The following is a 57,671-nucleotide window of genomic DNA, read 5'->3' on the forward strand; positions in this document are numbered from 1 at the left end:
GGCGCCTATCCAGGCGTTGCCAAGGTTCACGTGGGTGGCCGCGCTCAGGCCCGTGCCCTTGATCGTCACTGTCGTCCCCACAGGCCCGCCTGCAAGGGGAGAGAAAGAATCCATGACGGGGGCTGTCTGCGCCTGAACCTTGGTTAATGAACCTAGAACGATTAAAAAATTCAGCAGCAGCATTACAAGAACTTTGCCTTTACGAGAGTGAGCGTAAATTTGTGCCATAGCCGTTTTTATAGTAAAAATGTATCTTATTTCGGGATCTTTGTATAATGCTCACAAAATAAGATATTTTTTATTTGATTTCAGCAACTTTAAATAAAATATTTCGTAAACGGCCTCTGCTAAGTATAAAAATGTGTAAAGCATATATATAAATATCTATATGCATTTAATACTAGTTTTCCTTTAAATCTCTCTATAAATGGCTTTTTGAGAAATACTATTTTAAAAAAGGCGCCTTTAAGAAGTTCAACACCAAGGTATCTTATAAAAAAAATTTCTTATTAGATTGCGATGCATTTTACCATTAAACGTAATGGTTAATAATCAACCCATTAGACCATCTTCTACCTTATAATGCCGCTGCAAAGCTAACTTTTCCGAGCCACCTTATAAGGCCTGTCTATGTTATGCTGGATAAACAATTCCTGAGAATCAAGGTCAAGTGCAACAAGATTACCGAAGGCAGCATTTCTGTAGTATACACACCCTGCGTCCAAGTTAATTCTGCTTTCTTGATGAGAAGTTGCTTTTTTTATATTATGTAAAGGTGTAGGTGTATGCCCGTGTAGCAGACGCTTATTATTTATCTTTGACCAATCTACTTTATAATTGCGAATGTTCAACATGGCATCTGTGTCCTTGAAGATATCTGACTGATGAAAGTCAAAGCCTGCGTGTACTAAAAAATAGTCTGGCAACTCATGGTAGAATGGGAGGGAGTGTATAAATCTCACATACTTATCTTGCAATTGCTCAAAGTGATCAATAGCAAAACTTTGCAGGGTTAACTTTTTTTCTGTAGCGGTTAAGTTCAGGGCTTTCTCACCTTTCTTAGAGCCTTGCAAAAGCATTTGATCATGATTACCTCGCAGGCATAGCACTTGGTAATGCTGTTTTTGAAGGTGAATAATAAAATCAATCACACCTTTGCTATCAGGCCCTTTATTTACTAGATCACCTAAAATATACAGCTCATCTGTCTTGGTTAACTTGAGCTGTTTCAAAACCATTGCTTTAAATGTTTGGGAGCAACCGTGTATATCCGTTAGCGCGTATCGGGCCATGGTGTTAGGCGATGTATAGGCAAATATAAAAAAAAATAGCACCCGATTTAATGGGTGCTATTCTTTGTACGTAAGCGTTAGGTAATCTTAATTATACTTATTGTTATCTATCTCTGGTTTGTTCGTATTTCTGTTGGGGTTATTTTTCATAACGTTTTCCCCAGCTGCTTTGTCCGGACCAGTAGTATGTTTTTTCTTCAGGTCCTGGTGCTCTGCACGTGTCTGGCCCGGATCTACTGGTTTTGCACCGGCATTTTTATCCTGGCCTTTTCCTGTTGGTCTTCCTTTGTTCTCAGAGCTTGGTTGTGTGTGCTTATAAGATGGCATGATATTCCTCCTTTAATTAAATGTTATACTTATGTTCCGCGACCTTCATCTTCAGTACGCATGTTATCAGGCGGTGGCGTTCCGTCGTCGGCATAGTCATTTACACCTGTTGCAGACGGCCCTTCTGAAGCTGTGTCGCTGCCAAATCCCTCTTTACCGTCGCGGTTACCGAAGCCACCACGCTGATGCTCGTTTTTTGGCGGATCTGCTCCGGGTATAATGTGCCCGGCTCTCATTTCTTCCTCGCTAGTATCATCTTCTATGATGCGTATTGGCCGCTTATTAGGTCCTTGGCCTTGCAGCCTTGTTTCGTTGCTTTTATTTTCAGCCATAATGCTTCTGTTTTAATTTACTGCCTTTTCAGGCGTTAACTGTACTTGTTTTACTCTTTTTAGCACACTATGGTTTAACTCTTTTCTAAGCCCCAACCTGTTCGCCACCATTCACATGTATCACCTGGCCCGTAATATAAGACCCATCTTCTGAGGCTAAAAGGACATAGGCAGGAGCAACTTCTGAGGGCTGCCCCGGACGTTTAAGCGGCACGTTACTGCCAAACTCCTTTACCTTTTTCGCATCGAAAGAGGCGGGAATAAGCGGCGTCCAGATGGGGCCAGGGGCAACAGCATTTACGCGTATTTTTTGCTCTGCCAAGTTCTGAGCTAGTGATCTAGTAAAGGATGTAATGGCACCTTTAGTGGAGGCATAGTCCATGAGGTGATGGCTACCGCGATAGGAGGTAACAGAGGTAGTGTTTACAATGCAGCTGCCTTCTTTTAGGTGCTCCAGTGCGGCCTTCGTCATATAAAACATGCTGAAGATATTAGTCTCAAACGTCTTCTTCAGTTGCTCTTTTTTTATGTCTTTCAGGTCCTGCTGCTCGTGCTGCTCTGCCGCATTGTTCACAAGTATGTCTAGCTTGCCAAGTTCTTTTACTGTTTGCGTTACTGCTTTCTTACAAAAGGCTTCATCACCTATGTCACCGGAGATCGTTACGCATTTGCGGCCTTCTTTTTCGATTAGTTGCTTGGTATCATCAGCATCTTTCTTTTCATCCAAGTATACGATGGCTATATCTGCGCCTTCACGGGCGAAATGAACTGCAACGGCACGTCCAATTCCACTGTCACCTCCTGTTATCAGGGCTACCTTACCTTTCAATTTGGCGCTGCCTTGGTAACCTTCACGGATGTACTCCGGCTGTGGCGTCATTTTATATTCATCCCCGGGCTGGTCTTTCTGCTCCTGCGGCGGTACCGATTTAGGTTTTTTACTCATAGTTTTCATAGCTTTATAGTATAATTACTGCCTTAGCCTATACGCCTGTTTTTCTGGATGCGTTGTTACAGGAAAGTCAAAGTATAAGTGCTGCACAGTGAGGCTGCCAATGAAGTAAAACAGATTTTATACTAGTATAAATTATGTGGAGAGAAGAAGACAACAAGCTAAAGCGCACCTTAGAGTTTAAGGACTTTAAAGCAGCAATGGCATTTATGAACCAGGTAGCCGATGTGGCTGAAGAGATAAACCACCACCCGTGGTGGAGCAACGTGTATAACAAAATTGAAATTGAGCTAACAACTCACGATGCCGGCAACACCGTAACTGAGAAAGACTATGAGTTAGCCCAAAAAATTGATCAGATCTACGACAACACAAAAAATAGTTGATTGTAGTATCTTTGAAGTATGCAGGAACCTGAGAAAACTAATTTATACTTGGTGCCAACGCCTATTGGCAACCTGGAGGATATTACATTAAGGGCTATTCGTGTGCTGAAGGAGGTAGACGTTATACTTGCCGAGGACACGCGCACCAGTGGAAAACTGTTGCAGCATTTGGGTATTGAAAAACGCATGCACAGCCACCATCTTCACAACGAGCACAAAGCCACAGCACATTTAATCGATCGCCTGAAAGCAGGGGAGGTAATGGCCTTGATATCGGATGCTGGTACACCGGGCATTTCAGACCCTGGTTTTTTCTTAGTGCGTGAATGTCTGAAAAATGACCTAAAGGTAGAGTGTTTACCGGGTGCCACTGCTTTCGTTCCTGCACTGGTTAAGTCTGGCTTTAGCACCGACAGGTTTACGTTTGAGGGGTTTCTGCCCATAAAGAAGGGACGCCAGACACGCCTGCAGAGCCTGGCTTCCGAAGAAAGAACTATGATCTTTTATGAATCGCCGCACCGCCTTCTGAAGACGCTGACGCAATTTAAAGAGTACTTTGGAGGAGATCGCATGGCCTCTGTTTCACGTGAAATCTCCAAAATGTTTGAAGAAACTATAAATGGCACCCTCGATGAGCTTGTCGAAATTTTCACCACCAAAGCCATTAAAGGGGAGTTTGTACTAGTAGTAGCAGGAGAGAAGTCAGGCAAAGCAACAAGTGCCGAATAACATATGAAAAATTATCTAAAGAAAATAAGCCTGCTATTCCTGCTGGCGTGCTTTACAGTACAGGCAAGGGCTCAGTTTGAGGGAGTACAGATAACTCCGGATGCAAAGATAAGCCTGATTACCTGCTCCAGCGGCGATGATCTGTATGCCGTGTTCGGCCATAGCGCCGTGCGGGTGCAGGACCCAACGCTCGGCATGGATGTGATTTTCAATTATGGCACCTTCGACTTTAACGAGCCTAATTTCTACCTCAAGTTTGCCAGAGGAAAACTAAACTACAAATTGTCGGCAGCGCATTTTAGCGACTTTGTATACAGCTACGCCCAAGACAACCGCTCCGTATTTGAGCAGGAACTGAACCTTACGCCTGAGCAGAAGCAGAAGTACTGGCTTTTTTTAACAAACAATTACTTGCCAGCAAACCGCTTTTATCTTTACGATTTCTTCTTCGACAATTGCGCCACCCGCATCCGCGACGGACTGGAAGCTACTTTCCCGGACCAGATAAAGTATAACATCGATCATCTGGACAAAGACTACAGCTTTAGAAACCTAATTGATTTATACTTGCCACCGCAGCCATGGGGAGATTTTGGAATTGACATTGCCTTAGGAGCTAGAATTGATAAAGAGGCTACTCCGTATGAGTACATGTTCCTGCCGGATTACCTATCGCAAGGCTTTGCCAATGCCACCATTGAGCAAAACGGGCAGGCAGTGCAGTTAACTGGCAAGCCTGTGACAGTGTTTGTGCAGCAGCCGCCAGCCGAGCAACCATTTTCACTATTTATCCCAACCATACTTTGCTGGATTCTTTTTGTAGTGGTAGCTGCAGTAACGCTGCTTAATCTGAAGAATAACCGCCGCTCCCGCACATTAGACTTTATACTTTTCTTCGCAGCTGGATTGCTGGGTATTGTAATGCTGCTGCTATGGTTTGCTACAGACCACCAGGCAACCGCTTATAACTTTAACCTGCTGTGGGCCATACCTACACACGCTATAGCTGCAATTTATATTGGCAGAAAAGTAGTACCGGCCTGGGCAGCTAAGTATATGGCCATAACCGGGCTGATAACCGGTATACTTACCATCTCTTGGTGGCTGTTACCCCAAGAGCCTCATGCTGCCTTTATACCACTGGGACTAACCTTGTTCCTGCGTGCCGAGTATATTGCATGGTTTGAGAAAAAGAAAGAATTAGTAGCTGCCAAAGTATAACCCACCAACTATGAACCTGAACCAGCTAAGCCAGAACCTGAACATACTTGCCCGTAGCGTAGGCGCTTTTTTGAAGCACGAATGCGAGAACTTTGACGTTTCCAAAGTTGAGATGAAAGGTTTTAACAATCTGGTATCGTATGTAGATAAGGAGGCAGAAGAGCAACTAGTAAAAGGCTTGAGAACACTGCTGCCAGAGGCCGGCTTTATAACGGAAGAGGAAACAGATAATACGAAAGGCGACCGCTACAACTGGGTGGTAGACCCGCTAGACGGCACCACCAATTTTACCCATGGCTTGCCCGCTTACTCTGTTAGCGTGGGCCTAATGGACGGCGATGAAGTGGTGCTGGGCGTAGTATATGAACCTAATCGCGATGAATGCTTCTGGGCCTATAAAGGAGGAGGCGCTTTCTGTAATGATAAGCAAATAAACGTATCGGAGGCGCCGGCACTTAAAGATTCACTTATTGCAACCGGTTTCCCATACTACGACTTTGGCCTCACACAGCAGTACCTGCAGGTGCTGGGCAGCTTTATGGGTAGATCGCACGGTGTGCGTCGGCTGGGTTCTGCCGCCCTTGACTTAGCGTATGTAGCAATAGGCAGGTTTGAAGGCTTTTTTGAGTACAACCTGAATGCATGGGATGTAGCCGGAGGGGCCATTATAGTGCGGGAAGCAGGTGGTAAGGTGTCTAAGTTTTCTGAAGGCGGTGACTATATTTTTGGTCGTGAGATTGTAGCCAGCAACAGCCGCATCCATCAGGAAATGCTCGATACAATTGCCGAACATTGGAAAGGCACCGATGCTTAAACTTTTTATACTTTTGTGTAGTTGATAGTAGCGTATGGTACAGGAACTCATCATCCTTCTCGTTTTTATAGCTGCGGCTTTGTACATGGGCCGTATGTTGTATCGCAGCTTTGCGGCTAAGAGCGGCTGCGCCAAAAGCTGTGGCGCCTGCTCTACCATCGACTTCAAAAAGATCCAGAAAGACCTCGAAAAATCAGTGAATCGCCAGTAATGGTGAACGAGTTATAGTCAATTCTCACAAATACTCTTCATCAGCCGTTATTCATTAATAATCACAATACCCGTATCTAAACTTTGTTTTTGCGTATAGTTCTATACTTACGGATAGAACATAAACCATTGTAATGCTATGCAAGATAAAGTTGAAGAAAGATCCCTTGTAAACGTACTAAACCGACTACGCAAAGACGGCTACAAGTATGATTTTAAAGTTTCCGGCGACGGCAGACTTTGCACTATGGAAGAAAAAGACATGTTTGGGCCAGAGCAAGTGCGCATCGTAGATTTCTATAGATTTGAAGGAGAAAGCGATCCGGACGATATGTCTATACTTTACGCGCTGGAGACCACTACCGGCCTTAAAGGAACGTTATCTAACTCCTACGGCCCCTATGCCGATGAAGGCGTAGACAACTTTCTGAAGCAGGTAGAAGACCTTGGAAAAAACCTCGATAAAAAAGACAAGTAACAACAGAGAGGGCCGATGCGATATCGGCCCTCTCTGTTGTTATAAATACTTACTATCCTTTATTGCTTTCTTGCTGCTGGCTTTCTGAACCAGCGCCATTTATACTTTTTATACTTTGCAGTTCATCACTTAACCTGTCGCCGCCTTTTATTGCGAAATCCAGCGTACGAATAGGGAATGGAATAACAATATTGTTTGCATCAAACGCCTTTTTGATGCGGATGATGGCGTCGCTTTTCGCTCCTACATAATCTACCTGGCGGCTGTAGCTTACCCAGAAACGTGCTTTAAAATTGATCGAGCTATCCCCGAAGGCATCGTACATCACTTCAATGTCGCGGTTTTTTACGCGGTTTTTTACATTCTCCAGCGCATCGATTACTATCGTCTGTACACGCTCCAGATCCTCTGCATAGGACACACCGACCTCCACATCCACTCGCCGGGTGCCATGAAACGAGAGGTTCGTGACCGGGTTTTCGAACACCATTTTGTTGGGCAGCTTTACCAACTCTCCGGTTGGCTTCCGGATATCCACAGTGCGTAGCGTAATGCGCTCAATCACCCCAAAATATTCATTTGTCTCGATCATATCACCTACACCGAATGGCTTTTGCACGGCAATGATGACACCTGATATAAAATTGGCGGCAATATCCTGAAAGGCAAAACCTAAAGCCAAACCCAAGATACCCACACCGGCTAAAAGGGAGATTACAACTTTATCTAGCTTGAGCACCCAAAGCACAACAAAGAATCCGAGCAAAAGCAACGAAAGGTAAAGCAGGGTAGAGATAAGGTTGTTTAGAGCATTACTATGGGAAAAGCGGCTGATAACATTATCCAGGCCGTTGCGGATCATCCTGGCAATGTAAAAAGTAAGGATGAGCAGGATAATAGCTACAAAGATGTTCGGTAGCAGCAATATTACCTGATTTCCCCAAACCTGAAGTTTATCGAGCAGCAGCTCCAGGGCATTGTTGATGTCTTTCATACGATAAGCTGATGTTGCATTTATCTCAGGCCCATACTTTGGTACCCTCGGTGCAGTTTCTGCACATTTCTATTTCGGAGCGTGAGCCTAACAGCGTTTGCCTGAAGCTGCCATACTTTGGCCCGCGCCATACTTGCCTAAAACTATTGCTCTTCAGGTCGCCTAACCTGTATTCTGCATCCTTATCAAAGCAGCAGGGCACTACCAGTCCGTCCCAAGTTATCACGCACGAGTGCCACATTTTCCAGCAGTGGTTCAGCAGTTTATTTTTGATAACATAGCTGCCATCGCCGTTGTTTTTGTACCTGGAGTAATAATCTATGGTAGGTATAAGCGGTGAGCCTAGTTCGTAGTCATAGATTTGTGCCGTTTTAAATACGACTTCGTCTACGCCAAGTTCCTGCGCCAGTTGCTGTACGTCCTGTAGCTGGTGCTCGTTTGGCTTCACCACCAAAAACTGGAACATCACGTGCGGAGTTTTAGATTTCAGTTCTTTTTTCCACTTCAGCACGTTTCGGGCTCCTTCCAGCACTTTATCCAGCTTTCCGCCAATACGATAAGCAGCGTAAGTTTCCTGCGTGGTACCGTCAATAGATACGATCAACCGGTCCAAGCCGGATTCCACTGTTTTGCGGGCAGTATCGTCATCTAAATAGTGGGCATTAGTAGAAGTAGCCGTGTAAATGCCTTTGCCAGAGGCATACTTTACCAACTCCAGAAAACTTTTGTGCAGGTACGGCTCGCCCTGAAAATAAAAAATGAGGTAAAGCAACCGTTTGTGCAGCTGGTCTATGGTGCTTTTAAAGAGTTCATCCTGCAGCATACCGGTGGGCCGGGTAAAAGAGCGTAAGCCGCTAGGGCACTCGGGGCAGCGCAGGTTGCAGGAGGTGGTGGGCTCCAGTGATATACTCAATGGGTAGCCCCAGTGCACTGCCTTGCCTGTTACTTTAGCAACTATATAGCTGCTTATTACCTGTAGCGCATTAAATGCCCGTAGCGGAGTAAGCTTAGATAAAAAGTTAAACCCGTCGGTCAGGTGCAGCTTCATGTGGTTGTTTGGCTAAAAGTATAGCACAGTAGAAAAATTACAAAACAAAGGAGCAGCCGGTGTGGCTGCTCCTCTAAGTTATGGTTTCTGGCTTTAAGTGCCAAAACTGATTGATTTTAGTACCTGAACAACGCCTTTACATTACCTTGGCTTTCACTTACCTCGTTAAGGCCGTTGTAACTGTTTACAAACACTTTACCACCCTGGGCAATAGTTTTGATAGCCGCCAGGTTTACAAGGTCGTGGTCGCCGCGCTGGTACTCGTTGTGCACAACTGCTGTTGCACTTGCCGCATCATAGCTGCCCCAAACAGGCTCACTTGGAGAGATGAACAAGGTATCAACGCGTCCATGCACTGCCTCTGCGGCCACGGTGGCAATGTCTTCGGATGTTACTCCGGTGCCAGCCACGTTCTGGTAGCGGTTAAGCGAGTCGGTGTGGCTCTGCTGCATGATAGGCTTCACTACTTTTAGCGCTTTCTCGTGCAGGGCCTGCATATTGAATACATCGCTGTTCTCGTTTATGTTAATGTTCTGCGGCACAATGTTTTTATACTTGCTGTGGCTCTTATAAAGGCTGCAGTAGTGATCTACGCCGGCAAGCACCAGTGGCTCGTGCGAATCGTGCAGTATTTTCTGCAGACTGTTGTCTATCTCTATCACAAACTCCCGCACACGCTCATGCTCCTCGTCGCCTTTCGTTGACCCCGGGCCATGCACAATGTTTGAGCCGTTAACAGTTGTGGTAGAGTGGGTAAAATCCTGGTCGTTTCCTTTTACATCAAACTTAAGGGCTTTGCTCATCGTCTCAGGCACAAAAGAACTTACATCAATTGACCTGATCTTGTCAATAGTCGCCTCATAAAAGCCCACCTTTTCGCGGTATAGGCAAAGTATAAAGAAGCGGCCATTTTGGCTAAGTATAGGTAGTATAGGTGTAATGTAAAACTGGTCCAGCACATACACTACATCCGGCATCTCGATGGGCAGTGTGTAATGCTGCGCAAAGCCTTTTGTGATAAAAACGGCAAGGCCTTCAGACTGGTGGCGCCAGAAGTTTGTATCGTTTAGCAGCACTTCGGCTGGCTTCATGTATTCCTCTATTTCGGCTTCTGGTACGTCGTGCCTGGCCAGCAGGGCTCTGGCTTCTTTTACTTTATTTTTAAATAAAATATTGTCTTGGCCATTAAGGGTTTGCTGACCAGCGCGATGGGTAGGTATGAAGATAGAAATGCACAGTGCATTTTTTGTATTGTTCTGCACGTTCAGCAGTTTCTCAATGTCATTTTTATTAATCAATGCCATAGTTTATTTTAGTTTAGTATAAGATCTAACTTGATGTCGTTTCTTTATTTCCGGTGTAATAAAGGGTAGAAATTAAGTACGCATCTATAGTATGAACGGTTATTGAGCGGCAAAAGATGACTTTATACTTTCAAAAGCGGATATAAAAAAGCCGTCTGGCACATTTTAGCACCAGGCGGCTTTTATGGGAGCATCTGCAAAAGATTACTTAGCCGATGCCTGCCCCTCGTTTATATGCTTTAAGATATCGTTGGCGGTTTCTCTGTCTGTGGGTCTGCGCGGTTTTATACTTATAAAGTTTCCCTCTTCGTCAATCATGAAGTAAGCCGGAATGTCCTTCAGATTGTAGCGCTTCACCAGTTCAGCATCCATGCCTTTTAAGTATAGATGCACACCCTGTAGCTTTCTTCCTGTTACCGTGATTTTCCATTTAGCTTCATCTTCATCCAAACCTACGTTTAAGAATACCACATTCTTGCCTTTTAGCTGCTCGGTAAGCTGCTGCATGTTCGGCATCTCTACCATGCAAAGTCCACAGATGGTGCTCCAGAAGTTAAGGTATACCAGCTTTCCTTTAAAATCGCTCAGCGAAACTGCCGCACCGTTTACATCCTTCAACTGAAAATCCGGTGCGGGGCTGCCGATGGCGAACTCCTTGTTCTCGTTGTAAAGCTTTGTAAAGTATGCCTCCAACTCAGGGTTTTTATTGATCGATTTAAAGTCCTGCAGCATTTCGGTTGTGTACTTCAGATGCCCCTGTTGTATAGACTGCTTTAGTATATCTGCCTGTGCTACTGCTTTAACCTGCCCCTGCAATTTTTCAACGATAGAAGAGTAAGCCGTTTTAAAGTAAGCTTTGTCGCTTTCCTTTAGGCCAGCCTCGTTTGCATTATACTTGGCGTAGTTGCGCAGGAAGGTAGTAAACGTGTAGCTAAGCAGGTTTTCCTGGCTTTGCAGGTCCAGCTCTTTCAGGAAAGTATAAAACTCTGCCGAAGGCTTCTGTAACCTTGTGGTCATAAGTACATTTTCGCGCAGGCTATGGTAAGTGATCTTATCATTTGCGTAACCGAAGTTGATCTCGGCCAAGGCAAACTTTCTAAACTTATCCGATACCGGGCTTTTGGTTGTATACTTCTCCAGGTTTTTTAGCTGGTCTTTTTTGCGGTAATCCAGGAAGGCTGTAAACTCCTTTTCAGTTAGTTTGATATTGTCGGGCATTACCTGATATTCTTCCACCTCCTCGAAACGGCGCGTATACTGCACCAGGTAATTGTTCTCGTTGGCACCTTTGCCCTCGAACTTTAGCGTCTTCAGAAACTTATCACCGTTAAAAGCCAGGTTTAGCTCATAACCGGGCTCCAGGTAAACTGGCACCACTTCTTCGCCGTGCAGCAGTTCTGCTACAATGGCCCCGTTTACCGGCACTTCTAACCTGAAGCTTCCACCTTTTAGCTGTACAGCCGTCTGTACCTCTTCCGGTATTAGCGGGTTAGGAGTGGTGGCAACTACAATTTCGTCTGATAATGGGTTAGAGATCTTACCCGTGATAATGGCTTTGCCCTGCGCAAAAACAGCTTGTACCTGCAGCAAAAGCGCCAGCGCCAGGAGTATTGGTTTGTGTTTCATAAAAAGGTATAGGAAAGGTTAATACAGTTGCAGCAGCATCCGGTATCAGTTATACTTTAACCTGTTGTTTACCAGTTGGCTTTGGCTGCTGCTGCACACATAGCATCACCAACAGCTTTATCAAAGTATAAAATTCCGGAAGGCGTGCAATTTCTGCAAAATGTCAGAATCTGCAAACTATACCTTTGCTAAACACAAAATACCTTAGCCAAACAGGCTGCTGAACACATCTTCTAATCTGCCAAACGGATGAATGTTGATGGAGAACTTGCTAAAGTCAACGCCCTTCTTGTTATACTTGGAGATGTAGATGTCTTTGAAGCCTAGCTTTTCGGCCTCGCTGATACGGTTCTCAACGCGGTTTACAGCACGTATCTCGCCACCCAAACCCACCTCTGCGGCAAAGCATGAAGTGCTTGGTATAGCCATATCCTCGAAAGAAGAAAGTATAGAGGCACACACAGCTAAGTCCAAGGCAGGGTCTTCTACTTTTAAGCCGCCGGCAATGTTCAGGAACACGTCCTGGGTGCCTAGCTTGTAGCCGCCTCGCTTTTCAAGTACAGCCAGCAGCATGTTCAGGCGCTTGGCATCGAAACCGGTGCTGGTACGCTGCGGCGTGCCGTACGTGGCAGGACTAACCAGGCTCTGCACTTCTATCAGCAACGGCCTGTTGCCTTCCAGCGTGGCACCTATACTTATGCCGCTAAAAGCATCCTCACGCTGCGAGATCAATATCTCAGATGGGTTACTTACCTCACGCAAGCCAGAGCCCAGCATCTCGTAAATGCCCAGTTCAGAAGTAGAGCCAAAGCGGTTTTTAGTGGTGCGAAGTATACGGTAGGTCATGTGGCGGTCGCCTTCAAAAGTTAGCACCGTATCTACCATGTGCTCCAGTATCTTAGGACCAGCCAGATTGCCTTCTTTTGTAATGTGCCCGATTAGAAAAACAGGCGTACCGCTCTCTTTGGCAAACTTCAGCAGTTCGGCAGTACATTCGCGTACTTGGCTCACGCTACCGGCACCCGCTTCTATAAAAGAGGAATGGAGGGTTTGGATAGAGTCTATTACCAGCACCTGCGGGCGCAGCTGCTCTATCTGTTTGAAAATGTTCTGCGTGCCAGTCTCGGTAAGTATAAAGCAGTCGGAGGTCTGGGCCATTAAACGTTCTGCTCGCATTTTTATCTGCTGTTCGCTTTCCTCGCCGCTTACATACAATACCCGCAGCCCGCTCAGGCTAAGAGCAATCTGCAGCATCAGCGTAGACTTACCAATACCTGGCTCTCCGCCAATCAAAACCATAGAGCCCGGCACAATGCCACCGCCCAGCACACGGTTCAGCTCTTGGTCCTGCGTCATGATGCGGTGCTGCTCCTGGTAACTGATATCTGCAATTGGCTTTGGTTTGTTTGATACTTGTGCCGAACTGCTGCCTACTTTCCAAACGCTGGTTGGGGTGATTTCTTCACGCTGGACTACCTCCTCTACATAGGTGTTCCATTCGCCGCAGGCAGAGCATTTGCCTATCCATTTAGCTGATTGGGCGCCACAGTTCTGGCAGAAGTAGGATGTTTTTATTTTGGCCATTTAATTTAGTTGTTCGTGTTTTTGATGTTCGTTGCCAGACAAATTAACCAGCCTATTGGAACAAAATTCAGCAGCAGAAGAATCAGTTTTTTCAGCTAATTTATCCAATTAATTTTATGATTTTTTCTTTTGCTGCATACCTTAAAGTTACATATTTCGAATTGATATAGCTTAAATTTTCTTCTTAGCTGATACACTGCAGTCTTATGTACATAAAATCTATATATTTATATTTATAACGTTTATTTAATTTACATGAAACAAACTTTACACACTGCCATACTTATTTTTGCTTTGATACTTACAGGCGTTGCTGCTCAAGCTCAGAAAAGCATACCGAATGCCTACATTGTTACTGCCGCCTCAGATACACTTAGAGGACAGTTAATAAGAGAGAGTGCTACAAAAACGGTTACATCTATACAGTTTGGAGAGCCTGGCAATTTTCGCACTTACCAGGCCGCAGATATAAAAGGCTATGGCGTAGAAGACAGCATCCGATTCGAATCAAAAGAAGTGACAGTCGGCAGCGCGGACAAGACGGTTTTCCTGAGGTTAGTTGTTGATGGACCTGTTAAGCTTTATAGTGGCAGTGGCATAGAAGAAGGGGTAGAGTTTTATTTACAGAAGCCCAATTCTCCAGTTATTCAGCTTTATAAAGCCTATTATAAGGGAACTGTTTCTTCAGTTGCCAGTGACTGTGACATTCTTCAAAGCTCTTATCAGGGTTCACTTAATAATCTACCAAGATATACTGCTTTAAGCCTTGCTGATTTTGTGCAGAAGTATAGCGCATGTAAGTACATTGGACAGGAAAGCAAGGTATACCTTAATCAATCGAAAATTAGTATATCCTATGGTTTCAGAGCATTACTTTCAAGCTCTAATTTACAGCTCGACTCTGATTTATCTGATGTTAGTGATAGCTTTAACAGAGACAATAAACTTTTTGGAGGCATATTCCTGAACATTCACATGGCAGGGAAAAGATTATCTGTTCAGCCAGAAATTTTATATACCCAATATAATTTTGAAAGTGTGTACGAATACCAGCACCCGATTGCTCTTGACTACAAAAATACATTTACTTACAAGACCACGCAGTTGCAGGTGCCTCTTCTGCTTAAGTATACTTTTAGAGCGAATAGGATACAACCAATTGTGAATGCTGGACCAAGTATAAGCTTTCTCCTATCTAATAATATAAAGAAAACCACCACTTATGAAACAGGGCAGGTAAATGCCAAGGATTATAATGATGCTAACCGGTCAGTGGGATACTTAGGAGGCGCAGGTTTGCAGTATTCCTTAAGCGATAAAAAGGCTCTAATTCTGGAGCTACGCTATAGCAAAGATTTCTACAACAACGAAAATGACGACATGAGAGCTATAATAAGTAATTACCAAGTATCTGCCGCTATTACGCTTTAATGATAGCGGCAGAAATAGGCTCCTGCTTAAAATATACTTTAAACGTAGTACCCTTGCCCAGATCGCTGTCTACTTCTATGCGGCCGCCGTTGTTCTCAATAATGCGCTTCACAATGTACAACCCGATGCCGGTGCCCTCTACGTGGCTGTGCAGGCGCTTAAACATCGTAAACAGTTTATGCTGCTGCTCTTTGCGTATGCCCAAGCCGTTGTCCTGTACTTCCAGCACCACAAAGCCGTTTTGCTGATAGGTCTTGACATTGATCTTAGGTTTGCGGTCCGGCGATTTATACTTGATGGCATTGGAAACAAGGTTATAAAGTATACTTCGCAGGTTTTTGCGTGCATATAACAGGTCCTTTACCTGCAGGTCTGTGTTTATTTCGGCATCAGAGGCCTTTATTAAACCTTCTATATCAACCGTTACATCTTGCAAGGCTGCCTCAAAAGAGAGCGGCTCCACTGCTGAATCCAGTTCTTTCTGTACTTTGGTTATCTCTGCCAGGTCGGCGATGGTTCCTTTTAGTTTATTGATGGAGCCTTGTACCATGTCCAGCACCTGCAGGTCGCTTTCGTCCAGCTTTTCCTGTAGTTCTTCGCGCAGCAAGGCAGCCAGCCCCTCCATGTTCGCAATCGGTGACTTTAGGTCATGAGAGGCAGTATATACAAAGTTATCCAGGTCGTTGTTGATGCGCTGAAGCTCTTTGTTTTTGTGGCTTAGCTCGTCGTTGGTTAGCAGGAGTGCCTGCCGTGCTTTAACAAGCTCGGTTACCTCAACGGCAAACACCAGCACGGCCTCTATTTTATTGTTCGCATCGATGAGCGGCTGGTAAACCAGGTTAAAGTACGCGTTATGCTTGCCTCGGCTGTCTTCTATGGTTGCAGCCACTTCGTTACCGATAAAAGGCTTACCTGAGTTAAATACTTCCTCTATCCTTTTAAAGAAGCCTTCCCCCTCTAGCTCTGTATGCGCCTCAAAGATAGTTTTGCCTACCAATGGTCGGTTGCCATACAGCCTGCGGTACTGCGAGTTGGCCAGCACATACTGGTAATCGGGGGCACGCACCAAGCCTACCACGGCAGGCACCTCCAGGAACAACTTCTGCAACAGCTCGGCATTCTGCTTCACTTTACGCTCTGCCTCCTTCATCTCGGTAATATCAATCACAGAGCCTATAAAGCCCAGGAATTCACCATTAGCCCCGAAACGCGGCGTATCGGTAAGTACCACCCAACGGTACACTCCATCAAAGCGGCGCATCCTAAACTCCACTCTAAAGGCTGTACGCGTTTCCAGGCCTTTCTCAAATTTATGGCTGATGCTCTTCACATCGTCCGGGTGCGCCACGTCTCTCCAGGTAATGCTCATGGTGTCTTCAAAGCTCAGGCCGGTAAAGTCCATCCACTGCTTGTTCACATACCGGAACTTGCCTTCGGCATCGCGCACCTTGATTATTACAGGAGCACTGTCAGCCATCGTTCTGAAGCGTGCCTCACTTTCAAGTATAGCGCGCTGGGCACGTTTTTCTTCTGTAATATCGCGCACCTCAATAATCGTATAGCTTACGCTACCGCCTTCTATAATAGGCTGTACTGCACAAGCAACGTCGAAGTAAGAACCGTTTTTCCTGATAAATACATCTTCGTGGTTGCGCAGCTGCTTCTTTTCGGTTAAGGCCACTCTTATAGAGCATTCGTTAACCGGAAGCGGTGTGCCGTCGGGGCGTTTGTAGTGAATAACATCGTGCAATGTTTTATCCTGCATCTCCTCCAGCTTATATCCCGTCATTTCCTCAGCAGCCGGGTTCATGAAAGTGCAGTAACCCTCCGTATCTATGATAAACAAGGCTGCAGTAGCGTTGTCGGTAATGGTTTGCTTCAGACGGTTAGAGCGGCGGGTGTTAGACAGCGACCAAATAATGAAGAACATCAAAAGACTGATGATGCCTCCGCCTAAAAGTATGAATTTTGGCAGCTCTGTATCGGCTGACCGTCCAAACTCAGGTTTAGCCGTTACATAAATGCGCCAAGTGTTATTAGCTATGCTCAGTGTATTTAGTTTGCTAAAGCGCCTGTCGCCTTCCGCATTATAATAGAGGGTGGTATCGGTACCAAAAAGCAATGATTCCTTGCTCAGGCTGGTGCCGTCGTAAACTTCAATGTCTATATCCTTGTAATCATTGCCTAAGATAGAGGTGAATACATCTTTTGCACGGTAGGGGCTATACACAAAGCCTTTTATGTTTTTCTGCCTTTCTTTTATAGACTCCGGGCTTCCTGCTCCTCTGTAAATTGGCAAGTAAATCAGGAATCCGGACTGTTCGTCTCTTCCGTTTTCCTGCACCAGGCGTACCTTGCCCGACATCGTTGGCTGTTTAGTATCGCGTGCTATGCGCATTGCCGACTGGCGCGTGGGCTCGCTGTACATATCAAACCCAAAGGCACGAAGGTTTCTGCCAGCAAAGGGCTCTAAATAAATAATGGAAGTATAGCTAAACCGCTTGCCCTCCGGGTAAACTTTGTAGTCCGGGTATCCTTCTGCGCGTATCTTTTGCTCGTGGGCTGCCAGATTTTCAGGTTGTATAAAATAGGCGTAGCCAAGGCCTTGTATACCCGGGTAATTCTTCTCCAGGTCTAAGGTTTCGTAGTATTGGCGCCATGCACGGCGCTCCACAGTATCGGAAGAGATAAACAATGCCTTTGCACCAAGCAGTATCTGGATATGATCCTGCATACGCCTATGGATGTCCTGGGTAGCCTGGTCTGCTCTAACGCTAAAGAGTTTCTCGCTACGATCTTCTGCCTTACGCTTGGTTTCAAAGTAAATAAAAAGGGTAAGCAGGAAAATTAGCAGGAAAGAGAAAATGGCGATAAAGTAATCTTTTACGAACAGTACCAGCTTGGTGGCTTTCATAAGTATAAATTAAGTGCTCTGGAGCAGATTCAGTATAAAAAAAGAATTTCCAGACAATAAAGATTCATTAGAGAGGAAAAATTCCCCTGGTCACAAAATTAAAAAATCGGCGGTTCTGGTAGCGTTTTCTTTACCTCCTAAACCAACAAAAGATACAATTTAGAGCGGAAAACTTAAGCAATTTAGCTAAAAATAAGTATATTTCTCCTTGTACATCACCTCTAATTTAAAGAGAAGAATGAAATCAATGCAGCAGTGGTTTAATGAGTATGGGCAAAGCCATCAGAACCACACAAACAAACTGATCCATTGGATCTGTGTGCCACTAATCTTCTTCAGTATTATAGGTTTGCTGGCAAGTATACCGAGCGGTGCACTCAAGGCCCCGTTTCCGGCACCAATACAGCCATACATTCATTTCGGGACGATAGTTATACTTCTTGGTCTGCTTTTTTACCTGCGGCTATCATTCACTATGTTTCTGGGCATGGCTATGGTATGCTTGCTTATGCTTTGGGCAGTAAAAATAGTAGATGCCGCCACTGACACACCTCTGTGGCTGATATGTTTGGCTGTGTTTGTTGTAGCCTGGATAGGGCAGTTCTACGGGCATAAGGTAGAGGGCAAGAAACCGTCTTTCCTGAAGGATCTGCAGTTCCTACTGATCGGGCCGGCCTGGCTGCTTGGCTTTATTTATCGGAAATTGAGCATCCCGTATTAACTTTGCGGGACCAAATGATTATTTATGCTTGAGATCCTCAAAATTTTACTCTTAGCTTTTTTCGCTGTTGCTGTTCTTTTGCCTGTGGTACGCTACATGCTGCGCACCATATCTCCGGCTAAAAACGTTGGCACACTGGCTGCAGACGAAATAAAGTACATTCAGAAGCAGGACCTGAAACTAACTATTGCCTATTTCTTTTTTGCCTGCGTGCTGGCTGTGTTTTTTGCGGGTACCCTATCTCTTATATCAAGTATAGTACACTCTTCCGGAGAGCAGTTATACTTGCTTACCCCTAACTTTTCTGCCATGTTCGCGCCGGGGCTTCTGCTTGGTTTGGTAGTGGCCTTGTTGCCGCTCCGCCTAATACAGAACACATTGCTAGGCCATGATACAGAATTATACAAAACGTACATACAACGCACTGAAGGCGAGAGTTCGATGGGCAAATACAGGATTATCTTCCTGTTGTTGCTAGTGTTTGCAGGTGTAGTTGCTTGGTATAGCCTGCGCTGGCATGTAGTTATAGACAAAAACAAGGTGGAGGTAAATAACCTGCTGGGAGAAGAGCGATCTTATAGCATGCAGGAAATCAAAACAATACATTACCTCGGGGAAGAAGGAAAGTATGTTGTTACCTTCAACGACAATACCAACATCAATACCACTTACCTAAAACCTGTAAACCTTGAGATGATAGCCCTGTTGTCGCAGCAGTCGGGGCATCGTGTGATCAGGTAAGTGTGTAGCTTTCGTTTTATAGCTGCTTCTTAAGTTTTTCTGCTTTACTTTATAGTCGGCTGTATTTCTCAGTCTTACTTGCTGTACCGTTTAATCTCTTGTGTTGGTGAGCTTAAGTGACGCCTGCGAAATTTCCCCGCTTTAGACAAGGAGGGGAAAGGGGTAGTTGGAGTCTGCACTGTAAACCAATTGGATACCGCAACATTCTGCTCCCTACAAATCTAATTATCAGCTATCTTTGCGCGATTTTCTACAGATCATAACCATGAAGTATAAATTATTGATGCTGATGCTGCTGGTGCAGCTAACAGCAATGGCGCAGAAAAGCATACAAGTTGCCGACTTAAAAATTACAGCACCTGCTTCCATCGCTAATCCGCAAAGTATAAAGCCACAAGATGGAGTGTACCACTACGGATTTCAGCAAGGCGATGCAATTGTGGTAAACGTAGAGCCGGAGAAAGCAGAACAGCCTCTGAACCTGGAGGTGCAGGAGTATACTTCGGGCTCAACTGTTTTCTCTGTTAAGAACCAAAAGAAGATAAAGAACCTGCGCCTGCCGGCTCCACGCAAAATTGCTTACCGGTTTATACTTACCTCAGCCAACGGAAAGCCTGTACCGGCACAACTAAGTATAAAACGCACCCCAGCCAACGAAGAAAGTCGCTACTTTAATCCAAACATCACCTGGAAAACTAAATCCGATACCACCTGGACTACTGTAACCGAGAAAGTTGCCGTAAAAGGGGACCTGGTGCCAGTTACACTCGTTGATAAAACATTTCGGGTAGCCTCTAAAACGAACCTAAACCCTAGCCGCGTGGCTGTTCCATTTAAGTTACCAGCCAACACTGTACATTGGGTTTACTGGATAGGAGTGGGGCAAGAGTCTGTGGAGCAGCTCAAGAACATGACAAGTATGGCCAGTAAAGGAGCTGCTACACTTGCCTCAACTGTTAGCCCTGTGGCTGCTTTTGGCCTAGGCCTGATCCCGAGCCTGCCGCAGGTAAATGCCTCCGGCAACATCGACTACTATTTTATGAATAAGCAATCTGCGGATAAGTTTGTAGCCGATCCTGACTCTGACTGGAAACATTATACTTTTGCGCAGGGCACAGGCATCATCTCCGACTATAAATTGGTACAACTCTCCGAAACTCCAAAGGCTACAGACAACACGCTGCATGCCGTTTTCAGAAACAGCAACACAGTAACCGGCCTCGACATTACTCTTAAAATAGTGGCTTTTGAGCAGGAGAAAAAGTATGTGAGCAAGCAGGTACGCAAACCGCTAAAGGTGGAACTTACATATATTCCTGCCTTCGGAGAGTAAGTACTGTGAGTGAGAATTGAGAAACAGAGTATAACTAGAGACTCAGAACTCGACACTCTAAACTCTTTTTTGTAGTTTTACCGCAGTTAAACGGATCCTTTAAACCAAACATAAATCGATATGCAAGTTCGCGTAGAGAAAGACACGATGGGCCCGATTGAGGTGCCTGCAGACAAATACTGGGGTGCTCAGACACAGCGCTCTAAAGAAAACTTTACCATCGGTGGCCAGCTGATGCCGACAGAAGTAGTGGAAGCTTTTGCTATACTTAAGAAATCTGCTGCACAGGCTAATGCTCAGCTTGGTGTATTGGCGCAGGATAAAGCTGATATCATCTCTAAAGTTTGTGACGAGATACTTGAAGGCAAGCTGGCTGATCAGTTTCCGCTGGTAGTATGGCAGACAGGCTCGGGCACGCAGTCTAACATGAACGTGAACGAAGTGGTTGCCAACCGTGCGCACGTATTGTTAGGTGGCGATTTACTGGATGAGAAAAAGAAAATCCACCCGAACGACGACGTAAACAAGTCGCAGTCTTCTAACGACACATTCCCGACGGCAATGCACATTGCTGCTTACAAAAAAGTAGTAGAGCACACGTTGCCATTGGTTAAGAAACTACGCGACACGTTTAACAGCAAAGCTGAAGCTTATATGGACGTAGTGAAGATCGGACGTACGCACCTAATGGATGCTACACCGCTTACACTGGGCCAGGAGCTTTCGGGTTACGTAGCCCAGCTGGACTACGGCATGAAGGCGCTTCGCAACACACTGCCACACCTGAGCACATTGGCTCTTGGCGGTTCTGCGGTAGGTACAGGCCTTAACACGCCATCTGGTTACGATGTACTGGTTGCAGAGAAGATCTCTCAGTTCGCTGGTCACGATTTCATTACAGCTCCTAACAAATTCGAGGCACTTGCTGCACACGATGCTATAGTTGAGACATCTGGCGCGCTTAAGCAACTGGCTGTATCGCTGATGAAGATCGCCAACGATATCCGTTTACTGGCTTCTGGCCCACGTTCTGGTATCGCTGAGATCCTTATCCCGGAGAACGAGCCGGGTTCATCTATCATGCCGGGTAAAGTAAACCCAACACAGGCGGAGGCCATGACAATGGTTTGCGCCCAGGTAATCGGTAATGACGTAGCTATCTCTGTTGGTGGTATGAACGGCCATTTCGAGCTGAACGTGTTTAAGCCGGTGATGATCTACAACCTGCTGATGAGCGCCCAGCTGATCGGTGATGCCTGCGACTCGTTCGACAAGCATTGCGCGGTAGGTATCGAGCCAAACACAGCCCGCATCAAAGAGAACCTGGAGAACTCGCTGATGCTGGTAACGGCCCTTAACCCACACATCGGTTACGACAACGCCGCCAAGATCGCGAAGAAAGCACATAAAGAAGGCACAACCCTTCGCCAAGCAGCCATCGCCCTTGACCTGCTAACAAACGAGCAGTACGACGAGTGGGTGAAGCCAGAAGATATGATCGGCAGCTTGAAATAGTAAGATTATACTTTAACAGATAAAGGAAAAGCAGCTCCGGAAGGGGCTGCTTTTTTTTATGCACTCGCTATTACTAAAGCTTCTTTGAAAAGCGAACAATTGGCATCTGCTAAAAATATTGCCTCAATGTAATATTAAATATATAGATCCTCTATATTGGCTTAATTTTTGCAAAGCCGAAATATCTACTATCTACAAAATAAAACTATCGAATCCATGTTTATCAACATCAACAAGCTAAAAGCAGTAAACATTCTGCTTAGCACCATCTTGTTCTACTTTACCGTTACTTCCTCTCTTGCACAAGGCACTGTTTTAGTACACGAATTTAAGCTCTTAAATGAATCTCCTGAGTCACTGCCCGAACACGGCAGATTCCTTACAGACAGCACTTTTATGAAACCAGTGTTGGAGGTGCTTGAAAGGGGAATACGCTCAAAAGTAGGAAACCTACCTATTGATTATTACTCTGGCAGGCAGATCGACCTGCTTAGTCCGTCCATAAACCCATATATGGACTCCAAAACCCAGTTTAAAGATTATTTTGCTAAGCAAAAGGCGTATTACTCCCGCTTTAAAAAAGAGAATCGAAAAAACCACCAGTATTTAGTTACTGTGCATGCAGAGTTTCTAAAGCCTAATGTTTGGGAGAGCCAGGAAAATGTAAAGTTCAAGCTCAAAGTAAAAATTAAGGAGAATGGTAAGGGGAAAGTGTTTAAGGAGCGGGAGAGCTATAGTTACATTGTTAAAACTCCTGACCTGCTTATGAATGAATTAGGCAGCCAGTCTCTCGCAATTTACCAGAACTTCGCCCTCAACAAAGAGGAAATACAGAAAGCCTACCTTGATGGATTAGAGCAGATCTTCTTCGATAAAGCAGCTCAAAAGACTCAGTTGGTAAATAGATCAATTTACGAAGGCTACAATGATTTTATAGAGCAGGCTGAGCGTAAGTATAGCTTAGTAGTACCTGCTACGTACGGCTACTCCACTCTAAGCAATGTAAAGTATAGATTTCTTGGTATTCCGGTAATGGCGGGCAAATCCAAGCATTCTGCTGTACTTGCCGGAGAGCTGTCTGAGTCTAGAAAAGGCTTTATTCAAATGAAAGAAAACAGGCTTAGCGGCATAACAGATTTAGATATCGTGAGCCCGCTGGGCACTGGTTATCGCCAGCTTGACAGAAACTTTACCCTTAGCTCCGAACTCTTCCCTTCGCCTTACAGAACTTATACTTTAAGAGGATCTATTCAGGATGCTTACGCTTTGGGAATAAGAGTAGGAGATCCCTTCAATAATTCATTCAGGCTGGATCTTTATGATGAAGGAAAAATGTTGAAATCTAATATGCTGGTTCACAATTTAGGAGTTAGCAGATACGATGAAGGGTCAGAAGCGTCCGCGTCATCTTTAAATCTTGGCCTGGTTAGCCGTACCAAAACCACAGGAGCAAAGAGCCTGCACAAGATACTTCGCAACCATGGCCGCATCTACACACCCTATATTAAGACAGAAGGAGAAATGCTCGGGAAGTCCTTCTCACTTATCACAAACCCTTTGTGCCTGAATAATGTGGAAATGTACTACGGCGATGAAATGGTTGGCCTGATCACCCACTCCAAACCAACCAAGAAGCAGCTAAAGAAGGAGAAGAACTTTATCCCTCATATGCTTTACCTGAAAGCTGGTCTCACCCCCGAGGAAGAAGCACTCATTCTGCAAAACTTCCAGCTAATGAGAGTAGGTTACGCCATGAACAATTTGCAGAGAGGCAGAAGCAGAAGCAACTAAAGAACCACAAGGATTAGCATCCAAGCATCTAAAGACCCTACAATAAGTTTATACTTTTGTAGATAAAGGAAAAGCAGCTCTGGAAGGGGCTGCTTTTTTGTTTGTATCTGATGTAAAAGAAAGTATATTCATAAATTAATCATAGCATAATCTAAATGAGTGGGTACAAAGATTATATTCGCAAAGGAAGACTCAAAAACGGCTTTTATGAGTTAGATAAAATTACTGATAAATGGGGCTACATCAGACAAGGATATATGGAGAGAATCCCTCTTATTATGGCTGCGTCTGAGACCAATTTAAAGACATGTGTCAGTTCAAACTTTATTGATTGGAGTATAGTTTTTTCTCCAATTGAATATGATGCTTGGATCTCGATTCAGAATTATGGCTTACCTCTTTATCCTCAGTTTCCCCTTTCAATTACTTTATAGATTTTGCAAACCCATACTTGAGAATAGGTTTAGAATTAGATGGAGAGCAATTTCATGAGCCAGAAAAGGATAAGCTAAGAGATCAGATGTTAGCCGATTTTGGATGGAAGATTTTTAGAATTAAAGGCAAAGAGTGTTACAAGGAATTTAAAACTCTATCAGATTTGGATGAAGAAGATGAATCAAGTAAGTATAGAGAGATACAGAACTGGCTTTGTAATACTTGTGATGGAGTAATAAAATCTATTGAAACTATTTATTTTGATGACAGAGCTGATACACCAAATGAGTATTATCAGTTGGCTTTAAGAAGCTTAAATAATCATAAACTCGCTAATTTTGAATTATTTGATTAGCTTCTTACGCCGCTAGTGCTAGTTTATAGCTCTTACTCCTTTTATCATAAAAGATTAGCACAAGCTGCAAACTCACACCAACAGATTTAGCTAAAAGGCAAAGTCTTCCGTTTATACAATTACTAGCTGCAATTTAAGCTACCTTTGAAACAGCACATAAAAGAAGTGCTTAAATTCAGTAAGTATGGTTGATTCAACAAATATCTGTTTGGCTTGTGGTTTGTGTTGTACTGGCACCTTGATTGGCTTTGTACAGCTCAATAGTGAAGAGTTGCCTGCGGTAAGAGAACTAATGGATATTGAAGAGGCAACTAGTGATGGGGTTATTATTCAGCCCTGTAACAGCTATTGTGATGGCTGCACTATCTACTCGGATAGGCCGAAACAATGTGCCAGCTATGATTGCGAACTTCTAAAATCCTTTGATCGGAAAGAACTGGATTATACTTCGGCTGTCTCAATAGTTGATGTAGTTAAACAAAAAAAGAGTGCTATTGAAGAAAAGTTAGCGCTATTACAGATTCCGCTACAGTCCCAGTCATTTTACTTTAAGATGTCCGAGCTGAAAAACCTTTATCTGAAAAACGAGCATGAGTTATCATCAACACCAGACTTCGAAGATCTGATAGCTGATATTAAGCAGCTAGATAGTCTGCTGTCAGAGAAATTTGGTGTTACAGTATTTTAATTGACTGAATATAAAACTGACATAGTCACTTTTGTAGCGAATAGTCAAAAACGCAGGCTCATACCAAATCCTTCTTACCCTAAGCCAAACTCCTACTGCTTACCGGCCGGCTTCAGCAAAATCTCATTCACGTTAGCGCGGTTGGGCAAAGTGAGCGCGTAAAGTATGGAATCAGCGATATCCTCCGGCTCTAACTTCGACTCGCCGTTGTCCCAGTCCATGTCGTTTAATAGCTCTTTGTCTGTGATAGATTCTCGCAAATCTGTGTCTACGGTACCCGGCTCAACAGACGTGATGCGGATGTTATAGTCCGGGGAGAGCTCCATGCGCAGCCCTTCGGAGAGCGCAATGATGGCAGCCTTGGTAGCTCCGTACACAGCACCGCCGCGGTACATCACGCGCCCATCGATAGAAGCCATGTTCACAATATGCCCGCTCTTGTTTTGGATCATGGTTGGCAGCACCGCATAAACAGCCTTGAGTATACCTTTCAGGTTTACGTCTACCATTTTTTCCCATTCTTCCAGGTGGCGGTTTTTCATGTAGGAGAGGGGCATCAGTCCGGCGCTGTTTACCAGTATGTCAATCGTGCCATACTTGTCCAGAGCTATTTGGGCCATAGCCTCTACCTGCTTCAGGTCTGTTACATCGGTTTCAGCTATGGTGGCCTCGCCGCCTTTACTTTCTATTTCCTGCTTTACTTCTTTCAGATCATCAGCATGGCGGGCTGCGAGTACAACTTTAGCGCCTGCTTCGGCTAAGACCTTGGCTGTGGCTTTGCCTATACCTTGCGATGCCCCGGTTACGATGGCTACTTTATCTTTCAGCTTCATAGTTTAGTTAGTTTCATAAAGCTTTTTATACTTGTAGCCAGAGAAGGGGGTTATCACAGAACCACAAGATCTGCACATTTTATTCGCCTGTGCCTGTTTATCTTTGTCATAAATAATTTAAGGCCATGTTAAACGCTGTACTTGCTTACATCAATAGCCACCTGGACGAGAACATCTCGCTGGAAGAACTGGCACAGGTAACGGGCTACTCGCCCTACCACCTGCACCGCAAGCTGAAAGAGGAGCTGCAGGAGCCGATTGGCAGTTTCATCCTAAAACAACGGATGCAAACAGCTGCTTACCTGCTTTGCCTGACAACGCTTCCTATTTACGAGGTTGGTTTGCTGGTAGGCTATGAGAACGACAGCGCCTTTAGCAGGGCCTTCAAAAGCACCATGGGCACTACCCCCAGAACTTTCCGGAAGCAGCAGGATGTGCACAGTAAGGACTTGCAGCAGGCACAGTATGTATCGCTTAAGTGTGAAGTAGTACACTTGCCGGAGCAGCAGGCCATTGTTTTCCCCAGCATCGGCAACTACTTCTCAAAAGACATTTACAAAGTATGGGATAAGGTAAACAGCTTTATCCAGAGCGAAGGCTTAACACCCGATGACTTCACTTATGTAGGTGTGCTGCACGACTGCCAGAACGTGAACCTGGAAAGCATGTGCCGGTATGATGCGGCCATAGTTTGTAAAAAGGAGACGAAGCTAAACGTAAACAAGCACTTTATCACGACACTCCCCGGCGGTAAGTTTGCCAAATATAAGTTTTGTTGCCCGGTGGCAGAGTATGCCAGCATTGGTATGCTCATTAACAGCCATTTGCAGCACGAGGCACAACTGCAGCATAGCTATGGTATTTCATACTTCCGGTTCCAGGCGCTACCAACCTACAATACTGCTGATAACTTATTTATAGAGTGGTTTATTCCGATTAACTAAACAAAATAAAACTATGAAAAAAAGAATTGTAAGCTGCCTGAGCATACTCGGGCTGGCAGGGCTTGTCTTTGCCTTCGGTGACCTGTTAATCCCACAGGAGAACGTGCTTTTTGAAGCGGCACAGCGCCCGCAGGAGTTCGCTGAACTGGTTACTTCTCCCAACTATTCCATTTGGGCAGCCAGGGGATTAGTGGGGGTGCTGATGGAGATGATCGGTACCGTAGGTTTATACCTGTACCTGCAAAGAACGAGAGCAGAGCGCCTTGCTTTTTACGGACTGCTGTTCACCCTTACGCACCACATTTTAGGATTAGGGGTTTTTGCCCTGGTTATATTCCTGTTTCCGGCTGTAGGGGAGATGGTGTTGGCTGGGAACATGGAAGCAATACGTTTCGCAACTATGGATGGCGCGCTAGCTGCATTTATGGGAGCTTCTCTGTTCACTACCTTAGCTGGACTGGCATTGATGGCTGTGGCTGTCTGGAGAAGCGGCGTATTACCTAGATGGTCGGGGTGGATGGCCTTTCTGGGCTTTGCTTTGATACCGTTTCCGGGCGTGTTACTCCAGTTTTTAACCAACATACTTTGGGGAGCAGCTTATTTCTGGATGGCTTACTCCGTTTACAAGAACTACGGCCAGCAGGAAGCGCCGGAAGAAAAGCTAACAGGTGAGTTGGCAATCAGCAATGGATAATAGCTTAAACTATAATTAAGAAAAAGCAGCTTTGTGGTAAGGCTGCTTTTTTCATTTTCGTAACTTGAGCTTAGATATCGCAACGTGTATAGCCATACTATGGAAGAGCAACCATTAACCAATAAATCCTACCTACTCGAGAAGTTCTCCGGCAAAGGCGGCTGGACCTTTGCGGCTATACCAGAGATTTTACCCGATAAACATGCACATTTTGGGTGGGTAAGGGTGAAGGGAACTATAGATGGCTACGAGATAAAAGGCTACCATTTAATGCCGATGGGCAACGGACAGCTTTTTCTGCCGGTAAGGGCGGAGATACGCAAGAAGATAAAGAAGCAGGCCGGCGATTGGGTGCAGGTTATACTTTACGCCGACAATACGCCACAGGAAGTACCGGAAGAACTGCTGCTGTGCCTGCAGGACGAACCCACTGCTCTTGAGAAATTTCTGAAATGCACAAAGGGAGAACAGAAGGCTTTTGTGGATTGGATCTACTCCGCTAAAACCGATGAAACTAAAGTTGAGCGGATTGTTCAAAGTATAAACAAGCTGCTCAGCAACCAGAAGCTGCACGAGAAGTAAGCTGCAGCACCGCTAAACCAACTTGTCAATAAAAACCTTCTACTGGTTTTGCTGTTCTCAGAACCACACGTATAATCAAACCAACCACCAACGTATAAACCTATGAAAATAGCAAAAGACCCATCAGAGTATAACAAGCTTACCCCGGAAGAAGAACGCATTATTGTGCACAAAGGCACCGAGTACCCTGGCACTGGCGAGTATGAGCATAACAAAGCAGAAGGTGTATATTTATGCAAACGCTGCAATGCGCCACTTTATACTTCGGAGTACAAGTTTGAGTCGCATTGTGGCTGGCCAAGCTTCGATGATGAAATAACCGGAGCCGTGAAGCGCGTACCAGATGCCGATGGCCGCCGCACTGAGATCGTTTGCGCAAACTGCGGCGCACACTTAGGCCACGTGTTCGAAGGCGAATACCTTACATCAAAAAATATTCGCCACTGCGTTAACTCCCTCTCGATGAAGTTTGTGCCGGTAGACGACCTGGAGAAAGAAGGTTAGCAGAGCCTCTTATAAGGATGTTCAGGCACAGAGGCAAAGTACGGGAGGGCGGGCAAAGCGATGGCGTTTATACTTGCTCTAACTGCGGATCCATGCTCTTTGAGGCTAGCAAAAAGTTTAGCGTTGGCTCCGGCTTCCCCAGCTTTTGGGCACAGGTAGGGGAGAGCGTAATTCACAAGCACCTAGATACTTACGGCAGGCACAGAATACAGCTACTTTGCAGCCAATGCCACCAGCACCTGGGCCACCTGTTCGAAGATTCCCGCACACCATCCCAGGTGCGGTACTGCATTAACGCTGATGCAATTAAGCCCGGCACATAATCAGCTAAAATAGTTTATATCACCTTTTCTGTGAATAGTAGAGCCTGCTAAAGAAGCCTGTTGCCAATGAATTAAGCTGCATGTTTGCCTCGTAATCATGTCCAGCAAAAAAGTCTGCCCTGTTAAACTTAGCTTCGGTTCTTGTAAATTTATCGGGAGTATAGCCAGGGCTGCTTACTTTTACCACTACTTTGTTCGTCACAGGGTCCTGCGATACATTCAGGTTAACAGAGAAAGAAGCAGGTTTTTTGTCTTGCTTGGTGCTATAGTTAGGATAGTAGTTAAATACCATCGCTTTCTTTGGGTCTTTGCCGTAGCTGTTTTGCTGCGCCAGTGCAATGCCGTTGTTTATGATGCGTGTAATACTTTCTCGCTGCCGCTTTCCAAAACCTTTCGAAAAATTTATGCTGTCAATAGAGAAGCTGATAATTCCGGGCTGCTCTGTATTCTGCGGCTTCAGGAACTTCTGCACTGTAATCAACCTCCTAAAAGGCCCTGAAACAATACTGTCGTTATAGTACTGTTGCCCATGCTTCAGGAACCTCTGCTCCGGCGAGTACAGTTTTAGCTCATTGTACCGGTCATCCTGCACATCACCTTTGATTTTGCCTATACCGCTATTGGGCTTTAAGTATAGCTGGTAGTAGACACCAGAATTGCCATTTACCTCCAAGTTCTCCAGAGAGGCCACTAATGTATGGTTATACTTTCGGTAGCGCTTTTTAGCAGCTGTGTCTATTCTGAAAGTATGCTTCTCTCTTTCCAGCTCTTTTAGCTTAAGTAGAAACCAGTTATTTACGCGGTTAAACTGTGCGTCATACTTTTCACCGGCTTTGTTTGTAAACTCCATTTTATCAATAGTTACGGGCCTCTGGTACACATCTCTTGTGCAGGAAAAGACAAACAGGCACAGCGTTAGCATCACCGGGAAGTATAAAAGCTTTTTCATTTAAGTTTGTTTTGGGTTAGCATTATCAATTAACTAAACATTTAGTTAACAAACAATAGCTATAGCTTGAAAAAGCGAAATCATTTATAGTTTTATGGCACAATACAATCACCAACTATAAACTATTTAGTGATTGCACTGCGCCATTACTATTGTTTAGTGATGCATGGAGCTAAACATGATAACTACTACAGATATAGCAGTTACAAAACCAATACCCGCACCGGCTACCACTTTACCTGCTTTTTTTCGGTGTGCCTGCATTTCGTACCCTCTCACATAATTAGGATCTGCCAAGTAACTTACATTGGAAACAGGGTTTCTGTGAGCTTTGGGTTTGGTAAGCCCTATGGCTGCAGAGCCGGCTAAACCATACGGGAAAACAAAGGCACAGCCTGCAGATCCCCACATAGCACCGTTGCCCCTGTACATTTTTCTGGCATCATCACGGCCTAGCTCATACATTTCTTCTGGGTTGCTAATATTTACTCCCTCTGCACTAGCCTCGGCAACATTCTGGGCAAAAACTTCTTTAGTGCCATTTGCAAACTGTATCATGAACACATCTGTTTTCGGCAAGTGGTATAGAGTGCCGGTAAGTGAGTCCGGATGCTGAAACACGATCTCCTGCAACTTTATCTCCACCACACGTGCTTTGATTTCTTCACCGTTCTGTTTTATGATCTTGTCTTGTGCAAAGGCATTTTGCAGCAATACCAGTAGTAGGACGAGCAGTATACTTTTTTTCATGACGTGATAAATTAAGATAAGACTCTGGACCTGACACTATTAATATTTGCGCGAGTTAAACCCGAACAGCACGCTAAACCTGCCGCCGTCTCTAGAAGGGGCGAAGGCAACATTTACAGGAAAATTAACCCCCTGGCTCTGGAAATTGGTGCCGGCTGCCAAAACCAAACCCGCTCCACCTAACGAAATGTTCGGGCCAACACCAAATTCGAAACCTTTAGCGCCACGTAAACCTATCAGCGCACTCAGGCTAGGCAAAAACTTTCCTTGCTCCAGGCCGCCAACCAGTGGCACAAACTCAAACAAACCCGACATGCCGCTCTCTAAGGTAAATATGCGGGTCTCAAACTGCCAGCCAAACTGGGTCATAAACGCATTTACATCCGAGTCAAACTCTTCGTTTATCTCGTCGCGGTACTTGTTGCTGAGCACAGTAAAGCCAATGCGCGGACCTGAAAGCTTCAGGCTTTGCTGGTCGTAATCGCGCCACCTTTGGCCGGCACTGGTAGTTGAGGCAGCGGCTGCCGGTGCTGTTTCATTAAAAACTTCTTTGGTGCCGTTCTCATACTTAATCATAAACACATCGCGCTTTGCAATAGAGATAATAGGCCCCTCTAGGTTATCAAAGCGTTTATACTTTACCTCGTTCAGGGTTATCTCCTGAACTTTTACCTGAATTTCTTCTCCGCTTCGTTTAAGAAGCACGTCCTGTGCCTGCAGCGCGAGGTATGGCACCAGGGCCAAAAGTGTGAAAAGTAGCTTTTTCATTTATGTTTAATTTTATGTTGTATTTTTTCATGTTTGATATGGTAAAAATACGGAGCCACTAATACACTATAAAACTAATATTTAAGATAAAAGGACTTTATAACCCCAATTACAATTTGGGTAATTAATTTATTATCAATAACTTAAATTAAAATATTCAGACTTTATAAATTTTTACATATCTTACTTTTATATTTAAAAAGCAGAGGCATTGTAGCTCGAAAGAAGTATGGACGACCTGAAATTTACTATCGAGACCCTAACTGAAGAAGATAGGCGTGAACTGGCAACCTTTATCAGGCGACAGAAAAAGAAGAAGAACCGCAAGGACCTGGAGCTATATAAAATGCTACAGCAGCAGAAAAACTATACTTCGGAGCAACTGATAAAGATGTTGTACCCGGAGGAGCCTAACCCTGTTGCTTACTATGCACTGCGTAAACGCCTACAGCGCCACTTAACCGAGTTTATACTTCTAAAGCGCATGGAAGAGGACATTACGGCTGCCTCTCCTATAACCGGACTTATGTCGCTGGCCAGTTACCTTTTTGATGCCGGCATAGACAGGCTGGCCTGGACACACCTGCGTAAAGCTGAAAAGTTAGCCCTTGCAAATGAACAGTATGGACTACTTAACGCTGTATACAACCTGCAGATAGAAAAAGCCGACAATGAGTTTGCCGATCCGCTGGACCAGATAATTGCCAAGCGCAACCACAATAAACTCGTAGCCGACGAAGACGAACGTGCCAATATAGCCAGCAGCATCATTAACCTGCGCCTCAGGTCAGTAAGGAAGCAGGGCAGCGACATGCATTTCGATAAGATTATACAGGAGGTACTGCGTACTTACAACTTATCTGAGGCTTTAAGCCAACGGCCCTCTTTGCTCTACAAACTGATGTCTATTGCCCGCAGCGCCATACTCGCCCGCAAAGATTTTCTGTCGTTTGAGCCATACATCATCAGCAAGTATAATGAGGTTGAGCAACAGCAGGGTTTTAGGAAGGCTCACCAATTCTACAAGCTTAGCCTGCTTTACATGATTGCGCACGTTCTGTACCGCAATAAGAAATTTGAAGAATCGGTAAGTTACCTGGAGCAACTGCGTAGTGGCATAGCCACAGAAGGTAAAGGCCATTATCGCCAGTTTATGCCACGCTATACTTTCCTGATGGTGGCCAACCTGGTGTTCCTTAACCGAAACGCCGATGCTATAACCCTAATGGAAAGCCTACTTAGTAACAAAAAAATTACCCTTAGCACCAAAGACCAGCTGACGGCTCAGTTAGGTTTGAGCTTTAACTACTTTGCGGCAGGTGCCTACGCCAAGGCAAACCGTATACTACTCTCGATCAAACGATCGGATAAATGGTGCGAAGGTAAAATGGGCCGAGAATGGGTATTAAAAAAGAAGCTTGGCGAACTTATACTACAGTACGAACTGGGCAACGAAGACTTGGTACAAAACAAGCTGCGCGGCCTTGAGCGCACCTACAAAGACCTATGGGAAGAGCCGATGTACCGCAATGTAAAGCAATACCTAGAGCTCATTAAAGTAATGACGGTGCAGCCGCAGCTTATTACGAAACCAGCCTTTGTGCAACACGTTGAGAATACACTCGAGTTCACTACATTCAAACAAACCGACTTGCAAGCCATGAGTTATTATGCCTGGTTAAAGTCTAAAATGTTGCAAAAGCCATATTACGAAGTGTTGATGGAGCTAACCAAAAGCGCCAACGAAGAGCAGATGCAGCTTGGTTAAGTAAATTATAGATAACCTTAAACTTTAGGCTGCTGTAAAAGGCAGCAATAGCAGCTTTAGATAACCGTAGCCTCATGAATAACAGGCCATCTTTTTTATTTTCTAGGTACAACAGCTTCAAATTCGCTTTTAAAGGCTTAGCCACCGTTTTCCGTCACGAGCCCAACATGCACCTACACGTTATGGCTAGCATTGTTGTAGTGGTAATGGCCTTTAGGTTCGAGGTAACGCGCACTGAGTGGTGTATGCTTATTTTTTGTATTGGCTTGGTATGGATGGCAGAAACCTTTAACACCGCCATCGAAACCCTCACTAACCTTGTATCGCCGGAGCACAACCCTTTGGCCGGTAAAACAAAAGACCTGGCAGCAGGCGCTGTGCTCTTATGTGCCATTACTGCTGTAATTGTAGGCCTGATTATTTTCCTGCCCTATTGGCAAACCTATTTTAATGTTTAATCACACATCGTTTCATTAACAGATCCCGTTTATTACCTTTGCGCCTCCCTTTAAAAGGGCGTAGCCTATGAACAGATTAAATTTACAGGCAGTAGTGCTTTGGGTATTGCTAGCAAGTATAAATATCGCTTGCAAGCCTGGCATATCGCCACAAATACCCGAGGCGGCCACAGCTAATGCGCAGGCTGCGCCATGGCTAAGCCAAATGATACAGGAAATGGAACAGGGCAAGCCAAGTAACCCTCCTGCAAAAGTTTATCGCTATACTTACAACGACCAGCAGGTATACTACGTGACAGGCCGCTGCTGCGATATTCCTAGTAAACTTTACGATATGAACGGCAATGTAATCTGTGAGCCTGACGGAGGAATAACTGGCAAAGGCGATGGCCGCTGCCCTGATTTTTTTGAGAAACGGTCTGATGAGACCTTAATTTGGGAAGATAAAAGAGAACAAAAGTAACATGACAGGAAACGACGTATTAAAGAACTTATCAGAATATAATATCTGGGCTAACCAAACTATGTTGGACGTGTTTAGTTCATTGCCTAGTGTACCAAACAATGCTGCCCGCTTATTTAGCCATGCTTTAAATGCACAGGCTATCTGGATTGCCCGCATTACTGGTACACAGAGCCCAGTTAAAGTATGGCAGGAACACAACCTGGAGGAGCTAAAGGCATTACATAAAAGTGCCTCTTACAAAATTGCAGAGCTGGTAACCAACGCCGACGAGACAGAGTTTAACCGCTTGATTGACTATACAAACAGCCAAGGTAATAAGTATAGCACACGTGTACTCGACATCCTGACACACGCTTTTAACCACGCCACTTACCACAGGGCACAGGTAGCAACAGATCTGCGCAAAAATGGCCACACGCCACCAAACACAGATTATGTTACTTACGTGCGTGAACTGATGGGGCAGGTGTATTAATCTAATAGAAGGATTTGTGGGGTGGGCTAACAGTTGTCTCTATTAATCATTAGCTTCTACAACTTTACCAATTAAATAAAAAAGGAGCTCCCCGACATGGGAAGCTCCTTTTTTTGTCCTTTGTCTAACTTTCTTTCATCAGGCACTTAAAAAAACTACTCCAGTACTACAGTACCCAAGTCTTTGATCTGGTCCTGAGATACGCTTACATTCTCAACAGTTTTGTTGTGAGCATCGCCTTCTGTGTAGAATTTAACTGTGTAAGTACCTGCTGGCACACCTTTGATCAGGAAATCGCCGGCATCGTTGGCAAAACCACCAATAGTGTCGTTCGCAGCAGAGATAACATAGATGCCCGGCTTATACTCTGCAGGCGTTACTTTACCTTTTATACCACCTGCCACAGCCTGGGTAATGGTACGCACAACCGGCTTCAGGTTATACTGGCCATTGCCTCTTGGCACAACAGACTTAGCAGCATCAAAGTCAAGTAGCAGCACGTAGGTTACATCGCTTTCCAGGTCAGCATTTATCTGCAGCTTAACGCCAGAAGTCTGTCCGCTTGGTGTTTTTAGAGGCTTAACTTCGCCATTTTTAAGCTTGAGCGTGTTATTATTGCCTAAAACAAGTCTTAGTTGCGATATTCTACCAGCAGGCAGTGTAGAGCTGGCAAGCAAGGTATCTTTACCATTGGCAAAATCCAGCAGGTTGTAAACGCCTGGGTTTATTTGGTCCAATGTGATCCACTCCGACTCGTCATCATCACCGTCTTTGTGCACCTGCACAGACTTGATGTCAACATTCACTTCAGCATAGTCACCGGGTGCATCTGTCATGCGAACTTGCATTTTAGCAGTACCGTTATCGCTGTCACTGTCGCAGGAGCTAAACCACACTAAGCCGCTCAGCAGTAGCGGAAGAATGAATTTTCTTTTCATAAGGATTGTACGTTAAAGTTATATGCCAAATATCTGGCACTAACATGAAGGCAAGATGAAGAATTAAAAAATTGCGTTAATTTTTATTTAAACAAACTATACTTTCTCTTCCTGCGCCTCCAAGTTGTTTAGGTAGGAACGGAGAAAGTTGCACGAAATTACGTGCCACACTAAAAGAAAGATGCCAGAAACCGCAGTTCCTGGCATCTTTCTTTAAATCGATCAATTTTAAATTAGCGTATTTCTATATTTTGCAAAATTGCACTCTGCCTTAATTACCTGTTTTAGTAGTATCAGGCTTTACCGGCTCTGCTTTCGGTTTAGATTTTGGCCTTAGTAGGTCGCCTATTTTATCGGTAGCCTGTTTCTTTATGTTCTGCTCAGCTTCTCTGCGCTTCTTCTCTAATTCTTCACGGGCTTTTTGCTCAGCTTCCAGTTTGCGCCTGTTCAGCTCATTCTGTACACTATCCTGCAGCTGTTGCTTGCGCTGCTCCAGCTGCAGTTTGGCATCGTCTACTTTACTTTGCACAGCGGCTTTAACCACATCTTTAGCCTGCTCTTTTACAGAACCGCCTGCCAGTGCCACTCTTGGGTCGGAGAGGGTGCCGCCTATACTTAGGTTCAGGGTTACACGCTCCGAAGCAGCCAGTGCATCGTTACCAACTATACTTGCCAAGCGTGTGTTCAGCTCCCTGCCTACTTTACCGGCCGGTACGTTAAGCGCTGTAATGTAGTCTATCTGACCATTTATGTTGTTAGAGCCTCCTACGGTCATTTCAATGTTGCCCACTTTCATATCGAATGGCCTTATTACCAGGCTACCGTCAATAATCTGGGCATCAATCTTCTTGTTCTCCACCACAAAGCTCTTCAGCTCCTGTAAATTAGTTAGGTTACTGATTTTTTCTATAATCGGCACATCACGCACCGCAGCTTTAATTACGCTGATAATACCGCTGCCGTCCAAAGTTTTAAATACCGGTGTCATGTCCTGGCCAATTTCGCCTGCAAATGCAAAGCTGGTATTAAACTTACCCTCCAGCAGCTTGGCAATAGGCGCAATTACCTGAATGGTATTAAAAGCATTGAAAGCCTCTTTAAAACCGAGGTTCTGGATATCCAGCTTCATATCAAACAGAGGCTGCTGTATGTTTTGGGTATTGTAACTGCCACCCACAGCAAAGGTGCCTCCCAAAGTGTTAAAGGTTACTTTGTTTAACCTGGCTATTTTATCCTTCACCTGTACCTGCCCGCTCACATTGTTAAGTTTTAGGTCGGTATACTGCACCTGCTTTGCATCTATGTTCAGTGTCACGTCCAAGTTAGCCGGTACCTCTACCACACCTTCTGTAGAGGCATCAGCAGGGGCACCTTCATCATCCACCATCCACTCATTTACATTAAAGTTATTAGAGCTGATATTGAAGTTACCGCGCAATGATTGGTTATCTGCCAGCGCATATCCCAGGTAGTTAGACACAGAGCCATTTGCCTGGAAATCACTTTTGCCAAGATAACCAGCCATGTTTTGCAGGTTGATGCGCTCGTTATTGAAAGTGGCATTGGCCTGGTTGATTTTTATACCGTTTGGCAGATCGGTGCTTACATAGTTCAGGTTATTGATACCCATGGTACCGTTTGCCGTTACGTTGCTATACTTTTCCGCCTCAATATCGCTTAGCTTACCTTTGGCGGCCACATCAGCAGTGATTCTGCCTGATACCGTCATGCCTTCCTGCGGGAATATCTTTGTAAGCTTCGCCAGGTCAAGTATTCCTTTGATGCGTCCGTCAAATGCAGGCTTGTCTATACCCTGAATCAGCATGTTGCCTTGCAGCGGCTCGCCATCCAAGGTCATATTAAAGCGCTCTACATTAATGCGGGTATCGTCGGTGTTGCCGGTAGTATTGCGGATATTGGTTACCATACTAAGGTTCTGGATAGGCGCCGGAAAATCCTTAGACTTAATATACCCGTTGGTCATATTCAGGTCTGCATCTATCACAGGCATGCTTTTTTCGGAGTATATACCTTTGGCATCGGCATCAACTTTAAGTAAACCACGCAGCGTCATTCCCTCCACCGGGAAAACCTTCGTCATCTCGGCCAGGTCTATGTTAGCTTTTACGTTACCGTCTATCTGCATCACCTCCAGGCCATTGATCATCACACGGGCATCAACAGGGTTTTTACCCAGGTCCATGTGGAAGTTTCGGATATTGATATTCGTATTCTGAGGAGTTCCATCAGCGCTTACCACACTCATATCGGCGTTCACATTTCGGGCAGCCTCTGGCAAATCCGGGTACTTAAACATACCGTCTACCACTTTCAGGTTTACACCGTAGCTAGGCATCAGGGTATCAATCATACGGCCTTTAAAAAAGCCATCGAAGCTCAGTTTGCCTTCTGTCTTTATATCTTCAAACTGCTCGCTATACATACCCGGCACCACCGACAGCACATTTCTGAAATCAGTTTCGGTGGCACTAAAGGTCAGGTCAAAGTCAATCGCCTCTTCCGGCATCAGTATGGTACCATCAAACTTAAATGGAAACTCATTGATGCGGATATTATTTTCTTTAAATGTATAAAGCATCTTGTCCAAGTCCATGGCCATCGTTACATCAGCATTCAACTTAGCATTTTCGATGTAGTTGGCACCATCGTAGGTCATGGTAAAGCGCTCAGCGGTTGTCTCCGACACCATGTCAAAAACGTCTTTCTCAAAGTCGCCGGAGCCGGAGTGGTTCACTTTATAGGCAGCCAAGCCAAAAGGAATGCTCAGGTCGTCGTAAAACAGCGTACCGTTGTTAATTTTCCATTCCTTAATAGCCATACTAAAATCAGAGGCAGCCGTATCAGCTTCGGTAACTGTAGTATCCGGAATAAAAATATCCCAGTTGGCTTTTCCACTCTCGAGCACAATAAGGCGTATAACAGGTTCGTCTAATGTAATAGAGTTTACCTTTAGCTCGTCGCCGGATACAACGCTTGCCAGGTTAAGGCCCATCCTAAACGAAGGGATTTGTGCCAGTGTGTCTCTCTGGAAAGAGTCCTGACCTATAATGGAAAGGTTATCTACGCCAAGCGACAGGTTCGGAAAATCGCGGAAAAGCGAAAGGCTAACGTCATCTGTTTCGTACACAACGGTGGCGTTGATATTCTTTGCGATCTCTTTGTCGAGGGCTTGTTTAATTTTATCTTTGAAAAGAACAGGTACAAGTGCTGCAAGGGCAAGCAATACTGCCAGGAAGATAAAAAAACCTATTACTACTTTTTTCATATAGGGTAGGGTGATTTCTATTATAACAGCTATTTAAAGCGAAACTATATATTTAAAGCCAAAACCGTGCAAATTATTGCCTCATGTTTATAAACTATACTTTATAAGTGTGGCATACGGTTTTATTTAACTTTAATTAATGATTTTGAAAAGGGTTTTCTGTAGCATTATACTTTGTACTCTGTGCTTTGCCGCCCAGTCGCAGGATGCCCGTTTTACGCAACAATATGCCAACAGGCTATACTTAAACCCTGCTTTTGCCGGCTTAGGCCATAATTGGAGCGTTTCGTTAGCGCACCGTAACCAGTGGCCAGCCTTAAACGGTTCCTTTATTACCAACCAACTTGCCGCCGACTATAGGCTCGGAAATACAAAAAGTGCAATAAATATTATCCTGCAGCAAGACCGTGCCGGTGTTGGAGGATTGCAAAAATTACAAGCCACTGCAGGTTACGCCTACCACACACCCATAACAGAAAAATGGGCTATGTCAGCGGGCTTACAAGCAAGTGTAGCTTCACTTAAAATAAACTACGACAATTTAGTTTTTGGGGATCAACTATCTGATAACGGGCAGGTTGCAATAACATCTGCAGAGGCTGCAACATTTGAACCAAACAGTTTTGTAAGCTTTGCCGTAGGGGGTTTAGTATACTCTGACCAGCTGTGGGTAGGGCTAAAGGTATCTAACCTGAACAAGCCAGCCTATGGTTTTGAGGATAAAACAAAGCTGCCCCTAAGTTACCTGGTAAATGCAGGGTATAAGTTTTACGTAAGATCCTACGAAGAGCAGGGCAGGCTGTTTGAATTAAGCATAACACCATCAGCTACTTATATACATCAGAACAGTTTTAGCAGAGCAGATTTCGGAATACATACTATATATACACCGCTTACGTTAGGTATAATATATAAAGGCATTCCTGTTACTTCTGGAACTAACCAAGACAAAGCCTTGTCCGTAGTAGCAGGATTGCAGCTTGAGGCCGTTAAAATAGGCTTTAGCCACGATATAGGGCTAAGCGGTATAAGCAGGCAGGCAGGTGGAGCCAACGAGGTTTCGCTTGTTTTTGAACAACTTGAGTTTAATAAATTGTTTAGAAGCCGCTTAGGGCGCAAAATTAACAGAAGCATTCCTTGTCCGGCATTCTAATTTTATTTATAATTGCATCTTAAATTACGTTAAAAGAACCTTATCTTATTTGGGTACTATTTTATGAAGTTTGCAAAGTATCTATCGGCTGCAGTATTAGGAGGTTTACTCCTGACAGCTTGCTCTAAAGGAGGACAGCCTACTAGCAGAAACCCTGGTGACTACAGTACCGCTACTGGTATTGAGTATGGCGAAGACGAAAAGTCTTTCCAGGTAAACGATTATGCTGATATTGAGGGAGGCCCTGGTTTGATCTTTATCGAGGGTGGCCGTACCGTTTTAGGTTCTATGGAAGAAGACGTGGCAATGACACGCGACAACGTAGAGCGTACGGTTACTGTTGCTTCTTTCTTTATGGATGAAACAGAAGTGGCTAACATTCACTGGCTGGAGTACTTGCACTACCTGAAGCAAGACTCATTGCCAGAAGTATACACGGCAGCGTTACCGGATACTACTGTTTGGGAGCGTCAGCTTTCTTTCAACGACCCTTATGTAACGTATTACCTGCGTTACCCAGGTTTCCGTTTCTTCCCGGTAGTTGGTGTTAGCTGGTTACAGGCTAATGACTATGCTATCTGGCGTACTGCTAAGGTTAACGAGAACCTGGCAAAAGAAGCAGAAGGTGGCGGCGGCGGTGGCCGCAGAGGCTTGTTTGGTCGCAGAGGCGGCGGAGAAGGCGAAGCTGTTGAAGGAAGCAAGCCATCAATCGAGTCTGGCTATGTGTTGCCAAATTACCGTCTACCAACAGAGGCAGAGTGGGAGTATGCAGCGCAGGCCATGATCGGTACACAGTACTCTGAAGACGAAAACCAAAACAACCGCAGACTTTATCCTTGGGATGGCCACCAGGTACGTAACCCGTACGGCCGTGAGATGGGTAAATTCCTGGCTAACTTTAAGCGTGGCCGTGGTGACTATGCCGGTATTGCCGGTGCCCTGAACGACGGTGCGATGATCACGGATTATATCTACAGCTATCCGCCAAATGACTTTGGTTTGTATAATATGGCTGGTAACGTGAACGAGTGGGTACAGGATACTTACCGTCCGCTTTCTTACCAGGATGTAGAAGACCTTAACCCATTCCGTAGAGACGGTTACCTTGATGAGAAAGAAAACTATGACTCTAGCGTAGGCTTCCACTCACTGGTTACTGACGAGGTGAAAGTTTATAAAGGTGGTTCATGGAAAGACGTAGCCTACTGGTTATCTCCAGGTACTCGTCGCTTCATGACGAGAGACTCATCTACTGCAACAATCGGTTTCCGTTGCGCGATGATCAACGCCGGATCTAACAGATAAGAAATAACTAAAGCATAAAAGAGAGCCTGGGGTTAAACCTCAGGCTTTTTTTATTCGCATATTTTTAAAAGTACTTTACACTAATACCCAAAGCTATACTTTATGAGACCATACATACTTGCAGAAATCAACTGGAAAGCCCTGAAAGAGCAACAGGTGGACTTAGCCATACTTCCATGGGGTGCCACAGAGGCACACAACTTCCATTTACCTTACGGCACAGATATTTTTGAGGCAGAAAGTATAGCCGCAGAGGCCGGAAGAATAGCATGGGAGCGTGGAGCTAAAATAACGGTACTGCCTGCCATACCTTTTGGAGTGAACACAGGCCAGGCTGACATAAAGCTGGACATTAACCTGAACCCAAGCACACAACTGGCCATTGTACGGGATATTGTGGAGGTGTTAAACCGACAAGGCGTCCGAAAGCTCCTGATCGTAAACAGCCACGGCGGAAATGACTTTAAACCGATACTTCGTGAACTGGGCCTGCGCTTTCCGGATATGCTATTGGTTAGCAGCAATTGGTTTCAGCTACCGGAAAAGAACCAGTTCTTCGACGAGAAAGGCGACCACGCAGATGAAATGGAGACAAGCCTTATATTATACTTGAAGCCGGAACTGGTACTGCCGTTAGAGGAAGCAGGGGATGGCAAAGAGAAAAAATCGAAGATCAAGGGCATTAAGGAAGGCTGGGCCTGGTCAGAGAGGCAATGGTCTATGGTAACCGAAGACACTGGCATTGGCAACCCGAAAGCTGCTACAAAAGAAAAAGGAGAGAAGTTTTTTAAGTTTGTTACAGAAAAGATGGCAGAGTTATACTTGCAGCTGTGTGAGGTAGATATAAAAGAGAGGTATGAGTAGTTTTGTTTTAATTGCCAGTAAAATATCCAACCACCCCTAACCCCTCCTTATCCAAGGCGGGGAACTCATATATTACTTTAGTTGAAGTATAAGCGCTGTAGTTTTCGCTTAACCTCACTTCTACCAAGATCCTTTCAGGATGACAATTAGATATATAATCTTGAACTATGGTGATGGCAGCAAAAATACTAGTAGCAGATTCCCCGCCTTGGATAAGGAGGGGCTAGGGGTGGTTGGACTTTGTACTACAGAAGCAACAACAAAACCTACTGCTTCACTTTAAAAGTACGCAGCTCAGCATCAATCTTCTGGTTCCAGCGTTGCTGCGCAGCTGTATCAGTGCCGTGCTTTGTTTCGCTGTCATACTGCTCCTGCAGGCGGTTCATTTCCCTGTAAGACTCAATATACTTGTACTGCATAATGCTGTTATAGTCTGCTAAGGTTAAGCTGTCAGGGTGTAGCTTCTGCTTAAACCGCTCTGCCACCAGCTTTACAATATCAAAGTGGCGCTGTTCATGATTTAAAGTATAGGCATCACGCGCAGCGGCTTTCGCCCAGGAGGCGCTTTTTACGACAAACACCTTCATCTTCAGGTTCAGGTGTATCACACCATCTTTTACTTCGTTATCGCCTTCGTAGGCAAAGCCAGAAAAAACAGCTGCAGCATACTTACTCTCTTTGGTTGGGCTGGCTATAAAATCTCCCCAGTTAAGCGGCCTCTTTAAACTATAGAAGACGGTATCATCTTTCGCCTCCGCAGTATGGTCTGCAAAATGCACTTTCAAAGATCTTGCAAGCAGCACATGCTTACCAGCTTCTTTGTTAATCCAAGTATCAAAATAACGCAGCGACTCAGTAAGCACTTGGCGCAAGGCCGGTTCCACTACACCCTGTTGGCTAGCTGGCCTGTTATATTTTATACCTCCCTGGTGTGCAATAAGCGGCAGTATTTCACCGTCACGCTGCAGCCCAAAGATTACATGCGCTACCACACGCCCTTCTACACGACCTTTAACAGGGGCACTTTCTATTACATTAAATTCCTTGAGGCGCATCACTACAGGGCGAAGCTTTGTGTTGTATGGCAGGCTTTTGCGCAGGTAATCCTGTACAGCGGCCTGGGCTCCTCCTTTCAGATCAACAGGTATGGGTTTGGAAACTGGTGTTGCAACTACCGATGCAGCATATAAATGGGCAATTGCTTTTTTATCCGGCCGTTCATCCAGCACTTTGGCAATGTAATACTCCTTTGGGGATATTGGTAAGGGCTCAGCCTTTAGAACGATAGGTTCAGTACCAGCCACTGGAGGACCCGCCGCCCACATGCTAGCAACCAGCAGCAACAACAGCGCCCACAGCGCTGCCTTTCTGAAGGTCTTCCCCCGAAGGTTGTTGCTTTTAAACTTGTCCAGAAACTTCATTTAAAGAATCAATAAGAATAGCTGCCGCTCGAGCAGCTTTTAGCTAAACAAAAATGAAATGCATTTCGGTTCTTTCGTGACAGAAGTATACTTATGCTATGCTGCTGCAATGGTAACTACACTCACCTCCGTAGCACCTGCTGCAAGCAAAGCAATTGTGCAGGCCTCTAAGGTCGCACCGGTTGTCATCACATCGTCTGCCAGAAGAATGCGCTTGCCTTTTACTTTTTCCGGATGTTTCACCTGAAACACCTGCTCTACATTATGCCAACGGTCCAGCCTGTTCTTTCTTGTTTGTGTGCCGGTATCTATAGCACGAAATAAAGCATCTGCCACCAAGGGTACATTCATACTTTCTGATAAGCCCCTGCCAAAGTACTCGGATTGGTTATAGCCACGGCGGCGCATTTTATACTTGTGCAGGGGCACTGGCACCACTACATCAAACTGCCCGGAGTAGTGATAATCGGAGAGGAGGGAGCCATAGCGGTTTCCCAGGTGCACACCCAGCTCTTTAGCGCCTTTATACTTTAGTTTGTGCAAAAGGCGCTGTACACGGCCTTTAGGCATGAACAGCAGGTACGAAAAAGCATAGCGCACCTGCACCTTTCCCCAGAACCTGCGTTGCAGCGGATTTAACTCAGTAGCACCATGTACATGATAATCAGTGAAAGGCAATTTTATGTTGCAGCCAGTACAGATATACCTTTCGCCGCGCGCTATGGCACCGTCGCAGGCATAGCAACTCTCTGGGAATAAAAGCGAAAGCAGGTCTTCAAACATTGTGCGACGGCGTTGGTTTAAGGTATTCTGAGTAATTTCGCGTAACTTTATACTTATACTTTTATTCGCTTTTAAAGCAATCAGAACACACAACAATGAGCTTAGTAGAAGAATTCAATGACTACCGCACGCGCATGAACGAGCGCATTATGTCTTATGACAATAAAGTAATTAAACGCTTTTTTAACCTCGACACCAACACCTACATGGAGGGTGCCTTGGATGTAAAAACAAAGGAAATGCTTGGCCTGGTAGCCTCTATGGTACTGCGCTGCGACGACTGCATTAAGTACCACGTGGGTAAATGCTACGAAGAAGGTGTAACCGATGAGCAGTTCATGGAAGTATCCTCCATCGCAAACCTGGTTGGCGGTTCCATTGTGATCCCGCACTTCCGCCGTGCTGTAGAGTACTGGGAGGAACTGAAAGAGCGCGGCTCTGCTAAATAAGATATTGCTTTTTGCTCATCGTCGGTTTTAGTTTAAATCAACCGACGATGAGCAATTAACAACTACCGAATGATATACGACTCCGACAATATAGATCATAACTGGACGCAGCTTCGGGCCGACCTGATGAAGCGCTTTGGCAAAAAGCCCGATATGAACGCTATCCTGTTTCTAATAGGTATTCAGGAACTTGGCATGGGCATACGTGAGTTTACCAAAGAAGAGAAGCAGGACCTGATGCACATTGCTACTTGCCGTGTTTTCAGCCTGTCGGGCTTTTACGAGTTTACCGGCCGCGACGAAGAAGGCTGGCCACACTTTAAAGCTGTAAAGCCGATCCCTTTTGCAAACCTGAAAGAACAGGAAAAAATGCTTAAATGGCATGTGATCGAGTATTTTAACCGTGCCGACGAAATAGAAAAACCATAATACAAAGCACGTGTTGTAGAAGGTGCTATGAAGTATAAAATCTTAAACCTAATTCTGCTGTCATCACTTTTACTCCTGACCAAGGACACAGGAAAGAAATAGGTGTGCCATCTGATGCAAGGTACGTGTTACCCAACCCTTACTTTACCCATGAAAATTATTACCTATAATGTTAACGGCATTCGTGCCGCGCTTACCAAAGGCTTCGACACATGGCTAAAAGCAGCCAACCCAGATGTACTTTGTCTGCAGGAGATCAAAGCAGACGAGTCCAAATTTGACAAAGCCATTTTTGAGGATTTAGGTTACCACGTGTACCTGCACCCGGCTGTAAAAAAAGGCTACAGCGGCGTGGCCATACTTTCTAAAACTAAACCTAAGCATGTAGAAGTTGGCTGCGGCATGGAGTGCTATGATGTAGAGGGCAGAGTTTTGCGCGCCGATTACGACGATGTTTCGGTAATGAGCGTATATATGCCTTCCGGCTCAAGCGGAGAGGAGCGCCAGAATTTTAAATTCCAGTGGATGGACGATTTTTATAGTTACATCGGTGACCTGAAAAGCACTGTACCTGGTTTGATTGTTAGTGGCGACTACAACATCTGCCACCAGGCTATCGATATCCATAATCCGAAATCAAATGCCAACAGCTCGGGGTTTTTACCAGAGGAGCGCAGCTGGATGGGTAAACTGATCGAAAGCGGCTTTATCGACTCGTTCAGGCACTTTAATGCAGAGCCGCATAACTATACCTGGTGGAGCTATAGAGCAGGTGCACGCAACAAAAATCTTGGCTGGCGTATTGATTATAATATGGCTACCGATAATATGCGCAATCGTTTAAAACGCGCTGCCATACTTACAGAGGCCAAACACTCTGACCACTGCCCCGTATTGCTTGAAATTGATTAAGGGCCGTATACTAAAAAGAAAAAGATTTAAGTTTATATCATAAGAGAGGTTAAAGAGCTTCAGTTGCTATAATACAGCAAGTTACACGCTCCCTCTTCATCCACAACTATAGCACAATGAGATAACAGTTTAAAGGTAAAGTATGAAACATAACGATGCACTAGATCTACTGCTGCATCAGCTGCAGGAGTTTAAACAAAAGTTCTACCTTAACATGCTTTTGAGAGGTAGCATTTTTGCTGTTGGGCTCCTGCTGTCTATTTATATCATTTACAGCCTGTTGGAGTACATGTTTTACTTTCCGCAGTATGTGCGTGGTTTCCTGCTTTTCTCTTTTATCGCTGTCGTTATTTATGTGCTGGTGCGCTGGATCATACTCCCCATTTCGGCGCTTGCCAACCTCAAAAAGGTACTCACCGATGAACAGGCAGCTTTACGTGTTGGCTCACATTATCCCGAAATAAAAGATAAGTTACTAAATGCCATTCAGTTACAAAACCTGGATCGCACCAATGAGCTTATCGCCGCCAGTATAGACCAGCGTTCCCGGCAGTTGCTGCCTTTTAAATTTAAAGAGGCTGTAACGTACCGCGAAAACAGGCCGCTGCTAAAGTATGTGGCGCTTCCGGCTTTTATAGCATTACTCATTGTGCTCGTGTACCCAACCATTTTTGTTCAGGGCACAGAGCGTATACTTAACTATAAGCGTTACTATGCTCCTTTGGCGCCCTTTCAGTTTGTTGTTAAAAACGATAAACTGCAAACCTATAGGGGAGAAGACTTTGAACTAAAAGTGGATGTAGAAGGCCAATCAGTACCTAGCGAAGTATACATCAACTACAGTGGCCGCAGGCAAAAGCTAAATCAAAATGCCGACGGCTCCTATACTTATACTTTCAAGCAACCGCAGCGCAGCTTAGACTTCCAATTGGAAGGCTCCGGATTTATGTCTGATGAGTATGAACTTCAACTGCTCTCACGGCCGAACCTGAAGGACTTTTACATGGAGGTGGAATATCCGGCCTATCTTAAGCGCAAGCCAGAGTATGTGCAGAATACCGGAAATGCTACAGTGCCAGAGGGCAGCACCATCCGCTGGAATTTTAAAGCCACTGAAACAGAAAGTATAAATCTCGCTTTCGAAGAACCTTCCCAAAGTATAAACGCAGCAAAAGAAGGCGACGCTTTTATTGCCAGCAAAAGATTTAACCAGGACCAGAGCTACAGCATCAAGCTCAAGAACGAACACAGCACTAACAAGGAGCAGATCACTTACCAGATCAACACCATACCGGACCGTCTGCCACAGATCAGCCTGGAGCAGTTCCAGGATACAGCGCTTTATACTTTCATGATCCTAGGTGGAGATGTTTCAGATGATTACGGCTTAACGCGCCTTGCCTTAAACTACCGCATCAGCAACAGCAAAGACCCTCAGGCAAAGTATAGAAGTATAAGCTTGCCCTTAAGCAGCCAGCTCATCCAAACATACTACTACCGCTGGAACACAGCTGCCCTTAATTTGCAGCCAGGCGATAAAGTTGAGTACTACATGCAGGTTTGGGACAATGACGGTCTTAAAGGTCCTAAAAGCACCCGCACCCGCACGTTTGAGTTAAAGATTCCGGATAAGCGCGACCTGCAGAAGGAACTAGATAGTAACTCCCAGTCTATTGCCAGCCAACTAAGTAAAACGCTTGAGAAGGCTGACCAGTTAGAGAAAGAGCTTTCTAAGTCTGAGGAGAAAATGAAGACGAAGCGCGACCTCAACTGGCAGGACAAAAAGCAACTGGAAGACCTGATAGAAAAGAAAAAGCAACTAGAGCAGGACATCTCGTCTATGAAGGAGTTGTTTGAGGAGCTGAACAAAAAGCAGAACATGCTAAGTGAGCAGGACAAGCAACTGGCTCAGAAAGCGCAGGAACTGCAGAAGCTGATGGAAGACCTGCTGGACCCGGAAACAAAGAAACTTTACGAAGAGCTTGAAAAACTACTGGAGCAACAACGTCCTAATGATGCAGAGCTGCAAAAGCTGTTAAGCAAATTAGATAACCGGGAGCGTAACCTGGAGCGTGAGCTAGAACGTGCCATGGAGCTGTTCAAGCAGTTACAATTCGAACAAAAACTGGATAATGTTACCGACAAACTGCAGGAAATGGCGAAGGAGCAAAAGCAACTATCCGATAAAACCGAGCAGAAGCAGGAAGAGAACAAACAGTTACAGGAACAGCAAAAAGAACTGCAACAGGAGTTTGAGGACGTAAAAAAACAAATGGAGGAGCTCAAGCAGCTAAACGATAAGCTGGAGAACCCGAACCAGATGGACGACCAGCAACAGAAGCAGGAGCAGCAAAGTATAGAGCAGGAAATGCAGAAGAGCCAGGAGCAGCTCCAGAAGAATCAGAACAAAAAAGCCAGCGAATCGCAGCAAAAGGCAGGGCAGAAAATGGAGCAGATGGCCCAGCAGATGGAGCAGATGAAAAGCTCTATGGGGATGCAGGGCATGCAGCATAACTTGGATAACCTGCGCGACATTCTCGAAAACCTTATTAAGCTCTCTTTTGACCAGGAAGATCTGATGAAGCAATTCAGGGGCGTAAACCAAAGCGATCCGCGCTTTATCACGCTTTCGCAGCAGCAGCTCGGCTTACGCGATAATGCAAAGGTTATTGAGGATAGTTTGTTTGCCCTAGCCAACAAAGTGTTCCAGATTCAGTCTTTTGTAACACGTGAGGTAGCCGCCATGAACCAAAGCATGGATAACAGCATGCAGGAGCTCCGCGATCGTAACCTTGGCCGTGCCACTGCGCAACAACAGTTGGCCATGACAAGTATGAATAACCTGGCCCTGATGCTGAACGATGCTTTAAAGCAAATGCAGCAGGCCATGCAGCAAATGCAGGGCAATATGGCCGGAAAACAGAAAGGAAATAAGCCGCAACCCGGAAATTTAGGAGATCTTCAGCAACAATTGAATAAAAAAATCGAAGATTTGAAAAAAGGTGGCAAATCAGGTAAGGCACTTTCTGAAGAATTAGCTAAATTGGCTGCTGAGCAGGAGGCTCTCCGAAATGCGCTGAAAGAACTGGAGAAGCAAGGCCAAAAGCCTGGCGAAAAAGGCAAGAACGGCGAATTAGGAAATTTGAGCAAGATGATGGAACAAAGCGAGACTGATCTCGTTAATAAACGTTTGACCGAGCAAACCATCATGCGTCAGCGTGAGATCCTCACCCGACTGCTAGAGGCTGAAAAGTCGGCCAGGGAGCGGGAACTGGACAATAAACGCGAGGCAAGAACGGCTCAGGACATTAACAGGAAAGTACCGCCTTCGTTTGAAAAGTATATTAAGGCAAAGGAAAAGCAGACCGAGTTACTCAAAACCATACCGCCTGCTCTTTCTCCGTATTACAAACAGAAGGTAAACGAGTATTTTCAAAATATAAGTAATAATTAAGCACCTATAGTTTCACTTAACGATTAATATGAATCAGGTTAAAATTCAGATTCCTTCTCTAATCGAAAACATCAGAGTGGTTGAAAGTTTTATTGACAACTCTAAAGATGAGTTTGATTTTGAAGATGATATTTATGGCAATATTATGGTTGCCGTTACAGAATCTGTAAACAACGCCATACGTCACGGTAATAAATTCGATAAGGATAAGAACGTTTATCTAACACTGCAAGTAGAGGAGAACCAGCTGACCTTTGAGATTGAGGATGAAGGCCCAGGTTTCGACTATGAAAACCTGCCAGATCCTACCTCTCCTGAAAACCTGGAGAACCCTGGAGGTAGAGGTATATTTCTGATGCGCAACCTTTGCGACAGTGTTAACTTCGAAGAAAACGGCAAACGTGTACAGTTAGTATTTAACATCATACCATCACAGAATGGAGCTTCCCATTGAGTTTTTTAGCGAAGACGTAGAGTTTGAGCTAAAAAACCCAAATCAAGTTGCAGAGTGGATAAACGATATCATCGAACAACACGACCAGGAACTAGTTAACCTTACTTTCGTTTTCTGCTCTGATGATTACCTACACGAGATGAACGTTTCTTATCTCGATCACGATACACTAACTGATATTATCACCTTTGATAATGCCGATGAAGAAGGCATCATTGAAGGTGATATTTTTATTAGTATAGATCGTGTTCAAGACAACGCCAAAGATTTGGGTACCACCTTTGAAAATGAATTGCACCGCGTAATCATACATGGGGTGCTACACCTGTTGGGTTTTAAAGATAAAACCGAAGAGCAAGAGGCGCTTATGCGCAAACAAGAAGATTCTTCCTTATCTTTGCGAAAATTTTAATCGCTAAAAAGGAATTACCAACCTCCAGATGATGTTTCACGTGAAACATCTCTAAATCCAGAAATACATGTTTCCAGAATACGACGTAATTGTAGTTGGGGCCGGTCATGCAGGTTGCGAAGCCGCTGCCGCAGCAGCTAAGATGGGATCGAAAGTGCTATTAGCAACAATGAACATGAACACTATTGCACAAATGTCTTGCAACCCTGCAATGGGTGGCGTAGCAAAAGGGCAGATAGTTCGTGAAGTTGATGCATTAGGCGGAATGAGTGGAATTATCACCGACCAGACCATGATCCAGTTCCGCATGCTTAACAAATCAAAAGGCCCTGCTATGTGGAGCCCAAGAGCACAAAGTGATCGTATGCGTTTTGCCGAAGCATGGCGCCTGACACTGGAGCAGACAGAGAATGTAGACTTCTGGCAGGAGATGATTTCGAGTATTGTAGTAGAGGACGGAAGAGCTGCTGGAGTACGCACAAGCCTGGGGATAACTATACGTGGAAAGGCCGTAATTTTAACGAATGGCACGTTTTTGAATGGTATTATCCACATTGGTGAGAAGCAACTAGGAGGGGGCCGCGCAGGCGAAAAGTCTGCAAAAGGCATAACCGAACAGCTGATTGAAATAGGCTTTGAAGCTGGCCGCATGAAAACAGGAACACCACCACGCGTGGATGGGCGCAGCTTGGACTACAGCCGCATGGAAGAGCAGTTCGGTGATGAGAAGCCTTCTAAGTTTTCTTACACAGACACAGAAACTCTGAAGGAGCAACGCAGCTGCTTTATAACTTATACTAACTCGGATGTGCACGAAATCCTAAAGACAGGTTTCGAAAAGTCACCGATGTTCCAGGGCAGAATTCAAGGATTGGGTCCGCGTTATTGCCCAAGTATAGAAGACAAGATCAACCGCTTTGCAGAACGTGACCGTCACCAGATCTTTGTCGAGCCGGAAGGATGGAACACAGTAGAAGTATACGTGAACGGTTTCTCGAGCTCGTTGCCGGAAGATGTGCAGCACAAAGCACTGCGTAAAATCGTGGGTTTTGAAAATGCTAAGATGTTCCGCCCTGGCTATGCCATCGAGTATGACTTCTTCCCGCCGACGCAGCTAAACTTGACACTGGAAACAAAGCTGGTAAACAACCTATACTTTGCTGGCCAGATAAACGGTACAACCGGTTACGAAGAAGCAGCCTGCCAGGGATTGATGGCAGGAATAAACGCGCATAACAAAGTGCATGGCAAAGAGTCGTTCGTCCTAAAGCGATCAGAAGCATATATAGGTGTGTTAATTGATGATCTGGTAAATAAAGGGACAGATGAGCCTTACCGCATGTTCACATCACGTGCCGAGCACCGCATACTTCTACGCCAGGATAACGCAGACATCCGCTTAACAAAGCTCGGATTTAAATTAGGTTTGGCCGATGAAACGCGTTTGAAAGCTGTGGATAAGAAGATAGAAGAAACAGGTGAAATCATCGCATACTTGAATAATAAGCCGATTGAACCTGGAGATATCAACAGCATGTTGGAGAGTTTAGGCTCTGCACCAATAGTAGAAAAACAGCGCGCAGGACAATTAATTAAAAGACCGAACGTAGAGATAGAACACATTGCTGCCGCCATACCAGCCGTTGCAGAATATCTAAGCAAATTTAAAGCTGACAGTGTGGAGCAAGCAGGTATAGCTGTGAAGTATGAAAGCTACATCGAGAAAGAGCACGTAATGGCTAATAAGATGAGTGAGCTGGAAAACTATAACATCAAAGGCAAAATTAACTACCGTGATATTCCGGCCTTATCTACAGAGGCGAAAGAGAAGCTGCTGAAGGTACAACCGGAAACAATTGGCCAGGCGTCAAGAATAAGTGGCGTGTCGCCGGCAGACATTTCTGTGTTAATGGTATACTTAGGAAAATAAATGAGCTACGAAAGACTGGAGCAATGCCCTGTATGCGGCAAAGAGGATTTTAAGAACTTTTTGGTTGTAACAGATAATACAGTTTCAAAGGAAAGCTTTGTAATTGTGGAATGCGAGAATTGCTCATTCAAGTTTACCAACCCCAGACCAGACGCAGATAGTATAGGAAACTACTACGAGTCTGAAGAATATATCTCGCACAATAATACCAAAGCAGGGATTATCAATAAGGCTTACCATGTGGTAAGATCTATAACTACAAAGCAGAAGGTAGAACTTATAAACAGGTATACACCGACCAAAGGCACCATCATGGACTATGGGTGTGGTACCGGTGTTTTTTTGGCAGCCTGTAAAAAAGACGGCTGGGAAATAAAAGGCGTAGAGCCAAGTGCTAAAGCCAGAGAAATAGCAACTAAAGAAACCGAAGAACTTATTGCAACTAATCTGAGCGAACTGGAAAGCGAGAAGTTTGACATCATCACCCTGTGGCATGTACTGGAACATATCCATACATTGAATGAAACGATGAGTAAGCTCACAGAAATGCTACAGGAAGACGGGACTTTGATTATAGCTGTACCAAACGCAGATTCGCACGATGCGCAGCTGTACAAAGAAAACTGGGCAGCATACGATGTGCCAAGACACCTGTACCATTTTACACAGCCAACTATGAAGCGCTTCCTTAAAAAGCATAAGATGGTATTGGAAGAAGTGCTACCCATGAAGTTTGATGCTTATTATGTGAGCATGTTAAGCGAAAAACACAAAGCAGGAAAAACGAAGATGATAAGCAGCGTGATGAACGGGTATAAGTCGAATAGTTATGCAGAGAAAAATGGCAATGACTATTCAAGCTTGATATTTGTAGCAAGAAAAAAATAACAGAATAAAAGAGCAGAGAAGGGAAAGGGCAAGCGAAAGTTTGCCTCTTTTACTTTTAAGAAACCGCGAATAAATGAAGCTAACGCAAAAAATACTGATCTTATCCACAGCAATACTGGCAGCATCATGCGCAAGTGTAAGTGCTCCAGAAGGGGGACCGAAAGATGAAACACCACCGACTTTAGTGAGCAGTAACCCTAAAGATCAGCAACTGAATGTATCAACAAAAGTGATTACCCTGACCTTTGATGAAGAAGTACAGCAGAACAAACTTAATTCGGAACTGCTCATTACACCAAATACAGATAACAGGTATAAGGTAAAAAATGAGCGAAACGTACTGAAACTAGAATTCGAAAAACCACTGCAGGAAAACACAACCTATACTTTAAACTTTAGGGACGGGATAACTGACATCACAGAAAAGAACAAAGCAGCAAATCTCAAACTCTCCTTTAGTACCGGAGCATACATAGACTCAAGTAAGGTAAGCGGGACTGTCGTGGACTTATTAACGCAGAAGCCGCAGAAAGAAGCAATAGTAGCATTATATCCAACAACTGACACTTTGAGTGTGCGTAAAAATAAACCCTATTACCAAACTCAAACAGACGCTGCAGGTAAGTTCGAGTTAACTAATATCAAAGAAGGACAATACAGAATTTATGCACTGGCAGATAAGAACAACAATGCTTTTTACGATAATGAAGAGGAGAAAATAGGATATCTGGAGCAGCCTATCACTATAACAGCATCAACTCAGCCTGTAACATTGGAATTGGTAAAAATAGACACAAAGAAGCCTATACTTAACAGGAGAGAAAACTATACTGACCGTTTTACAGCAAACTACAATGAAGGGATAAAAACTTTTAAAGCCACCACTGTACAGGCACCTAGTATTAAAATTGCTTCTAAAATAATACAGGTAGGCAAAGCTGCTGAGTTGTTTAAAACTGCAGGATACAATGGTGGAAAAACAATTTTAACAGCTGTGGATTCTGCAGGTAATATAGCAGTAGATACGCTTGAAATCAAATTTGAAGGGAAGAGAGCGCAACGAATAAAAGGGGCGCAAAGAAAAGTTGTTAACACGACAAGCAATGAAAATAAAGCAGTAGGATCAATGGTAGTGCTGGAGTTAGAAACTCCTATAGCGATAACCGGAAAGGAACCGGTGAGTATACTTGCAGATACAACAGTGATCAGAAAACTTAAGTATCCGGAGGAGTTAAAACTGGATTCAACGAAAACAGAAGTAAGTTTTAAGATGCCTTCTATCGATGCTAGAAACAAAAGAATTTCTTTACTATTAGATAGCACTGCTATAAAGCCAATTGAAGGAGGCCCCATAAAGTTTGTACCAATACCGATTACATTAGCTGAGAATGGAGGTGTAGGTAGCGTAAAGGGAACAGTAGATACAAAGTATAAATCATACACAATTCAGTTGCTAGGCCAAGATGATAAAGTAGTAAAGCAAGTAACCAATTTGAAAACATTTGACTTCAAAAATATCTCACCTGGCACATATAAAATAAGAGTGCTGATAGATGAAAATAACAATGGCAAATGGGAAGCAGGGGATCCAGAATTTAAGCGAAAGCCAGAGAAAGTATATCTCTATGATAAAAGCTTAGAAGTAAGAGCGAATTGGGAGATGGAAGGCGTAAAGTTGTCATTCTAGAAAAAAATTAAATGAAGGAAAAAGGGGAGGCTATTGTGGCCTCCCCTTTTTTGTTTATGAAAATATAGAGAGGTATAACATGAGAAAAATCTACTGCAGAGAAAACAAGAAAGATGAGTGGCACTAAGGGATAAAGAAGAAAATGTAATGTAAAGCAAAGAGATTAAGAAACTTCAATAACCTGATGATAAAAGATCGAGAATAAAGCACACCATAGTATAAGCAAAAATATCCTAAAGCTTAAAACTGAACAGATAATGAAGCCAAAAAGCAATTGAGAAAACATTTAAAAACAGTCATTGAAAAATGAATTGAGAATAATAAAGTGGAGAAAATGAGCTAAAAAAATGGGTAGGGAAAGTCTTTAAAAGTGTGGGAATAACTGTGGAAAAGAGTGGGTAAGTCTAGAACAACTTTACACACCTATAACTGCACTTACATATAAAGCACCGAAAAATGCGTAGAAAGTGGAAACAGGTGCAAAACCAGGAGGCATTAAATTGCTTATCCACGTATGTGAGAAGTGTTAAGAAAGAAATACACAAAAAAAGGTAAAAAGTGGAAAACCAACATAAATAACTGAGACAGAGAAAAAGACAAAAATAATTTATGTGGAATAAATGGTGAAAACAAAACAAGTGTAAACATGATATACACTTTTCTCAAAAGTGAGTAGAGTTATCAACTTATAAACACACCAAATAACAAAAGAAGATTTATTTAAAAATTCATTTCATAAAAAGTTATTAGGTTATAAAAGATGTGGAAAGGTGGAAAAGGAACACAGAAAAGAGAAAGTATCTGGAAAGTGTGACACAAAATTGTAAAGCAAAAATTCTATATCTTTAAAGCAGACACAAAAGAACCCGCAGAAAATATGAAGCTGTTGATGAAGCTGACACTACCGTTCGAAGAACCGGTACTAATATTTACACTGGTGCTACTGGTTATACTAGCGGTGCCAATTATGCTGAAGAAACTGAACATACCAGGCATAGTAGGACTGATAGTGGCTGGCGTGATTTTAGGACCAAACGGGTTTCATATACTGGAGCGTGATGCAAGTATAGTTTTATTTGGTACAGTGGGTTTATTATATATCATGTTTCAGGCAGGTCTGGAGATAGACATGATAGATTTTAAAAGGTACAAAGTAAGAAGTATAGTATTTGGTACCCTAACATTTCTGATCCCCATAGTAGTAGGAACACTCATCTTTTTATACTTACACGATTATGACGTAAAGCCAGCCATATTGCTGGCAAGTATGTTTGCACCGCACACACTCCTGGCCTACCCAATTATCAGCAGACTTGGCTTAAGCAAGAACGAGGCAGTAACGCTAACAATAGGTGGTACATTGATTACAGATACTGCCGTTCTGTTTGTACTGGCCATCATCATAAACAGCACACACGGAGAAGCAGGTATGGGGTTCTGGATATTGATGATCATCAAAATGCTAGCGTTTGTGTGGGTAGTACTATGGATATTTCCGAAAATTGCCAAGTACATGTTCAAGCAGCTGGAGAGTGAGAAGGGAGCACAATACCTTTTTGTATTGACAGTAGTATTTGCAGCAGCATTCTTATCAGAGGTGGCAGGAATGGAAGCTATAATAGGCGCTTTCTTGGCAGGGCTGGCACTAAACCCACTGATACCACACACATCTCCGCTCATGAACAGGATTGAATTTGTGGGTAACAACCTCTTTATCCCATTCTTCCTCATAAGTACAGGTATGCTCGTGGACCTGAAAACGCTGTTTACAGATACGAATGCCATACTTATAGCAGCAACAATAGTTATACTGTCACCGATAACAAAGTATGCAGCAGCTTACTTAACTCAAAAGATTTTCAAATTCAGTATACTTCAGCGGCACCTGATCTTCGGGTTGAGCAGTGCACATGCTGCAGCTACACTGGCGGTGGTGCTGGCAGGATATGAAATAGGTTTATTGGGAGAGAGTGCACTGAACGGAGCAGTCGTTCTTATCCTTACATCAAGTATGGTGAGTTCGTTCTCAACAGAGAAAGTGGCAAGAACACTGGCTATACTGGAAAGCAGAAGAAAGCCAGACCTAAGTCAGAAACCAGACAAAATACTGGTACCGATTGGAAATCCGAAGACAATAGAGAAACTAATCGACTTGGCGGTAATGCTAAAGAACCCTCAACATAAAGCACCTATCTATCCACTGGCAGTGGTGATTGACAACGAGCATGCTGAAGAAGAGATCTACAAGAAGAACCAGATGCTGCAGGAAGCCATAACACATGCATCGGCAACAGATAATGATGTGCAGCTGGTATCAAAAATAGATGTGAACGTACCTAGCGGAATACTACGTGCCATAAAAGAGCTAATGATAACAGAGGTTGTGCTGGGGTGGAATGCCAAAATCACTGCCAGAGATAGAATATTCGGATCAGTGCTGGATAACTTACTGGACAACACAGACGAGATGATTCTTGTGTGTAAACTGATACAGCCTTTAAACACAACAGGTAGAATAATTGTGATAGTGCCAACAAATGCAGAATTGGAACGAGGCTTTTTAAGGTGGAT

General features: G+C 44.4%; 55 protein-coding genes (1 of these 55 cut by a window edge). 36 read left to right on the forward strand and 19 right to left on the reverse strand.

The window, feature by feature from the left end:
- From H8S84_RS20005 to H8S84_RS14680, 5 genes are all read right to left on the reverse strand, one after another.
- Positions 1-228 (reverse strand): IPT/TIG domain-containing protein (locus H8S84_RS20005; protein WP_222621669.1); only part of this gene is annotated, 228 nt, incomplete at its 3' end.
- Positions 229-596: 368 nt separating this feature from the next.
- A complete protein-coding gene (locus tag H8S84_RS14665) occupies positions 597-1,292 on the reverse strand; it encodes a metallophosphoesterase (protein ID WP_187068109.1) in 696 nt (231 codons plus the stop codon).
- 87 nt (positions 1,293-1,379) lie between these two features.
- Positions 1,380-1,619, reverse strand: a complete 240-nt coding sequence (locus H8S84_RS14670; RefSeq protein ID WP_187068110.1) for a hypothetical protein — start codon at positions 1,617-1,619, stop codon at positions 1,380-1,382.
- A gap of 29 nt (positions 1,620-1,648) precedes the next feature.
- Positions 1,649-1,951, reverse strand: coding sequence for a hypothetical protein (locus H8S84_RS14675; protein WP_187068111.1), 303 nt, complete (start codon positions 1,949-1,951; stop codon positions 1,649-1,651).
- 85 nt (positions 1,952-2,036) lie between these two features.
- Positions 2,037-2,906 carry an SDR family oxidoreductase gene (locus tag H8S84_RS14680; RefSeq protein WP_187068112.1) on the reverse strand — a complete coding sequence of 290 codons (870 nt, stop codon included), beginning with the start codon at positions 2,904-2,906 and terminating at the stop codon, positions 2,037-2,039.
- 134 nt (positions 2,907-3,040) lie between these two features.
- Between H8S84_RS14680 and H8S84_RS14685 the strand changes: the two genes are divergently transcribed.
- The 6 genes from H8S84_RS14685 (at position 3,041) to H8S84_RS14710 (ending at position 6,741) form a co-directional block, all read left to right on the forward strand.
- Positions 3,041-3,289 (forward strand): 4a-hydroxytetrahydrobiopterin dehydratase, encoded by a 249-nt coding sequence (locus tag H8S84_RS14685; RefSeq protein ID WP_187068113.1) that lies wholly within the window; start codon positions 3,041-3,043, stop codon positions 3,287-3,289.
- 18 nt (positions 3,290-3,307) lie between these two features.
- Positions 3,308-4,018 (forward strand): 16S rRNA (cytidine(1402)-2'-O)-methyltransferase, encoded by a 711-nt coding sequence (gene rsmI, locus H8S84_RS14690; RefSeq protein WP_187068114.1) that lies wholly within the window; start codon positions 3,308-3,310, stop codon positions 4,016-4,018.
- Positions 4,019-4,021: 3 nt separating this feature from the next.
- Positions 4,022-5,239: an Lnb N-terminal periplasmic domain-containing protein gene (locus H8S84_RS14695; protein ID WP_187068115.1), complete on the forward strand. Its 1,218-nt coding sequence runs from the start codon at positions 4,022-4,024 to the stop codon at positions 5,237-5,239.
- Between the two features lie 10 nt (positions 5,240-5,249).
- Complete coding sequence (locus H8S84_RS14700) at positions 5,250-6,053, forward strand: inositol monophosphatase family protein (RefSeq protein ID WP_187068116.1); 804 nt, start codon at positions 5,250-5,252, stop codon at positions 6,051-6,053.
- Between the two features lie 34 nt (positions 6,054-6,087).
- Complete coding sequence (locus H8S84_RS14705) at positions 6,088-6,264, forward strand: FeoB-associated Cys-rich membrane protein (protein ID WP_187068117.1); 177 nt, start codon at positions 6,088-6,090, stop codon at positions 6,262-6,264.
- A 138-nt stretch (positions 6,265-6,402) separates the two neighbouring features.
- Complete coding sequence (locus H8S84_RS14710; RefSeq protein ID WP_187068118.1) at positions 6,403-6,741, forward strand: hypothetical protein; 339 nt, start codon at positions 6,403-6,405, stop codon at positions 6,739-6,741.
- Between the two features lie 52 nt (positions 6,742-6,793).
- On the opposite strand, the gene H8S84_RS14715 is transcribed toward H8S84_RS14710, so the two are convergent.
- From H8S84_RS14715 to radA, 5 genes are all read right to left on the reverse strand, one after another.
- Positions 6,794-7,735: a mechanosensitive ion channel family protein gene (locus H8S84_RS14715; protein ID WP_187068119.1), complete on the reverse strand. Its 942-nt coding sequence runs from the start codon at positions 7,733-7,735 to the stop codon at positions 6,794-6,796.
- A 25-nt stretch (positions 7,736-7,760) separates the two neighbouring features.
- Complete coding sequence (locus H8S84_RS14720; RefSeq protein WP_187068120.1) at positions 7,761-8,783, reverse strand: SPASM domain-containing protein; 1,023 nt, start codon at positions 8,781-8,783, stop codon at positions 7,761-7,763.
- Between the two features lie 116 nt (positions 8,784-8,899).
- Positions 8,900-10,087 (reverse strand): baeRF3 domain-containing protein, encoded by a 1,188-nt coding sequence (locus H8S84_RS14725; RefSeq protein ID WP_187068121.1) that lies wholly within the window; start codon positions 10,085-10,087, stop codon positions 8,900-8,902.
- Between the two features lie 204 nt (positions 10,088-10,291).
- Complete coding sequence (locus H8S84_RS14730) at positions 10,292-11,713, reverse strand: TlpA family protein disulfide reductase (protein ID WP_187068122.1); 1,422 nt, start codon at positions 11,711-11,713, stop codon at positions 10,292-10,294.
- Positions 11,714-11,917: 204 nt separating this feature from the next.
- Positions 11,918-13,297 carry a DNA repair protein RadA gene (radA, locus tag H8S84_RS14735; RefSeq protein WP_187068123.1) on the reverse strand — a complete coding sequence of 460 codons (1,380 nt, stop codon included), beginning with the start codon at positions 13,295-13,297 and terminating at the stop codon, positions 11,918-11,920.
- Positions 13,298-13,552: 255 nt separating this feature from the next.
- Between radA and H8S84_RS14740 the strand changes: the two genes are divergently transcribed.
- A complete protein-coding gene (locus H8S84_RS14740; protein ID WP_187068124.1) occupies positions 13,553-14,728 on the forward strand; it encodes a porin family protein in 1,176 nt (391 codons plus the stop codon).
- Here H8S84_RS14740 and H8S84_RS14745 read toward each other — a convergent pair.
- The gene (locus H8S84_RS14745; protein WP_187068125.1) at positions 14,718-17,642 is read right to left on the reverse strand and encodes a CHASE domain-containing protein; all 2,925 of its coding nucleotides are present in this window, start codon (positions 17,640-17,642) and stop codon (positions 14,718-14,720) included. The two genes, H8S84_RS14740 and H8S84_RS14745, sit on opposite strands and share 11 nt — an antisense overlap.
- A 238-nt stretch (positions 17,643-17,880) precedes the next feature.
- On the opposite strand from H8S84_RS14745, the gene H8S84_RS14750 reads away from it, so the two are divergent.
- The 7 genes from H8S84_RS14750 to H8S84_RS14780 all read left to right on the forward strand — a co-directional run bounded on the left by H8S84_RS14750 (position 17,881) and on the right by H8S84_RS14780 (position 25,221).
- On the forward strand, positions 17,881-18,363 hold the full coding sequence (locus H8S84_RS14750) for an Mpo1 family 2-hydroxy fatty acid dioxygenase (protein ID WP_187068126.1): 483 nt from the start codon (positions 17,881-17,883) through the stop codon (positions 18,361-18,363).
- Between the two features lie 24 nt (positions 18,364-18,387).
- Positions 18,388-19,104: a hypothetical protein gene (locus H8S84_RS14755; protein WP_187068127.1), complete on the forward strand. Its 717-nt coding sequence runs from the start codon at positions 18,388-18,390 to the stop codon at positions 19,102-19,104.
- Between the two features lie 265 nt (positions 19,105-19,369).
- Positions 19,370-20,437, forward strand: coding sequence for a hypothetical protein (locus tag H8S84_RS14760; protein ID WP_187068128.1), 1,068 nt, complete (start codon positions 19,370-19,372; stop codon positions 20,435-20,437).
- Positions 20,438-20,557: 120 nt separating this feature from the next.
- Positions 20,558-21,952: a class II fumarate hydratase gene (gene fumC, locus H8S84_RS14765; RefSeq protein ID WP_187068129.1), complete on the forward strand. Its 1,395-nt coding sequence runs from the start codon at positions 20,558-20,560 to the stop codon at positions 21,950-21,952.
- Positions 21,953-22,168: 216 nt separating this feature from the next.
- Positions 22,169-23,743 carry a hypothetical protein gene (locus H8S84_RS14770; RefSeq protein ID WP_187068130.1) on the forward strand — a complete coding sequence of 525 codons (1,575 nt, stop codon included), beginning with the start codon at positions 22,169-22,171 and terminating at the stop codon, positions 23,741-23,743.
- Positions 23,744-24,110: 367 nt separating this feature from the next.
- Positions 24,111-24,533, forward strand: a complete 423-nt coding sequence (locus H8S84_RS14775) for a DUF559 domain-containing protein (protein ID WP_262890238.1) — start codon at positions 24,111-24,113, stop codon at positions 24,531-24,533.
- A 184-nt stretch (positions 24,534-24,717) separates the two neighbouring features.
- Positions 24,718-25,221: a YkgJ family cysteine cluster protein gene (locus H8S84_RS14780; protein ID WP_187068132.1), complete on the forward strand. Its 504-nt coding sequence runs from the start codon at positions 24,718-24,720 to the stop codon at positions 25,219-25,221.
- A gap of 92 nt (positions 25,222-25,313) precedes the next feature.
- Here H8S84_RS14780 and H8S84_RS14785 read toward each other — a convergent pair whose 3' ends face one another.
- Positions 25,314-26,054, reverse strand: a complete 741-nt coding sequence (locus tag H8S84_RS14785) for an SDR family oxidoreductase (RefSeq protein ID WP_187068133.1) — start codon at positions 26,052-26,054, stop codon at positions 25,314-25,316.
- Positions 26,055-26,179: 125 nt separating this feature from the next.
- Between H8S84_RS14785 and H8S84_RS14790 the strand changes: the two genes are divergently transcribed.
- The 5 genes from H8S84_RS14790 (at position 26,180) to H8S84_RS14810 (ending at position 29,101) form a co-directional block, all read left to right on the forward strand.
- Entirely contained in the window at positions 26,180-26,998 is an 819-nt protein-coding gene (locus H8S84_RS14790; protein WP_187068134.1) for an AraC family transcriptional regulator, read from the forward strand.
- Between the two features lie 13 nt (positions 26,999-27,011).
- Positions 27,012-27,692 (forward strand): hypothetical protein, encoded by a 681-nt coding sequence (locus H8S84_RS14795; RefSeq protein WP_187068135.1) that lies wholly within the window; start codon positions 27,012-27,014, stop codon positions 27,690-27,692.
- A gap of 99 nt (positions 27,693-27,791) precedes the next feature.
- Positions 27,792-28,274 carry a YdeI/OmpD-associated family protein gene (locus H8S84_RS14800; RefSeq protein ID WP_187068136.1) on the forward strand — a complete coding sequence of 161 codons (483 nt, stop codon included), beginning with the start codon at positions 27,792-27,794 and terminating at the stop codon, positions 28,272-28,274.
- Between the two features lie 102 nt (positions 28,275-28,376).
- Positions 28,377-28,778, forward strand: coding sequence for a methionine-R-sulfoxide reductase (locus tag H8S84_RS14805; RefSeq protein ID WP_187068137.1), 402 nt, complete (start codon positions 28,377-28,379; stop codon positions 28,776-28,778).
- Positions 28,779-28,795: 17 nt separating this feature from the next.
- Complete coding sequence (locus H8S84_RS14810; protein WP_187068138.1) at positions 28,796-29,101, forward strand: peptide-methionine (R)-S-oxide reductase; 306 nt, start codon at positions 28,796-28,798, stop codon at positions 29,099-29,101.
- Between the two features lie 19 nt (positions 29,102-29,120).
- Here the strand turns inward: H8S84_RS14810 and H8S84_RS14815 are convergent, their stop codons facing one another.
- From H8S84_RS14815 to H8S84_RS14825, 3 genes are all read right to left on the reverse strand, one after another.
- Positions 29,121-30,050 carry a hypothetical protein gene (locus H8S84_RS14815; RefSeq protein WP_187068139.1) on the reverse strand — a complete coding sequence of 310 codons (930 nt, stop codon included), beginning with the start codon at positions 30,048-30,050 and terminating at the stop codon, positions 29,121-29,123.
- Positions 30,051-30,206: 156 nt separating this feature from the next.
- Positions 30,207-30,800 carry a hypothetical protein gene (locus H8S84_RS14820; RefSeq protein WP_187068140.1) on the reverse strand — a complete coding sequence of 198 codons (594 nt, stop codon included), beginning with the start codon at positions 30,798-30,800 and terminating at the stop codon, positions 30,207-30,209.
- Positions 30,801-30,839: 39 nt separating this feature from the next.
- Positions 30,840-31,568: a hypothetical protein gene (locus tag H8S84_RS14825; RefSeq protein WP_187068141.1), complete on the reverse strand. Its 729-nt coding sequence runs from the start codon at positions 31,566-31,568 to the stop codon at positions 30,840-30,842.
- A 229-nt stretch (positions 31,569-31,797) separates the two neighbouring features.
- Between H8S84_RS14825 and H8S84_RS14830 the strand changes: the two genes are divergently transcribed.
- From H8S84_RS14830 to H8S84_RS14845, 4 genes are all read left to right on the forward strand, one after another.
- Complete coding sequence (locus tag H8S84_RS14830) at positions 31,798-33,336, forward strand: hypothetical protein (protein ID WP_187068142.1); 1,539 nt, start codon at positions 31,798-31,800, stop codon at positions 33,334-33,336.
- A 74-nt stretch (positions 33,337-33,410) separates the two neighbouring features.
- Positions 33,411-33,794: a diacylglycerol kinase family protein gene (locus H8S84_RS14835; protein WP_187068143.1), complete on the forward strand. Its 384-nt coding sequence runs from the start codon at positions 33,411-33,413 to the stop codon at positions 33,792-33,794.
- Between the two features lie 67 nt (positions 33,795-33,861).
- On the forward strand, positions 33,862-34,257 hold the full coding sequence (locus H8S84_RS14840; RefSeq protein WP_187068144.1) for a DUF6970 domain-containing protein: 396 nt from the start codon (positions 33,862-33,864) through the stop codon (positions 34,255-34,257).
- A gap of 1 nt (position 34,258) precedes the next feature.
- The gene (locus tag H8S84_RS14845) at positions 34,259-34,735 is read left to right on the forward strand and encodes a DinB family protein (RefSeq protein ID WP_187068145.1); all 477 of its coding nucleotides are present in this window, start codon (positions 34,259-34,261) and stop codon (positions 34,733-34,735) included.
- Positions 34,736-34,890: 155 nt separating this feature from the next.
- Here the strand turns inward: H8S84_RS14845 and H8S84_RS14850 are convergent, their stop codons facing one another.
- Both H8S84_RS14850 and H8S84_RS14855 read right to left on the reverse strand, forming a co-directional pair.
- Positions 34,891-35,673, reverse strand: coding sequence for a DUF4382 domain-containing protein (locus tag H8S84_RS14850; RefSeq protein ID WP_187068146.1), 783 nt, complete (start codon positions 35,671-35,673; stop codon positions 34,891-34,893).
- A 271-nt stretch (positions 35,674-35,944) separates the two neighbouring features.
- Positions 35,945-38,959 (reverse strand): AsmA-like C-terminal region-containing protein, encoded by a 3,015-nt coding sequence (locus H8S84_RS14855; protein ID WP_187068147.1) that lies wholly within the window; start codon positions 38,957-38,959, stop codon positions 35,945-35,947.
- Positions 38,960-39,098: 139 nt separating this feature from the next.
- On the opposite strand from H8S84_RS14855, the gene H8S84_RS14860 reads away from it, so the two are divergent.
- The 3 genes from H8S84_RS14860 to H8S84_RS14870 all read left to right on the forward strand — a co-directional run bounded on the left by H8S84_RS14860 (position 39,099) and on the right by H8S84_RS14870 (position 42,281).
- A complete protein-coding gene (locus H8S84_RS14860; protein ID WP_187068148.1) occupies positions 39,099-40,112 on the forward strand; it encodes a PorP/SprF family type IX secretion system membrane protein in 1,014 nt (337 codons plus the stop codon).
- Positions 40,113-40,175: 63 nt separating this feature from the next.
- Positions 40,176-41,417: a gliding motility lipoprotein GldJ gene (gldJ, locus tag H8S84_RS14865; RefSeq protein ID WP_187068149.1), complete on the forward strand. Its 1,242-nt coding sequence runs from the start codon at positions 40,176-40,178 to the stop codon at positions 41,415-41,417.
- 102 nt (positions 41,418-41,519) lie between these two features.
- The gene (locus H8S84_RS14870) at positions 41,520-42,281 is read left to right on the forward strand and encodes a creatininase family protein (RefSeq protein ID WP_187068150.1); all 762 of its coding nucleotides are present in this window, start codon (positions 41,520-41,522) and stop codon (positions 42,279-42,281) included.
- 266 nt (positions 42,282-42,547) lie between these two features.
- On the opposite strand, the gene H8S84_RS14875 is transcribed toward H8S84_RS14870, so the two are convergent.
- Positions 42,548-43,702: a hypothetical protein gene (locus H8S84_RS14875; protein WP_230407194.1), complete on the reverse strand. Its 1,155-nt coding sequence runs from the start codon at positions 43,700-43,702 to the stop codon at positions 42,548-42,550.
- A 96-nt stretch (positions 43,703-43,798) separates the two neighbouring features.
- On the reverse strand, positions 43,799-44,485 hold the full coding sequence (locus tag H8S84_RS14880; RefSeq protein ID WP_222621670.1) for a ComF family protein: 687 nt from the start codon (positions 44,483-44,485) through the stop codon (positions 43,799-43,801).
- A gap of 95 nt (positions 44,486-44,580) precedes the next feature.
- Here H8S84_RS14880 and H8S84_RS14885 point away from each other — a divergent pair, with 95 nt between their 5' ends.
- The 10 genes from H8S84_RS14885 to H8S84_RS14930 form a co-directional block, all read left to right on the forward strand.
- A complete protein-coding gene (locus tag H8S84_RS14885; RefSeq protein WP_187068151.1) occupies positions 44,581-44,934 on the forward strand; it encodes a carboxymuconolactone decarboxylase family protein in 354 nt (117 codons plus the stop codon).
- A 69-nt stretch (positions 44,935-45,003) separates the two neighbouring features.
- Positions 45,004-45,363 carry a hypothetical protein gene (locus tag H8S84_RS14890; protein WP_187068152.1) on the forward strand — a complete coding sequence of 120 codons (360 nt, stop codon included), beginning with the start codon at positions 45,004-45,006 and terminating at the stop codon, positions 45,361-45,363.
- Positions 45,364-45,513: 150 nt separating this feature from the next.
- The gene (locus tag H8S84_RS14895) at positions 45,514-46,275 is read left to right on the forward strand and encodes an exodeoxyribonuclease III (protein ID WP_187068153.1); all 762 of its coding nucleotides are present in this window, start codon (positions 45,514-45,516) and stop codon (positions 46,273-46,275) included.
- A 142-nt stretch (positions 46,276-46,417) separates the two neighbouring features.
- Entirely contained in the window at positions 46,418-49,729 is a 3,312-nt protein-coding gene (locus H8S84_RS14900) for a DUF4175 family protein (RefSeq protein WP_187068154.1), read from the forward strand.
- Positions 49,730-49,757: 28 nt separating this feature from the next.
- Positions 49,758-50,183, forward strand: coding sequence for an ATP-binding protein (locus H8S84_RS14905; protein WP_187068155.1), 426 nt, complete (start codon positions 49,758-49,760; stop codon positions 50,181-50,183).
- Positions 50,167-50,595, forward strand: a complete 429-nt coding sequence (gene ybeY / locus H8S84_RS14910) for an rRNA maturation RNase YbeY (protein WP_187068156.1) — start codon at positions 50,167-50,169, stop codon at positions 50,593-50,595. The genes H8S84_RS14905 and ybeY overlap by 17 nt, the downstream gene beginning before the upstream one ends.
- Before the next feature lie 67 nt (positions 50,596-50,662).
- On the forward strand, positions 50,663-52,525 hold the full coding sequence (gene mnmG / locus H8S84_RS14915) for a tRNA uridine-5-carboxymethylaminomethyl(34) synthesis enzyme MnmG (RefSeq protein WP_187068157.1): 1,863 nt from the start codon (positions 50,663-50,665) through the stop codon (positions 52,523-52,525).
- Positions 52,526-53,413, forward strand: a complete 888-nt coding sequence (locus tag H8S84_RS14920) for a class I SAM-dependent methyltransferase (protein WP_187068158.1) — start codon at positions 52,526-52,528, stop codon at positions 53,411-53,413.
- A 73-nt stretch (positions 53,414-53,486) separates the two neighbouring features.
- A complete protein-coding gene (locus H8S84_RS14925) occupies positions 53,487-55,100 on the forward strand; it encodes an Ig-like domain-containing protein (RefSeq protein ID WP_187068159.1) in 1,614 nt (537 codons plus the stop codon).
- An 889-nt stretch (positions 55,101-55,989) separates the two neighbouring features.
- Positions 55,990-57,671: the 5' portion of a cation:proton antiporter gene (locus H8S84_RS14930; RefSeq protein ID WP_187068160.1), read on the forward strand. The gene runs 382 nt beyond the window's last position; the window shows 1,682 of its 2,064 coding nt (coding positions 1-1,682); the start codon lies at positions 55,990-55,992; its stop codon lies beyond the right edge, outside the window.

Source organism: Pontibacter cellulosilyticus (assembly GCF_014306105.1).
Taxonomy (GTDB): domain Bacteria; phylum Bacteroidota; class Bacteroidia; order Cytophagales; family Hymenobacteraceae; genus Pontibacter; species Pontibacter cellulosilyticus.

What these genes read in the sequence shown, in the direction of transcription:
- H8S84_RS14830 (WP_187068142.1), top strand. Translation starts at nt 31,798, where the DNA reads ATGGACGACCTGAAATTTACTATCGAGACCCTAACTGAAGAAGATAGG.
- H8S84_RS14825 (WP_187068141.1), bottom strand. Translation starts at nt 31,568, where the DNA reads ATGAAAAAGCTACTTTTCACACTTTTGGCCCTGGTGCCATACCTCGCG.
- H8S84_RS14710 (WP_187068118.1), top strand. Translation starts at nt 6,403, where the DNA reads ATGCAAGATAAAGTTGAAGAAAGATCCCTTGTAAACGTACTAAACCGA.
- H8S84_RS14905 (WP_187068155.1), top strand. Translation starts at nt 49,758, where the DNA reads ATGAATCAGGTTAAAATTCAGATTCCTTCTCTAATCGAAAACATCAGA.
- H8S84_RS14685 (WP_187068113.1), top strand. Translation starts at nt 3,041, where the DNA reads ATGTGGAGAGAAGAAGACAACAAGCTAAAGCGCACCTTAGAGTTTAAG.
- H8S84_RS14730 (WP_187068122.1), bottom strand. Translation starts at nt 11,713, where the DNA reads ATGAAACACAAACCAATACTCCTGGCGCTGGCGCTTTTGCTGCAGGTA.
- H8S84_RS14770 (WP_187068130.1), top strand. Translation starts at nt 22,169, where the DNA reads ATGTTTATCAACATCAACAAGCTAAAAGCAGTAAACATTCTGCTTAGC.
- fumC (WP_187068129.1), top strand. Translation starts at nt 20,558, where the DNA reads ATGCAAGTTCGCGTAGAGAAAGACACGATGGGCCCGATTGAGGTGCCT.
- H8S84_RS14920 (WP_187068158.1), top strand. Translation starts at nt 52,526, where the DNA reads ATGAGCTACGAAAGACTGGAGCAATGCCCTGTATGCGGCAAAGAGGAT.
- H8S84_RS14805 (WP_187068137.1), top strand. Translation starts at nt 28,377, where the DNA reads ATGAAAATAGCAAAAGACCCATCAGAGTATAACAAGCTTACCCCGGAA.
- H8S84_RS14740 (WP_187068124.1), top strand. Translation starts at nt 13,553, where the DNA reads ATGAAACAAACTTTACACACTGCCATACTTATTTTTGCTTTGATACTT.
- H8S84_RS14720 (WP_187068120.1), bottom strand. Translation starts at nt 8,783, where the DNA reads ATGAAGCTGCACCTGACCGACGGGTTTAACTTTTTATCTAAGCTTACT.
- H8S84_RS14750 (WP_187068126.1), top strand. Translation starts at nt 17,881, where the DNA reads ATGAAATCAATGCAGCAGTGGTTTAATGAGTATGGGCAAAGCCATCAG.
- H8S84_RS14880 (WP_222621670.1), bottom strand. Translation starts at nt 44,485, where the DNA reads ATGTTTGAAGACCTGCTTTCGCTTTTATTCCCAGAGAGTTGCTATGCC.
- radA (WP_187068123.1), bottom strand. Translation starts at nt 13,297, where the DNA reads ATGGCCAAAATAAAAACATCCTACTTCTGCCAGAACTGTGGCGCCCAA.
- H8S84_RS14835 (WP_187068143.1), top strand. Translation starts at nt 33,411, where the DNA reads ATGAATAACAGGCCATCTTTTTTATTTTCTAGGTACAACAGCTTCAAA.
- mnmG (WP_187068157.1), top strand. Translation starts at nt 50,663, where the DNA reads ATGTTTCCAGAATACGACGTAATTGTAGTTGGGGCCGGTCATGCAGGT.
- H8S84_RS14850 (WP_187068146.1), bottom strand. Translation starts at nt 35,673, where the DNA reads ATGAAAAGAAAATTCATTCTTCCGCTACTGCTGAGCGGCTTAGTGTGG.
- H8S84_RS14755 (WP_187068127.1), top strand. Translation starts at nt 18,388, where the DNA reads ATGCTTGAGATCCTCAAAATTTTACTCTTAGCTTTTTTCGCTGTTGCT.
- H8S84_RS14680 (WP_187068112.1), bottom strand. Translation starts at nt 2,906, where the DNA reads ATGAAAACTATGAGTAAAAAACCTAAATCGGTACCGCCGCAGGAGCAG.
- gldJ (WP_187068149.1), top strand. Translation starts at nt 40,176, where the DNA reads ATGAAGTTTGCAAAGTATCTATCGGCTGCAGTATTAGGAGGTTTACTC.
- H8S84_RS14810 (WP_187068138.1), top strand. Translation starts at nt 28,796, where the DNA reads ATGTTCAGGCACAGAGGCAAAGTACGGGAGGGCGGGCAAAGCGATGGC.
- H8S84_RS14745 (WP_187068125.1), bottom strand. Translation starts at nt 17,642, where the DNA reads ATGAAAGCCACCAAGCTGGTACTGTTCGTAAAAGATTACTTTATCGCC.
- H8S84_RS14870 (WP_187068150.1), top strand. Translation starts at nt 41,520, where the DNA reads ATGAGACCATACATACTTGCAGAAATCAACTGGAAAGCCCTGAAAGAG.
- H8S84_RS14845 (WP_187068145.1), top strand. Translation starts at nt 34,259, where the DNA reads ATGACAGGAAACGACGTATTAAAGAACTTATCAGAATATAATATCTGG.
- H8S84_RS14665 (WP_187068109.1), bottom strand. Translation starts at nt 1,292, where the DNA reads ATGGCCCGATACGCGCTAACGGATATACACGGTTGCTCCCAAACATTT.
- H8S84_RS14700 (WP_187068116.1), top strand. Translation starts at nt 5,250, where the DNA reads ATGAACCTGAACCAGCTAAGCCAGAACCTGAACATACTTGCCCGTAGC.
- H8S84_RS14785 (WP_187068133.1), bottom strand. Translation starts at nt 26,054, where the DNA reads ATGAAGCTGAAAGATAAAGTAGCCATCGTAACCGGGGCATCGCAAGGT.
- H8S84_RS14875 (WP_230407194.1), bottom strand. Translation starts at nt 43,702, where the DNA reads ATGAAGTTTCTGGACAAGTTTAAAAGCAACAACCTTCGGGGGAAGACC.
- H8S84_RS14670 (WP_187068110.1), bottom strand. Translation starts at nt 1,619, where the DNA reads ATGCCATCTTATAAGCACACACAACCAAGCTCTGAGAACAAAGGAAGA.
- H8S84_RS14895 (WP_187068153.1), top strand. Translation starts at nt 45,514, where the DNA reads ATGAAAATTATTACCTATAATGTTAACGGCATTCGTGCCGCGCTTACC.
- H8S84_RS14800 (WP_187068136.1), top strand. Translation starts at nt 27,792, where the DNA reads ATGGAAGAGCAACCATTAACCAATAAATCCTACCTACTCGAGAAGTTC.
- H8S84_RS14780 (WP_187068132.1), top strand. Translation starts at nt 24,718, where the DNA reads ATGGTTGATTCAACAAATATCTGTTTGGCTTGTGGTTTGTGTTGTACT.
- H8S84_RS14675 (WP_187068111.1), bottom strand. Translation starts at nt 1,951, where the DNA reads ATGGCTGAAAATAAAAGCAACGAAACAAGGCTGCAAGGCCAAGGACCT.
- H8S84_RS14820 (WP_187068140.1), bottom strand. Translation starts at nt 30,800, where the DNA reads ATGAAAAAAAGTATACTGCTCGTCCTACTACTGGTATTGCTGCAAAAT.
- H8S84_RS14795 (WP_187068135.1), top strand. Translation starts at nt 27,012, where the DNA reads ATGAAAAAAAGAATTGTAAGCTGCCTGAGCATACTCGGGCTGGCAGGG.
- H8S84_RS14855 (WP_187068147.1), bottom strand. Translation starts at nt 38,959, where the DNA reads ATGAAAAAAGTAGTAATAGGTTTTTTTATCTTCCTGGCAGTATTGCTT.
- H8S84_RS14860 (WP_187068148.1), top strand. Translation starts at nt 39,099, where the DNA reads ATGATTTTGAAAAGGGTTTTCTGTAGCATTATACTTTGTACTCTGTGC.
- rsmI (WP_187068114.1), top strand. Translation starts at nt 3,308, where the DNA reads ATGCAGGAACCTGAGAAAACTAATTTATACTTGGTGCCAACGCCTATT.
- H8S84_RS14790 (WP_187068134.1), top strand. Translation starts at nt 26,180, where the DNA reads ATGTTAAACGCTGTACTTGCTTACATCAATAGCCACCTGGACGAGAAC.
- H8S84_RS14815 (WP_187068139.1), bottom strand. Translation starts at nt 30,050, where the DNA reads ATGAAAAAGCTTTTATACTTCCCGGTGATGCTAACGCTGTGCCTGTTT.
- H8S84_RS14715 (WP_187068119.1), bottom strand. Translation starts at nt 7,735, where the DNA reads ATGAAAGACATCAACAATGCCCTGGAGCTGCTGCTCGATAAACTTCAG.
- H8S84_RS14695 (WP_187068115.1), top strand. Translation starts at nt 4,022, where the DNA reads ATGAAAAATTATCTAAAGAAAATAAGCCTGCTATTCCTGCTGGCGTGC.
- H8S84_RS14705 (WP_187068117.1), top strand. Translation starts at nt 6,088, where the DNA reads ATGGTACAGGAACTCATCATCCTTCTCGTTTTTATAGCTGCGGCTTTG.
- H8S84_RS14760 (WP_187068128.1), top strand. Translation starts at nt 19,370, where the DNA reads ATGAAGTATAAATTATTGATGCTGATGCTGCTGGTGCAGCTAACAGCA.
- H8S84_RS14725 (WP_187068121.1), bottom strand. Translation starts at nt 10,087, where the DNA reads ATGGCATTGATTAATAAAAATGACATTGAGAAACTGCTGAACGTGCAG.
- H8S84_RS14885 (WP_187068151.1), top strand. Translation starts at nt 44,581, where the DNA reads ATGAGCTTAGTAGAAGAATTCAATGACTACCGCACGCGCATGAACGAG.
- H8S84_RS14840 (WP_187068144.1), top strand. Translation starts at nt 33,862, where the DNA reads ATGAACAGATTAAATTTACAGGCAGTAGTGCTTTGGGTATTGCTAGCA.
- H8S84_RS14890 (WP_187068152.1), top strand. Translation starts at nt 45,004, where the DNA reads ATGATATACGACTCCGACAATATAGATCATAACTGGACGCAGCTTCGG.
- H8S84_RS14925 (WP_187068159.1), top strand. Translation starts at nt 53,487, where the DNA reads ATGAAGCTAACGCAAAAAATACTGATCTTATCCACAGCAATACTGGCA.
- ybeY (WP_187068156.1), top strand. Translation starts at nt 50,167, where the DNA reads ATGGAGCTTCCCATTGAGTTTTTTAGCGAAGACGTAGAGTTTGAGCTA.
- H8S84_RS14900 (WP_187068154.1), top strand. Translation starts at nt 46,418, where the DNA reads ATGAAACATAACGATGCACTAGATCTACTGCTGCATCAGCTGCAGGAG.